This window comes from Exiguobacterium alkaliphilum (assembly GCF_018138125.1).
Classification (GTDB): domain Bacteria; phylum Bacillota; class Bacilli; order Exiguobacteriales; family Exiguobacteriaceae; genus Exiguobacterium; species Exiguobacterium alkaliphilum.
The window spans coordinates 700,354-757,205 of record NZ_CP073101.1; the positions used below are offsets into that span (position 1 = coordinate 700,354).

Here is a 56,852-nt window from a genome sequence, read left to right on the forward strand (position 1 = left end):
CTTTTGCTAAATACTCGACGATGACCGGAATGGCGTACAAAAAGTCGAGCGTCGTCTCCAATTCATCGATTAATGTCAGCAAGGCGCTCGTATAAGTGAGCGCGGTCTGCACGTTCGGGTTGTCGACCGGGATGAGACGGATGATGTGGTAGACGAGGCCACGATAATAGAAGCGGACACTCATATACTCATCATCTGACGGCAACGTCAACAAGTCGAGCGTCAACGTCTCGAGCAGTTGTTCGGCCCGAATCGGGTGCGCGTTTCGCAGTGCGCTCAAGATTTGTTGGTCGAGCGAGTAAAAATTATCCACATGAGAAAAATCATCGAACAAGTTTTTGTCTCGATGAAGGTGATGTAGAAATTGACGTTTGATTTTATTTTCCAACGGATGATTCACTTCTTTCGTCGTCCGATCGGGAACCGTTTTATTTCGTGCGAGGGACGTTCCGTTTCGTTGCTTGTTTCAACTCGGCGATTTCGCGCGTTAAAGCTTCTTCACGGGAACGGGCGGATGATTCAAGGTGGTGTTCAAGTTCTTTGCTCTTTTGTCGATACGTCTCAGCGACTTCTTTCGTGCGCTGTTGGTGCTGATTGAGCTGTTTGTTGTACGCATCGAGATCAATTGGCTTTTTCGTCATACTTATATGCCCCTTTCAAAAGACGGTCAAACAGACAGTTGAGGTGCAAGCGAGGCTTGACCCGAAGTCTCGTGGAGGAAAACGACTCCTGTCCTTAGCTTACGAAGGGGAGCATGTGTTGGGAAGTTTGGTCGCTACGAAACGAGTGGTGAAAACGAAGAAAAATGTGACGAAATTGTGTCCGGATTCATTTTTTTACACACAGGCTCACGCAAGAAGACGAATCAAAAAATCCGCAGACATGACGTCTGCGGATCAAGGATTACTTGACCGCCTGGTCTTTAATTGGGAACCAGCCGGCACGTGTCGTGATGGCGTTCCAAAGCGGGGCCGGGACGGCGAGTTCAGCTTGTTTGTTCAAGTCGAGCTCGGTCTCTATCTCATCTCCGCGACCGTCTTTCACTTTCTCGAGCCAATCCGGATCGATGATGAGCTCACGGCCGAGCGCGGCGAGGTCGATGACGTCGAGTGCGTCCTCGACTTGACCCGGACGTTGCAACTGTCCGACTCCGATGAGTGGGACGGCACCGTTGATGCGCTTCGCGATACGGTCAATCGCTCGCTCCGTCACGTTCTCGTCGCGCATCGAGGCGGTGTTGAAGTTCCAGAGCGAGGCATGGATGTAATCGAGTCCTTCCTCGAGCAACATGTCAATCAACACGTCCGTATCGTCGAGCGTGATGCCTGGCTCTTCGACTTCTTCTGGCGAGAAGCGGTAGCCGACGAGGAAATCGTCCGCCTCTTTCGCTGCGTCTTTGACGGCACGGATGACTTCACGCGGGAACGTGAGCCGGCCCTCGACATCGCCACCGAAGCGGTCGTCGCGTCGGTTCGAATGAGGTGAGAAGAACTGTTGAATCAAATATGTGTTCGCCCCGTGAATCTCGACGCCGTCAAAACCGGCCTCGATGGCACGACGTGTCGCTTCACCGAACGCCTCGATGATGGCTTCGACTTCTTCGGTTTCAAGGGCACGCGGCGTGACGGCACCTTCGCGCACCGGCGCGACGGCGCTGGCACTCACTGGTTGTTCGTTCGGAACGAGTTCCGGAGGAGACATGCGTCCTGCATGGAAGATTTGCAGAATCGCTTTCGCGCCTTCCGCTCTTAAACTTTCGGCGAGCTGACGCAGTCCAGGGATGAACTTGTCGTCATTCACACCGAAGGCGTTCGGGAACCCTTTGCCGTCTTCGGTCACGTAAGCACATGCCGTGATGGCGAGGCCGACGTTCTTCGCCCGTTTCCGGTAATAGGCGAGTTCGTGTTCCGACACTTCACCCGTCGGTTCAGACGAATAATGAGTCATCGGCGCAAGCACGAGCCGATTGTGGAGCTCGACGCCGTTTTTAAATTGGAAAGGTTGTAACATGCGTTTCATAAAAAAACTCCTCCTTGTTGGTGATACTTTGAAGTCTAGTCTTCTCATTTTAAAATTGCGAGCAGGACGCTTTCTGAGGAGCAGGTTACATACTCCGTGAGCGGGTCGGTGGTTGAACATGTGAGAATAGGGTATAATACAGGAGAAAAGTTGATAACCGGTTGGAGACTACAGAGAGACCACGACATGGGGGGCGAAGCCTTGTTTTGTTGTGGTCTCTTTTTGTATACCTTGAACCGGATTCATTATAGGAGGGAATAAGATGGAAATCAGAAACTTCTCAGCGAAAGAACGCGCGGCACGGTACGAACAATTGACGGGTGAACGGCACGACGTCCTCGTCGTCGGTGGAGGCATCACAGGCGCAGGGATCGCCCTTGACGCCGCTTCACGGGGGATGAAGACGGCCGTCCTCGAGATGCAAGACTTTGCGGCTGGTACGTCGAGCCGCTCGACGAAGCTCGTCCACGGGGGTTTGCGTTATTTGAAACAGTTCGAGGTCGCGCTCGTGGCCGAGGTCGGCAAAGAGCGCGCCATCGTATACGAGAACGGGCCACATGTGACGACGCCGGAACGCATGCTGTTGCCGATGCATAAAGGCGGGACGTTCGGTCCGCTCTCGACCGCGGTCGGTTTAATGGTGTATGACTTGTTAGCGGGCGTCAAGCGTGCCGAGCGCCGCTTGATGCTGAAACCGGACGAAGTCATTCAAAAAGCGCCGCTCGTGAAAAAAGACGGACTTGTCGGCGGTGGCTATTACGTCGAGTATCGGACGGACGACGCGCGCATGACGATCGAAGTCGCGAAAGAAGCGGCGAATCACGGGGCGCTTCTCATGAATTACTCAAAAGTGACGGGTCTCATCTATGAGAACGGCAAAGTCGTCGGCGTGAACGTCGAGGACCAAATCGATGGCAAGACGTATGAAGTGTACGCGAAGAAAGTCATCAACGCGACCGGTCCGTGGGTCGACGTACTTCGTGAACAGGACGGGTCGAACAAAGGCAAGATGCTTCGCCTGACGAAAGGGATTCACCTCGTCATCGACCAATCGAAGTTCCCGCTCAAACAAGCGATTTACTTCGATACGCCGGACGGCCGGATGGTGTTCGCGATTCCGCGTGACGGCAAGGCGTACGTCGGCACGACGGACACGTTCTTCGATAAAGACAAAGCGCACCCGCGCATGACGACCGAAGACCGTGACTATATTTTAGAGGCGATTCACTACATGTTCCCAGAAGTGAACGTGACGGCGGACGACGTCGAATCGAGCTGGGCCGGCATTCGCCCGCTCATCTACGAGGAAGGCAAAGACCCGTCTGAGATTTCGCGGAAAGATGAAGTGTGGCAATCCGAGAGCGGACTCATCACGATCGCCGGCGGGAAGTTGACCGGTTACCGCAAGATGTCGGAGACCGTCGTCGATTTGGTGGCGAAACTGATCAAACAAGAAGAAGGCATCGTCTTCCTCGCCTCGCGCACGAAGCACATGCCGATGTCGGGCGGCCACGTCGGGGGCTCGAAAGGGTTTGAAGACTTCTTGACGAAGAAGAAGGCGGAACTCAAAAATCTCGGTCTCGAAGACGACAAGGCCGAGCAACTCGTCCGGCTCTATGGGTCAAACATTGACCGCGTGACGGAACGGATGGACTCGAACGCGTACAATCTCCCGGAAATCGTTTACGCGCAGCTCCTGTACGGCATCGAAGAAGAGGCTGTCGTTCGGGCAATCGACTTCCTCGTCCGTCGTACAGGTGCGATGTTCTTCGATATCGATTTCGTTCAACAGCATAAAGACGGCGTCTTGCGCGCGATGGCCGACGTCTTTAAATGGTCGGATGCACGTCTCGAGGAAGAACGGGCCGAAGTCGAGAAAGAAATCGAGCTCGCGGTCGTCCCAGTGACCGTCGAATCATAATAAAACTTCGCCGCAGCGAAGTTCAAATAGGAGACGAATCAAATGGCGAACAGCGATTTGGTTCGTCTTTTTATATGCCGAGCTCGTCATAGTACGCCATAATCCGTTCATCGAGCGCGAGGACGACGTCTTCATCCCCTGTGAAGTAAAAGAGCACGTACGTGCCGTCTTCACGATACACCTCGGCCTCGACGTTGATTGTCGTCATCCGTCCTTCGAACGAGACGTCAAGCTCGGCGATTTGATAAACGATGCCTTCATCCAATGACGGGTCGGCTACGCGCGTATGAATCTGTTTCACGCTCTTTCTTGAAATCGGCTCATCGAACACATCCGACAACATGGCAAACGTCTCAGGAATGGCGACGAGATCTGCATCGATTGATGTAGCGAGCGGCACGTCCTCGTCTTCTGCGTAGGCTTCCTGCTCAAGGGCGATGACGCGTGCCTCATCACCGAAGACGGAGACGATCGCGGCGACCCCAGCGGCCATCACGAGTAAAAACAGTAAAAATCCAAGCAAATGTTTCATCCATCGAATCTCCCGTCCTATCAAGTAGCTTCAGTATAGCAAGGCACATCGTGTTTAGGAATGTCGGGATTATGGTATGGAAAGATAATGATTAGAGAAGAGAGGGATGATGATGAAACGGACGCGGTTCTTATTCGTCCTCCTCGCACTTACAGCAATCCTCGGTTGGGTAGTCGTCGATTCGAATCGGTTGTTTGCGGACGAGTATTATGTCCGCGTGCCGAATGCCGACACCGTCACGCGGGAAGGGACGGATTACGTGTATACGGCGATCGGGTACGGGGATGGGAATAAAAAGCGGTCGTTCACGTTCAATTCGGACGAGCGGCTTGCACCAGGTGATGTGCTGAAGCTGTATGTGAAAGACGAGACGGACGTCACAGCGCTCGAACAGATCGAGGAACGAGACGTACCGATCGAGATTGAGTTGGAGCCGGCTGAAGCAGCAGCACCTTAAGCTGTTTCCTTCTTTTGCAAATTGCCGCGTCGCCAAACGAAATCGGATTTGGTATGGTTATGGATGGAGTGTCAATCACACGTAACGGAAAGAAGGGTAACGGATGTCACGCATGTTAATCGCAGACGATCAGGACGGGATTCGCTTGATGCTCGCCCAAGTGTTTCAAAACCTCGGGATTGAGGTCGATACGGCGAACGACGGGCGATCGGCCTGGGAAAAGCTTGAACAGAACGGATACGACTTAGTATTGCTCGATATGAACATGCCGCGTATGTTCGGTCATGAAGTGCTCCGGAACATGCGCGACCAAGACATCGACACACCGGTAATGATCATGACGGCGTTCGGGGAGAAGACGACGCTTGAAAAAGTGCAACGCCTTGGCATCACAGCGCAATTTGAGAAGCCGTTCGACATTTATGGCATGATCGAGAAAGTGAAGGATGTCTTGAAAATCTAACGTTTCGTCACGAAGATGACATATGTAAACGCTTGCGCAGAGCCATTTCTATGCCCGAATAGCATAGGCACACGTTTATCGGTGTGTTATAATGGGAACGAATTGCACGGGGGCATTTTTCCCAAAGTGCACAATAGCGAACAGACAGGAGGATGTCATTATGCCATTAGTATCAATGACAGAAATGCTTAACAAAGCATTCGAAGGCAAGTATGCAGTAGGCCAATTCAACATCAACAACCTCGAGTGGACGCAAGCGATTCTTCGCGCTGCGGAAGACGAGAAATCACCAGTTATCCTCGGTGTATCTGAAGGTGCGGCGAAGTACATGGGTGGCTTCACAACAGTTGTCAAGATGGTTGAAGGTCTCATGCACGACTACAACATCACTGTTCCAGTTGCAATCCACCTCGACCACGGTTCTTCTTTCGATAAGTGTAAAGCAGCGATCGACGCTGGTTTCACATCAGTCATGATCGACGGTTCACACCATCCGATCGAAGAGAACATCGAAATGACGAAACAAGTCGTTGAATATGCACACGCTAAAGGCGCTTCAGTTGAAGCGGAAGTCGGCACAGTCGGCGGCGAAGAAGACGGCGTTGTCGGTGGCGTACAATACGCTGACCTCGACGAGTGTGTTCGTGTCGTAACAGAAGCGAAAGTTGATGCACTTGCAGCAGCACTCGGTTCAGTACACGGCGAATACCAAGGCGAGCCAAAACTCGGCTTCAAAGAGATGGAAGAAATCGCAGAAGCGACGAAAACTCCACTCGTTCTCCACGGCGGATCAGGGATTCCTGAGCACCAAATCAAAAAAGCAATCGAGCTCGGCCACAGCAAAATCAACGTCAACACAGAGTGCCAACAAGAGTGGACGCGTGCGGTACGTGAGAAAATCGCTGCTGACTCGAAAGTATATGACCCACGTAAAATCATCGGACCTGGTATCGAAGCGATCTACAACGTCGTTACTGGCAAGATGCGTGAGTTCGGTTCAAGCAACAAAGCGTAATCCTGTTTATACAAGTCGACCCTCCTCGGAGGGTCGACTTTTTTGTTGAAACTTCTCTCCTTTTTGTTCGTAAAACAACCAAGGAGGGATTTGATGAAATATACAGAACCGCAGACCGAACTGTTTTGGCGAATCTTTTATGTGTTGGCGGCCTTCATGCTCACCGGCCTCGCCTGCATGATCACGATTGCACCGCTCATCTTTATTTGGTTGAACCCGGCACCCTACATGATTCCGCTCTTGTCCATCGTCGCACTAGGGGGATTCGGAGTATATTGGTTCGTCAATTTGTTCCGGCAACTGTTTTGGAAGGAACGACATCGCTCGCGCTATGAAATGACGGCGACCCATTTGAACGGGGTGACGTGGCGCGTCGAGCCAGGGGAGTCAGTCGAACAGTCGGTGCGGCTCGAAGCGATTGAGCAGGTCGTCTTCTTTCCAGCCATCGTCCGAAAGACGCAACCGTCCCCGACCGTACCAATCGGGCGGCCGACGATTGACTTTTGTCCGATGCTCGCCATCATGACGGCGGACGAATCCGTCGAAATCTTGTTCGACCCACGTGACCTCGATCAATTCGAACGATGGATTGCTTATTTCCATGACCAGGGCACACCGCTCTATTACACGCCGAAGTGGCTCTATTGGATCGGGGCGAACATCGCGACACGGGAAGAGCGTTTTCTGTTGTTTCAACAACCGGATGAATTGATTCCGTTCTTCTACACGGGGGACATTCCAGCGGACGAGTCGACGGCCGCGACGGCCTGGATTGAGGCGTATGGGATAGAACGGCAACGTGAAGGCCCGCACGAGGCGCATTACGTGAAGCAGGCAAAAATTATGAAGTGGACAGCGATTGGGACCGTCCTCGGCATCGTGTTGCTCGCGGCGTCGATGATTGGAATCGCGGCATTCTCGTAAATGGTGTGGCAATTCGGAGTCGGTTTCCTCATAATAAGGAGTGTAAGCGATCACATTTCGAGGAGGAATACACATGCAGTTTTTCATTGACACGGCAAATGTGGAAGACATCAAGAAAGCCCATCGGATGGGCGTCATCGGGGGCGTGACGACCAATCCATCGCTCGTCGCGAAAGAAGGCGTCGACTTCCATACACGACTTCGTGAAATTTGTGAGATCGTCGGGGATCTCTCGGTCAGTGCGGAAGTTATTGCACTCGATGCAGCGGGTATGGTGGAAGAAGGAAAGGAACTTGCGGCCATCGCGCCGAATATTACAGTCAAGGTGCCTATGACACCAGACGGGATGGAAGCGGTCCATGAGTTTGCGAAACTGGGTATCAAGACGAACGTGACGCTCATCTTCAACGCCAACCAAGCGCTACTCGCGGCTCGGGCGGGCGCGTCCTATGTATCGCCGTTCATCGGACGCCTTGACGATATCGGACAAGATGGGCTCGACCTCGTCGAGACGATTGCCGACATCTTTGCCATCCATGGCATCGAGACGGAAATCATCGCCGCATCGGTTCGCCATCCGGTCCATGTGACGAAGGCGGCGCTACTCGGTGCCGACATCGCCACCGTACCGTACAAAGTCATCGAACAGATGATGAAACATCCGCTCACTGACAAAGGTATCGAGCAGTTCCTCGCGGATTGGAACAACGCTCAATCCAAATAAGCTCGTCGCAGAAAGGTTTTGATCATCGTGGAAATTCTCCATATCGTTGGACAGCAAAAACTAGAAGGCAGCGTCGACATCAGCGGTGCCAAACAAAGCGCCCTGCCGTGTCTCGTCGCCGCGCTCCTCACGGAGGAGCCGGTCACGATTGAGAACGTGCCGGTCATCGAGGACGTCGAAGTGATGCTGAACTTGTTACAAGAGCTCGGTGTCACCGTCGAGCGGGACGGGGAGCGGATGACGCTCCACGCGAAAGACGCGTTCCCGATGCCGCTCCTCGGCTCCGAAACGCGGAAAGTTCGGGCTGCTGTCTATTTGCTCGGGGTATTCGCGGCCCGTTTCAAAAAAGGGGCCGTCGGGTTGCCAGGAGGATATGCGATTGGTCCACGACCGATCGATTTACATTTAAAAGCGTTAGAACGGCTCGGCATTCACGTCGAGAACGAGTCTGGTCTCTATCACGTCACAGTCGACAAGTTGGTCGGCGACCGGATTTACCTCGACCTTCGTTCGTTCGGGGCGACGGTGAGCGCGATGCTCGCCGCGGTCCTCGCCGAAGGGACGACGGTCATCGAGAACGCCGCGATCGATCCGGAAGTCGTCGACGTCGCCACGATGCTCACCTCGATGGGGGCGCATGTCGTCGGCGCCGGGACGGACGAGATTCGCATCAAAGGGGTCGAGCGCTTGCACGGTTGCACGCATACGCTCATCCCGGACCGTCTTGAAGCCGGGACGTTCATGATTTATGGGGCGGTGTCCGGGGACGTGACCGTACAAAACGTTATCCCGCACCACCTTGAAGGCGTCATCCAGAAGTTGCGTGATTACGGGGCTGAGGTCGAAGTCGGGGAAGAGGCGATCACGGTGCGGGCCAAGGCGTTTCTGCCGACCGACATCCGCGTCTTCCATTACTCGGGTTATCCGACCGACCTCCAACCGGTCATGTCGGCCGCACTCTTGAAAGCGGACGGGACGAGCATCGTCACGGACAAGCTCTATGCCCAACGCTTCCGTCATATCGCGGAAATGCGGCGCATGAACGCCCAAATCACGCTCGAGGACGCTTCTGCCGTCATCCGTGGCGGTAACCCGCTCGCGAACGCCGAGATGGAATGTGCCGACGCACGGAGCGGTGCAGCCCTCGTCTTGTCGGGGCTTCAAGCGAGCGGTGAATCGACATTGATTCATGCGGAACGACTGCACGACTCATACGTCGACTTTGTCGGCAAACTAAAACGACTCGGCGCACTCGTCTGGGTAGATGAGGCCGAGTAACAAAGGGGAGAATTCGGGTGGAACGTAGTTTATCAATGGAATTGGTCCGGGTCACGGAAGCGGCAGCGCTCGCTTCGGCCCGTTGGATGGGGAAAGGCTTGAAAGTGGAGGCGGACGACGCCGCGACGACCGCGATGCGTGACGTCTTCGACACGATTCCGATGAAAGGGATTGTCGTCATCGGCGAAGGTGAGATGGACGAGGCACCGATGCTCTACATCGGGGAGAAAGTCGGGAACGGCTATGGCTCTCGCCTCGACGTCGCCGTCGACCCGCTCGAAGGGACGAGCATCGTCGCGACGGGGACATGGGGCGCCCTCGCCGTCCTCGCCGTCGCGGACGCGGGCGATCTGCTCCACGCGCCAGACATGTATATGGACAAGATTGCCGTCGGGCCGGAAGCGGCCGGACTCATCAGCCTCGACAACACGATTGAAGAGAATATCGAAATCGTCGCCAAGGCGAAAGGCAAGAACGTCGAGGACGTCGTCGTCACGATTCTACACCGGGAACGTCATGAGGAAATCATTCAACGCGTTCGCGCGACGGGTGCCCGAATCAAGCTCATCCCGGACGGTGACGTCGCGGCGGCCATCAACACGGCGTTCCCGAAAACGGGCGTCGACTTGTTGCTCGGATCTGGCGGGGCACCTGAAGGCGTCATCGCCGCCGTCGCCATGAAGTGTCTCGGGGGGGACTTCCAAGGCCGTCTGCTCCCAGAGGATGAGGCGCAAGAGAAGCGTTGCCAAGACATGGGCATCGCCGACACGGGACGCATCCTGCTCCTCGATGACCTCGTCAAAGGCGAGGATTGCATCTTTGCCGCGACCGGGGTCACGGACGGCGAGTTGCTCCGGGGTGTCCAATTCACGGGACAAGGCGGACAGACGCACTCGGTCGTCATGCGGGCCAAGTCCGGGACGGTCCGTTTTGTCGAAGGCATCCATTCGTTGAAGAAAAAACCGAAGATGGTCATGAAACCTTGATTCTCTCGAGCTGCAGACAATGTCTGCAGCTTTTTTTGATGTGTCGTCACATAGTTAAATATGAAAAGAACGGGAATAAACAAGCAGGAGGCGGGAGGCATGATTGAAGTGGAATCGCTCGTCAAGTCGTACGATGACGTCCCGGCCGTCGACGGCGTCTCGTTCTCGGTGGCGGAAGGGGAAGTGTTCGCCTTTCTCGGTCCGAACGGGGCCGGCAAATCGACGACGGTGCAAATGTTGACGACGCTCGTCCGGCCGACATCGGGTACGGCACGCGTGAACGGCTTTGACGTCGTCAAACAAGAGAAGGACGTGCGGCTGTCCATCGGGGTGGCGCTCCAAGAGACGGGCATCGACAAAGACTTGACCGGTCGCGAACTGCTCGTTCTGCAAGGTCGTCTCTTCAAGATGACGAAACAAGAAGCGGAGGCGCGGGCCGAGGAGTTGCTCCGTGTCGTCTCGTTGACGGATGCGGCCGACCGGCGCAGCGGGACGTATTCAGGCGGGATGCGGCGCCGCCTCGATTTGGCGCTCACGCTCGTTCATCGCCCGACAGTCTTATTTTTGGACGAACCGACGACCGGGCTCGACCCGGCGAGCCGAATCGAGATTTGGAACGAGGTGAGACGGTTGAACGAACAGTTCGGGACGACCATCTTTTTGACGACCCAGTACCTAGAAGAGGCCGATGAGCTCGCCGACCGCATCGCCATCATCAACCACGGGAAAATCGTCAGTGCCGGGACGGCGGAAGAGTTGAAACGGCTCGTCGGCGGAGAGACGATCGCGATGACGTTCCATACCGAGCACGAAGCATCAGAAGCGGCGTCTGCCTTCGAGAAGACGGCGTCTGGTCTACATGTCTCGTTCGAGCTCGAGGCGCTCACGTTGACGGATGTCGTGCGGCGGCTCGATGAACGTATGCTCCAGCCCGAACGGTTGACCGTCAAACAACCGTCGCTCGACGACGTGTTCTTGAAAGTGACAGGGGAATCGTATGAAGGAGGGGTGCCGAATGTGGACTGAGACGTGGCTGTTCACGAAGCGGAGTTTATTGACGACGATTCGCAATCCATTTTCATTTATCCCGAACTTGATTATCTCGGTCTTCTTCCTACTAGTGTACACGAGCGGATTGTCGAGTGTCGCCTCGTTGCCGCAGTTCGAAGGGAGCGCCTATTTGAACTTCATTCTACCTGTCTCCATCGTCTCAGGTGCGGTCGGCGGTGCTGGTGGGACCGGTCAGGCGCTCGTCCGCGATATCGAGAGCGGGTATTTCGCAAGGCTCCTCTTGACGCCGGCGACACGGACGGCCATCGTGCTTGGCCCGATGATCGCCGGAATGTTACAACTGCTCGTCCAGACGCTTCTTATCTTTGCGGTGGCATTCTTACTCGGCTTGAACATTCCGGTCGGTCTGCCTGGCTTCTTGTTCACGGTGTTGCTCGCCATCGCGTTCGGTCTCGGGTTCGCCGGCTATTCGGTCGGTGTCGCCTTGAAAACAAGGAACGCGCAAGCCGCGCAGGCGGGGACGCTCCTCTTTTTCCCGCTCATCTTCTTGTCGACGACGTTTGTACCGAAAGAACTGATTGAAGCGGAGTGGCTCAAAGTGGCCGCGACATTCAATCCGACGACATACATTTTCGAAGGGATGCGCGCCGTCTTGACCCAGCCGACGATCGACTGGGGGGCGTTGTCGGCCGGACTCGCCGTCGCGGGGACGATGAGCGTCATCATGATCGTCTTCGCGGCGACGAACGCTCGGGGTGCGCTGAAACAAAAATGACGAGCTGGCTTACGCCTGCTCGTCATCGATCATGAATGTCACGACTAAAAACAAGATGAAACTGATGAGTGAGAACGTTCCCCCGATGATGAAATAGACCATCGTGAACGTCTCGCTCCACCCGAACGGATTCATTGTATACAGCCACATCCCGCTCGTTAATCCGATTGGGCCGATGACGGCTGTCCAACCGTGGATACTGACGAGCAAAGGGCGCTTGATGCGATACAGGCGATAGAACACGCCCCAAGCAAACACGGATAACCAACCGGCGAGTAAGATGTGCGCATGGATGGGACGAAAAGCGTAACTGCCCGCCCCTGACATATGGGATCCGATGGCTGTCCCGATAACGCCAAAGAGGGCGGCTAGACGAATGAGGCGTAACCCCCATTTTTTCTCTAACATATCTATCACTTCCTTCTACAATCATTTTGTCCAGTATGAAATATGTTTATGAACAGAACATGAACAAATGTTTCCTGAATGATTGAAGTGGAACATGGATTAGAGAGGAGGGAATAAAATGGAGCAACTCAATGCAATGACGCGAATAATGTTGACTGGAGTTGGCGCATACGTGTCAATTATCTTTATCTTACGAATCTCGGGCAAACGCACACTAGCTAAAATGAACGCATTTGACTTCATTGTGACTGTCGCGCTTGGCTCTATTTTAGCGACAACCCTTACAAGTCAACAGACTCCATTATTAAATGGATTAACTGCCTTCGCGACACTTGTTCTTTTGCAGTATGTGGTAGCAAAGCTTGCGCAACGGTCGGAACGGGTTAATCAGATGATTAAATCGACACCGACACTTCTGATGTATCAAGGGAGTTACATGCGGACACAAATGCAGAAAGAACGTGTCCTTGAGGTCGAGGTACTGCAAGCCATTCGATCAAGTGGTACTGAATTCAACCAGGTGGAAGCGGTCGTCTTAGAGACGGACGGCACATTTTCCGTGCTGACGAGTAGAGAGACGCTGCTTCAAAATGTGGACACAAAAAAACGACTCGGTTCCGATGAACCGAGTCGTTGAAGTCGTTTGATTAGAGGTACGATCCAGCACCGACATAACGTGGTGCCCAGTAACCTGATGTGAAGCTCGCGTATTTAACGCCGCCTGTTTCAGAGTTGATCATTTGTGTTTTGCTGAGTGCCATTCCGACGTGTTGAATCGTGCTTCCGTTGTGTGAGAAGAACACGAGGTCCCCAGCTTGAATCGCTGACTTCGAAACTTTTTTCGAGTTAGCGTATTGTGAGCGTGAGTCACGTGGGATTGTCTTGTTGATTGCTTTCTTGTAGACATGGCCCGTGTAACCTGAGCAGTCAAATCCAGCTGTCGTCGTGCCACCGAAGCGGTACGGTACGCCGAGGTACTTTTTCGACTCAGCAACGAGTTTCGAACGTGCGCTTGAAGCTGTTGACGTTGACGCCGTCGTTACCGTCGAAGCGGTAGCGGCTTGCAAGTACGTGTACGTTGATGAAGCTGAGATGTAACGGTGCGTCCCTTTGTAGTTGATCTTGTAGAAAGATCCGACTTTACCAAGGTATGTATAACGTTGGCCTTTATCCATCTTAGCTACGACTGATGAGTTGAGTGACGCCGATGTACGGATGTTCAAACCGTTCACTTTCGAATAAGCGAATGTTCCAGTAGAAGCTTCGGCTTGTTCGCTCGTTGTGAAGGCGAGACCCGAGAACGCGAGAGTGGCAGCGACGATGATAGATGCGAAACGCTTTAACATAATGTAATTCCCTCCGTTTTCTAAAATAAAACCCTGTGATTGTATATGGTCGATGTGTAATGACGATAGTAGAGCACAAGTTGCGAGTATTACCCGGTTTCCTGTGCAAATAAACTATATCATGCGCGAGACCGATAGCATTTTTCAATCGCAAGACAAAAAACAGTTTTCTTGTAATATATTTGAAACAATATGCGGCAATAAAGACTTATTTGTTACATAGAAACAAAAATGTCCGTTTTCTTTTGAACATCAGGGGAATAGACTGTCATAACGCCACTTTTAACAAGTGACGTCAATGAAAAATTGTGATTAGATGAATGAGAACTTTACAAATATTTTTCAAATATAGAAATATGAAAGACAGGTGACTTGCATGAGTCAACAGACCGAACCAGCTAAAAATTATACGCTTCGTGAACTTGAGACGAAGACGTTAAAAGAATTATATGAAATCGCGAAAGAAGTGAACGTGCCCCAATATCGCGAGGCACGCAAGCGTGAGCTCATGTTCCGCATCTTGAAGTCGCAGGCCGAATCGAAGGACCTCTACTTCCTCGAAGGCATCCTTGAGATTATCCCGCCGAACCCGCAGTCACAAAATGACGGAGGCTTCGGGTTCCTCCGCCCGATCAACTACTCTCAATCTTCTGAAGATATCTACATCGCCGCTTCACAAATCCGTCGCTTCAACCTCCGCAACGGCGACCTCGTCACGGGGAAAGTCCGCAAGCCGAAAGAGAACGAGCGTTTCCAGGGGCTCCTCAGCGTCGAGGCTGTCAACGGGGAGACGACGGAGTCGACACGGAACCGCGACTACTTCCCGGCTCTGACCCCGATTTATCCTGAGAAGCAGATGGTGCTTGAGACGGAGCCGAACCATCTGTCGGTCCGCGTCATGGATATGATCGCGCCGGTCGGTTTCGGACAGCGTGGTTTAATCGTCGCCCCGCCAAAAGCCGGGAAGACGTCGTTATTGAAAGAGATCGCCAACTCGATTACGACGAACCATCCGGACGTCGAACTGATTATCCTGTTGATTGACGAACGGCCGGAAGAAGTGACGGATATCCAACGATCGGTGCCCGGGGCGGACGTCGCTTACTCGACGTTCGACGAGACACCGGAGAACCATGCCCGTATCTCGGAACTCGTTCTCGAACGTGCGATGCGCCTCGTCGAACATAAGAAAGACGTCGTCATCTTGCTCGACTCGATTACGCGTCTGACGCGTGCGTACAATTTGTCGGTACCGCCGAGCGGTCGCACGCTCTCTGGGGGGATTGACCCGGCGGCGTTCCATAAACCGAAGAAGTTCTTTGGCGCGGCGCGTAACATCGAGGACGGGGGCAGCTTGACGATTCTCGGAACGGCGCTCGTTGATACGGGATCGCGTATGGATGACGTCATCTATGAAGAATTCAAAGGAACCGGCAACATGGAGCTCCACCTCGACCGGAAACTCTCAGAACGCCGCATCTTCCCGGCGATTGATATCCGTCGCTCGGGAACGCGGAAAGAAGAGCTCTTACTCGGCAAGGACGAGCTCGACATGCTTTGGACGATTCGCCGCACGATGAACGAGTCGCCTGACTTCCTCGAACAGTTCTTACGCCGTGTCCGTGAGACGAAGACGAACGTCGACTTTTTCGCGGCGCTCGAAGCCGATAAGAAAAAGAGTCGTCGCCCGGTGAAAAAAACAAAAACTGACTTGTAAAACGGTGAACCGGATGCTATTATATTCTAGTGAACTTTCTCTAGGTTGAAAGAATACTTAGGGCCGAAGGAGTTGAAAAGCAATGAAACAAGGAATCCACCCAGAATACCGTAAAGTCGTATTCATGGACTCGACGACTGAGTTCAAATTCATCTCTGGTTCGACTCGTTACTCTAACGAGACAATCACGATGGAAGATGGTAACGAATACCCACTCATCCGTGTCGATGTATCTTCTGACTCGCACCCGTTCTACACAGGTCGCCAGAAATTCGCATCTGCGGACGGTCGTATCGAGCGCTTCAACAAGAAGTACCAACGTTAATCGTCAACTTGTATGCACACCGCCTAGGGATTGCCCTTGGCGGTTTTTATTTTTTCATATAGAGAAGTCAACCCTTTTTCTTGATGAAAAAGATGGGTATAATCGTGAAGCGATTATCGATGGAGAGGGCGAAGAAAAATGATGCATGTGACGAACCGATACGGTTGGATCGAAGTGATTTGTGGGAGTATGTTTTCTGGGAAATCGGAGGAGTTGATTCGTCGTGTCCGCCGGGCCCATTACGGCAAAATCCCGGTACAAGTGTTCAAACCGGGTATCGACGACCGGTATCATGAAGAGAACGTCGTCTCGCATAGCGGCAACTCGGTCGTGGCCGTCCCGGTCCACTCGAGCCAGGACTTATACGATGCGGTGCGCGAAGAGACACAAGTCATCGCCATCGATGAGGTCCAGTTCTTTGACGAGGGCATCGTCGACGTGATCGAGCAGTTGGCGTCAGAAGACAAACGTGTCATCTGCGCCGGTCTCGACATGGACTTCCGTGGTGAACCGTTCACGATGATGCCGGAACTGCTCGCGCGTGCCGAGTTCGTGACGAAGCTCCAGGCCATCTGTCTGTCTTGTGGCGCCCCGGCGTCGCGGACGCAACGCTTGATTGACGGAGAGCCGGCTCGCTATGAGGACCCGGTCATCTTGGTCGGTGCGGCCGAGTCTTATGAACCCCGGTGCCGTCATTGTCACGACGTCCCGAACAAACCACGCCCGGTCCGCCATACGGTGGCCGATTGATGACCAAAGCGGACCGCCTCGGCGGTTCGTTTTTTGCTATAATGAAAACAGTTCGATTTGACGGAGAAAGGACGGATCATCATGTTTGACCGTTTAAGTGTATTAGAAGAACGCTACATGCAATTGAATGAGATGCTCGCTGACCCAGAAGTGCTCAGCGACTCAAATAAGTTACGCCAATATTCGAAAGAGCAGTCCCAGCTCGAAGAGACGGTGCAGGCGTACCGTCACTATAAAGAGACGAGCGCGGCGTATAAAGAAGCGAAACAGATGCTCGAAGACCGTACGCTCGATAGCGACATGCGCGAGCTCGCCAAAGAAGAGATGTCGCTCCTCGAGCCGGAAGTGAAAGCGCTCGAGGCGAAGCTCCGTGTATTGCTCCTACCGAAAGACCCGAACGACGACAAGAACGTCATCGTTGAGATTCGCGGGGCTGCCGGAGGAGACGAGGCGGCGCTGTTCGCGGGTGATCTTTATAAGATGTATACGCGTTTCGCCGAACGGCAAAATTGGAAAGTCGAGTTAATCGACGCCAACTATACGGAGCTCGGCGGTTTCAAAGAAGTGACGTTCCTCATCAACGGGAACGGCGCCTACTCGAAGCTGAAATTCGAGAACGGGGCCCATCGTGTCCAGCGTGTGCCGTCGACCGAATCGGGCGGGCGGATTCATACGTCGACGGCGACCGTCGCCGTATTGCCGGAAGCCGAGGACGTCGAAGTCCAAATCGACATGAAAGATGTCCGTGTGGACACGTTCACATCATCCGGACCGGGCGGGCAGTCGGTCAACACGACCCAGTCGGCCGTACGCTTGACGCACATCCCGTCGGGGCTCGTCGTCTCGTGCCAAGATGAGAAGTCGCAACATAAAAATAAAGACAAAGCGCTCAAAGTGCTCCGGGCCCGCCTCTACGACAAGATGCAGAGCGAGCACATGGAAGAGTTATCGGCCCAGCGGAAGTCGGCCGTCGGGACGGGTGATCGTTCAGAGCGGATCCGGACATACAATTTTCCGCAGAGCCGCGTGACCGACCATCGTATCGGGCTCACGCTTCAAAAGCTCGATCGCGTGCTCGCCGGTGAACTCGACGACATCATCGACGCGCTCGTCATGGACGAACAGGCTCGCTTGATGGAGGATGCGGAATGATGCGCATCGCCGCCGCATTGAAAACAGCAGAGCGCACACTGGCTGAAGCCGGCCGCGACGCCTCGATGGCGGAATGGTGGCTGATGCACGTCCTTGACGTCGACCGGACGGGGTTGTTGATTCGGCTGTCGGATGAACTTTCAACTGTCGAGGCGAAAGCTTTTACGGACGGTATGGCACGCCTTCTCGCCGGTGAACCCGTCCAGCATCTGATTGGGCAGGCACCGTTTTTCGGACGGATGTTTGAAGTGAATCGTGACGTCTTGATTCCGCGCCCGGAGACTGAAGAGTTAATCGAGTGGGTCGTCGAACACATCGGGGCAGTCGAAGATGACGAGACGGTCGATGTCGGGACGGGCTCGGGTGCGATTGCCATCACGCTTAGCCTCGAGCTCGGAAAACGCGTCCAAACGGTCGATATTTCCCGGGAAGCCATCGATGTGGCGAAGCGAAACGCCGAAGCGCTCGGAGCTGACGTCGTCTTCCATGAAGGGGACTGTCTCACTCCGATCGCCGATGCGTCGATTCGGGTGCTCGTCTCGAATCCGCCCTATATCGAGGCGGACGAACTGCTCGACGAGACCGTCGCGGGCTTCGAGCCACACCTCGCTTTGTTCGGTGGGGTGGACGGGCTCGACTTTTATCGAACGATTATCGCGGACTCGAAACGGGTCATGCGTGCCGATTGGCAGTTAATCGCGTTTGAAATCGGGTATAACCAAGGACAAGTTGTGAAAACGTACCTGTCCGAACGTTATCCTGAAGCAGAAACGGGTATTTTAAAAGATATAAACGGTAAAGACCGAATCGTCTACGCCGTGAGGGAAGGGATTGCGCATGGAAACGAAATGGATCAAGCCGACTGAAGTGAAGATTGGGGTAGAGCTCTTGAAGGCGGGTGAGGTGATCGCCATGCCGACGGAGACGGTGTACGGTCTCGCCGGAGATGCGACAAACGATGTCGCGATTCGCAAGATTTTTGAGGCGAAAGGCAGACCGGCAGACAACCCGCTCATCGTTCACGTCGCGTCAGTCGAACAGGCCGGACATTTCGCGCAAACCATCCCGCCGGTCGCGAAGCGCTTGATGGAAGCGTTTTGGCCCGGTGCCTTAACGATTATCTTACCGTCAAACGGTCGGGCGTCTTCGCTCGTGACAGCGGGACTCGATTCAATCGGGCTTCGGATGCCGGACCATGACGCCGCGCTCGATTTGATTCGCTCGTCCGGCCTCGGCTTGGCGGCACCGAGCGCGAACCGGTCTGGCCGGCCGTCTCCGACGTCTGCGAAACACGTGGCCGATGATTTATCCGGTCGTATCGCGGGTATTATGGATGGGGGACCGACAGGCATCGGTGTCGAGTCGACTGTAATCGACTGCACGACAGAACCGGCGACGATTTTACGTCCCGGCGGCGTGACGAAAGAAGCGATTGAGGCCGTAATCGGTCCGGTCAACCTCGATGCCAACTTGAACGACGAGACCGCGGCACCGCGCTCACCGGGGATGAAGTACACCCATTACGCCCCGAGCGCACCACTTTATCTCGTCGACGGGGGACGCGACGACCTCGTCCAAATCGTCACGGCACGTAAGGAAGCCGGCAAACGCGTCGGCGCGCTCGTGTTCGATGAAGAGCCGACCCCAGCCGACGTCACACTCTCGCTTGGTCGTTCGATGGAGACGGCGGCACAACGGCTGTATGAGGCGTTACGAAAATTTGATGAGACCGATGTGGAAGAGATTTACGTGAACCGGATTGAGCCGACGGGAGTCGCGCTTGCCGTCTACAACCGCCTCTATAAAGCGGCGGGCGGGAAAGTCGTTCGGTCACACGAAGAGGCCTAAGGACATAGAGGAGGATCACGCGATGTCGATGAAACGCGTATTATTCATATGTAGCGGAAATACATGCCGCAGCCCGATGGCGATGGCATTGCTTCGCTCGAAAGTGACAGGTGACGAATTTGATATCCGCTCGGCCGGACTTCGGACGATGCAAGGGTTCGATGCCTCGGAGAACGCCCTGCAAGTGTTGCGGGAACGTGGGATTGAACTCGACCATGTGACACAGACGTTTGACGATGTGCTCGGCCGTTGGGCCGATGTCATCTTGACGATGACACGCGCGCACCGTGAACAAATTCGAGACATGCACCCGGAGCTCGCCGACCGTACGTACACGCTCTACGAATTCGTGACCGGACTCGAACGAGACATCAACGACCCATTCGGAGGGTCGATGAACGTCTATCGCCAAGTCCGAAACGAACTCGAACCACTCGTCAATCGACTTGTGCTAAAATTGACGAATGATGGGTCGAAGGTGACGAAACCACCGAGACGCTTACCAAAAAAAACGGGGGAATGAACGAATGAAAATCGCAATCGGCGCCGATCACGGCGGATTCAACTTAAAAAAGGACATCGTCGGATTGCTCGAAGAATTGGGACACGAGTATAAAGACTTCGGGACGCACTCGGCCGAGTCGATCGACTATCCAGACGTCGCCATCCCGGTCGCAGAAGCGGTCGCGGCAGGTGAGTTCGACCGTGGGATCTTGATTTGTGGCACAGGGATTGGAATTGGCATTGCGGCCAATAAAGTGAAAGGGATTCGTGCCGCGCTCGTCCATGACTCGTTCAGCGCGAAGGCGACACGTCAACATAACGACTCGAACATTATGACGCTCGGTGAGCGGGTCGTCGGACCAGGCCTTGCTTTAGATTTAGTTGAGACGTGGCTCGACACAAGTTTCGAGGGCGGACGCCATTCGAACCGTGTCGACAAGATGAGCGCATACGAATCGAAGTGACGACGATGAAGACGGAGCTTTTAAACTTATTGACGGAGTTACACGATCGGTTTCCGTTAGATGAGGAAAAGATTCTCGTCATCGGTTGTTCGACGAGTGAAGTGCTCGGTAAGACGATCGGGAAGGCCGGGTCGATGGATGTCGCCTCGGAATTCATCGAGGCGTTCCAAACGTTTCGGGACAAAACCGGCGTCCACCTCGCCTTCCAAGGGTGTGAGCACATTAACCGTGCCCTCACCGTCGAACGTCGGACGTTAAAACAGTTCGGGTTGACGGAAGTGACCGTCGTCCCGATTCGGGCGGCCGGGGGCGCGATGGCCGAGAAGGCGTATGAACGTTTGGACGCGCCGTGCGTCGTCGAAGCGATTCAAGCGGACGCCGGCATCGACATCGGCTCGACGTTGATCGGTATGCATTTGAAGCCGGTCGCGATTCCCGTCCGTTTGTCGGCAAAACAGATCGGTGAGGCGTACGTCACGTTCGCCATCACCCGTCCGAAACTGATTGGTGGCCCGCGGGCGCACTATCCAGCCAAATAAACGAAGCCGGTCCGTCATGGACCGGCTTCGTTTGCGTTATACGTCCTCGCTAAACAAGTACGACACGACCATCGGGAAACGCTCGCGCCAGGCGATTTCGTTGTGTACGCCTTCTTCGATGACCTCGAAGCGGATATGCTCCACCTTATCGCGGAGCAGGGCGTAGACACGTTCGCTCGACTCGAGATACATCTCGTTCGTCGGCCCGTCCGCCGTCGGCTGTTCGACTTCTTTACGGCCGACGTCCATGTAAAGCCGTTCAACGCCTTTCAAATCGCTCGCTTCAATCAACTGCTCGAGTTCCGTCTGATTGAACCAGAACGCCGAGGACAACGAAGCGACACGCTTGAAGACGTCAGGATAGACGCAAGCGGCATAAATCGAGATTAATCCCCCCATCGAGCTGCCCATCATCGCCGTCTCGTCCGGCTTCGTCCGATAGTTCGCATCGATCATCGGCTTCAACTCTTGGGCGATATATTCGATATACGCTGAGCCTTGACCGCCGAGCGTCACGTCTTGACCGAGCAAGCTCTCGCCGATGTACGGGTTCTCCCACGGTCCGTATTCGTCGAGCCGCATCTCGCCAGGGGCAGAGTCGATTCCGACGATAATCAAGTCACGCTTTGAGGCATCTAAGTATGCACCGGCACGCCAGCTCATCTTATAACTCGCATCCTCGTCACTGAACACGTTCTGTCCGTCGTGCATATAAAGCACCGGATAGCGCTTGTCCGACATCTCGTAGTCGGCCGGTGTGTAAATCCGAACGGTCCGTTCGCGATCGAACGGAGTAATCGTGATTTGTTTTGTCTCAATCATAAATACCCTCCTCTAGTCGTCTTCTCTCATATGATACCCGACTTGCCACTAGATTAGACGATACCCAAAAAAAGAAGCTTATGTTACGATGGGGGTGTTGATTTTTAGACATACAGAGGGGGTTTCAACATGGTAAACACGACGAAGTTGAAAGTGCAGGATGCGGAATTGTTTGAAGCGATGCAACACGAGCTCGGTCGCCAACGGGAGAACATCGAACTCATTGCCTCGGAGAACTTTGTCTCAGAGGCAGTCATGGAAGCGCAAGGTGGCGTATTGACGAACAAGTACGCGGAAGGATATCCGGGCCGCCGTTACTACGGTGGTTGTGAGTTCGTCGACGTGGCCGAAAACATGGCCCGCGACCGCGCGAAACAGCTGTTCGGTGCCGAACATGCGAACGTCCAGCCGCACTCGGGCGCGCAGGCGAACATGGCCGTCTACTTCACGATCCTTGAAGCAGGCGACACGGTGCTCGGGATGAACTTGTCGCACGGCGGTCATTTGACGCACGGAAGTCCGGTCAACTTCTCAGGCGTTCAATACAACTTCGTCGAGTACGGTGTGGACAAAGAGACAGAACACATCGACTATGACGTCGTCGCAGCCCTCGCGAAAGAACATCAACCGAAACTCATCGTCGCTGGTGCCTCGGCATACCCGCGGACGATTGATTTCGCCAAGTTCCGTGAGATCGCCGACAGCGTCGGTGCGTATCTCATGGTCGACATGGCCCACATCGCTGGACTCGTCGCGGCCGGCCTTCATCCGAACCCGGTCGAGCACGCGCACTTCGTCACGACGACGACGCACAAGACACTCCGTGGTCCGCGCGGGGGGATGATCCTCTGTAAAGAAGAGTTCGCCAAGGCGATCGATAAGTCGATTTTCCCAGGCATTCAAGGCGGTCCGCTCATGCACGTCATCGCAGCGAAAGCGGTAGCGTTCGGTGAAGCGCTCCAACCTGAATTCAAAGACTATCAAGCACAAGTCATCAAAAATGCACAAGCGCTCGCGAAAGGGCTAGAAGAAGAGGGGCTCCGCATCGTATCGGGCGGCACGGACAACCACCTTCTCCTCGTCAACCTCCGCGGCATCGACATCACCGGGAAAGCGGCCGAGCATGCGCTCGACGCGGCCGGCATCACGGTGAACAAAAACACGATCCCATTCGATCCGGCATCACCGTTCGTCACGAGCGGGATTCGTCTCGGCACAGCGGCGATGACGACGCGTGGCTTCAAAGAAGACGATATGCGTGAAGTCGCCCGGTTGATTGGGCAAGTATTGACGAATCATGAAGATGAAGCGGTGCTCGCGACAGCACATGAAGAAGTACGTCGTTTGACGGCGAAGTTCCCGCTCTACCCGGAACGAGGCTGACGCATGGACGCACGGACACTCGCAGACCGAGAACTCGCGACACTGCCGCTCCTCGACATGACGGAATGGCTCGCCAGGAAAGGCGAGCACGACCCGACGTTTCGGCTTGTGGCGAATGAATTCGGTGTCATCACGACGCTGCTCGACCACGGTTATTTCAGTGAGGCGAGCGAACGGATTGTACCGCTTCTCGGGATGAAAGTGCCGGCTGCGTTCCATCGACTCGGACTCGCGCTCGAAGTGAAAGCGAACGGAAAGAAGGCGGCCAAGCGCCGCTTTCGTTCGTTCACGCCGGCCGTCATGAACCATACCGACTTGTCGGACTGGCGGCATGCTTTTAAATGGGAGAAAAGATGGCTCGGGTTGCCGGCTGCGATTGTGCTCGCTCTTGTCGCCTTGGCGCTCTGGCCCGACGAACCGGCACCCGTCCCGACCGTGAACGAGCCGACGGTTGATACGATCACGGAAGACGAAGCGCTCGCGGAGCGGCTCGAAGAACTTGAACAGGAAGTGGCCCGTCTCGAACAAGAGAACGAGGCGCTTCAGGCGGAAGAGGCAACACCGGAACCTGTTACGGAACCACCGGCCGTCATCCCGCTCACAGAGGTCGAGTCGCTCGTCTCGGAAAAGCGCTACGAGGAAGCGGACGCGCTGCTCGTCGGGGAGCCGAAAGCCGGACAAGAGCAGGCGGTCGGATTTTATCGCCTACTCGTCGACAATAAGCTGAATCAAGCGGAGATTGCCGACTATGCCGCCTATGTCGAAACGTATCCCGATTCCGGGTACAAGGCGGACGTCTTATGGATGAAAGGGATCGCCGAGCGTAAGGCCGGGGATGCGGTTTACCGGGAGACGCTCGCCGAAGTCGCGGCGATGGAAGGGACGTATTGGGCACCGATCGCCGAGTCGGTCCTTGCCGGAGACTGAGGTTGTAGCTTAGGCTACAGCCTCTTTTCTCATCAAATTCTAATCGGATTCACCAAGCGTTCTCAAGTGACTCTCGTATCATGAAGAAAAAGATGAAGGAGCGATAGGATGAGACGTAGCAGAACAAGTTGGTTTGGCCGGATGGTGCGAGGCGTGGTCGTGAGTGTGTTGGCCCTCTCGCTCATGGCGGTCGGTGTATTTGGATTTTTATTTTTTACGGTGACGGGCAACGACTGGCTCGGTCAATGGATGTCTTACGGAAGTGAGATTTCGCTTCAAGCCGATGGATTCGAGTCTCGTGTGGAACGATGGACCGACTCACTTGAGGCGCGGGTAGGTCAACTGATTCCGGAGACGATCCGGCCGTTTTTCGACTGAACAATCCGGGAACAGAATAACGATGCGTCGGGCGGACTGCTCGGCGTTTTTTGCAGAGAGGATGAAGACGATGGCAACGATTCTTGTCGTCGAAGACGACGTTAAAATTGCACGGCTGTTACAACTCGAACTGATGCACGCAGGGTATGCGGTCGAAGTCGAGCACGATGGACGGACCGGGCTCGAGCGGGCGCTTCAAGGTGGGATTGACTTGATGCTCCTTGACGTCATGTTGCCCCACATGAGTGGCCTCGAAGTCGTGCGCCGCATCAAAGCCGAGCAACCGACGCTACCGGTGCTCATGGTGACGGCGCGAGGCGACCGGTATGACAAGGTGAGCGGGCTCGACCTCGGGGCAGACGACTATATCACGAAGCCGTTCGAGATGGAGGAGTTACTCGCCCGGATTCGTGCCTTCTTACGGATGCGCCAACACATTCAAACCGATACGAGCGAACGAACTTTTTCTTATGAAGGCCTCACCGTCGACGTCAACCGTCATGAAGTGACGTGTAACGGGGCGCATGTGGAATTGACGCGGCGTGAGTTCGACTTGCTCGCCTATTTGATTGAACATCCGGAGCGGGTGTTGACGCGTGACCAATTGCTCGAACACGTCTGGGGTTTCGATTATTACGGGGACACGAACGTCGTTGACGTGTACGTGCGCTATGTCCGGAAGAAGCTCGGGGGCAGTTGGATTCAGACCGTTCGCGGTGTCGGATACATGTTGAAGCGTGGTGAATAAGATGAAGCTGCGCACGAAAATCGCCCTCGCGATGACGGGATTCATGTTATTTCTGCTCATCACGTCGTTCGGGGTCGCGTGGCTCGTCTCCCGTCACCAAATCATCGATTCCCGCTATGACGTGTTGCGACAAGCGCTCAGCCTGTTAGAAGAAGATACGCGCAACCGTGACGCCGTCGTCTCGCTCCATGAAGACAGTGTCGTCCTCGAGCGGCAAGCGAACGGGGAATGGGCCATCGTCGGTGGTTCGACCGCGGACGGGCTGAGCTTCCCGGTCAATTACGGGGAGCCGGCACTGATTGGTGACTGGTTCGTCATCGCGACATCGAACGGGCTCGCTTACGGGTTCGAGGATGCGGCGGTCAGTGAGACGCTTCGCACGCTCGCGACGATTTTTGTCATCATCTTCTTGATCGCCGTCGCTGTGACGTTCATCGGCAGTTTATGGATCGTCCGCCAAGGGCTCGCGCCGCTTCGAAAGCTAGAGGCGACGATGCAACGCATCACCACGTCCGGGACGCTCGAAACGATTGAGGTCGGCTCTGACGAGGACGAAGTGGCGACGCTCGCGGACGGCTTCAATCAGATGATCGGTCGGGTCGAAGGGTCGATGGACCAACAACGACGCTTCGTCGCCGATGTTTCACATGAACTGAAGACGCCGCTCACGGTCATCGAAGGCTATGCCAAACTGCTCCGGCGTTGGGGGCAGAGCGACCCGGCCGTCCGTGACGAGGCGATCGACCATATTTTGACGGAGTCGCGCCAAATGCGTGAAGACTTGATTGAACCGATGCTCGAGTTGAGCCGTTTCCCTACAATCGAAGAAGTCGAGTCCGAGGCGATCGAGTTGACGCAGCTAGCAAGTCAGCTCGAGGAACGGTTCGAACGCTCGCACGGCAAACGGGTGCCAATCGAGGCGACGGGGCAGTGGCAAGGTCATCGCGATTCGCTTCAGCGCTTGCTCGTCATTTTCATCGACAACAGTTTGAAGTATGCCGAGGACACGCGCGTCACGATGACGCCGACACGGATCGAGGTCCGTGACCACGGGCCGACGCTCGATGAAGAGGAACGGGGGCGGCTGTTCGACCGGTTTTATCGGCTCGATGAGGCGCGAGACCGGAGTGGTAGCGGGCTTGGGCTCGCCATCGCGAAAGAGGTGGCGGATTTGAACGGCTGGACCGTCGGGAGTTACGCCAACGCACCGAGCGGGAGCGTCTTTTACGTCACGAAATGAAAGAAGTTTCGCAACTTCTCATCGTTCTCTAATGGAATCCTCGTGGTGCTCTAAGGTCGACCTTCTATGATAAAGGTGTAGATCAGGAACACCACACAAAACGAGGAGGAATTGAACATGAAATTAATTGGATGGATTTTAGGCGTCGGCTTGGCGGTACTCGCCGTTGCCGGGATTGGGTTGTATGTCGCCAACGATAAGACGGACACGGTCATCGTCCCACGGGCGATTGACAGTGCGAGCAGCGGATCGAACGGGTCTGACGATGCAAGAGATGACGCACGAGACGACGGACAAGTCCAGACGAATGATGATGCGGCTGAGCCGGCACAGTCAGGCGATATCCCAATCCGTTCTGTCGATGACGACGATGACTATGAATTGTACGGCACGCTCGTCGCCTTGACGGACCGTGACGTCACAATCAGCTTTAGCGGCAAAGAGTCGACGTATCCGCTCGCGGCCCGTCATGAAATCGATGATGACACACCGAAATCGGGCGATCGCGTCAAACTCGAGTTCAACCGCAACAACGAAGTGAAGGAAGTCGACCGTGAGAACGACGACTTCGACATTTACGGCACGTTCGTCAAGATGTCCGACCGTGATGTGACGATTGAACGAGAAGGGCAACAGTTGACGTTCCCATTGGCAGCGCGCTATGAACTCGATGACGGGATGCCGAAAGCCGGCGACCGCGTCAAGCTTGAATTGAATCTGCAAGAGCAAGTGAAAGAGATTGAGCTGGACGATGACGATGATGATCGTGATGATGACGACGACGATCGTGACGACGACTAATACACGCATATAAGGGAAGGTGCCACGCGCGGTGGCACCTTTTTTCAAATCGTAACACTTCTGAAAACATAATCGAAACAACATATATGATATGATGAATAAGGAAATTTTAGGGGGACGTATCCAAAGACGACCGAACGAGGAAGGGGTGTCGAATAATGCGGAAATTTTGGATTATTCCCTTTTTATGTTTGGTTTTGAGCGGTTGTGGTGCGAACTCGATGAGTGCGATCGAGATGCGTCCGCTCGCCGCGACGGCGCTCAAGCAGACGAGTGGGATGGAATTACCATTGGAAATAAAGAAACATATTCTTACATATTGCGAGAAGCAACCGACGGATATCTTGCCGGCGCAGCGGGCGAAAGTGTCGGAGGCGACCTACGTTCACCCAGTCTATGAAGAGCTAGGGAGCAAGACCGTCAGCTACTGGGCGAGCGGCGAGACGCGTTACGTCTCGTGTGCAAACAGTTATGAGCAGTTCGAACGGACGTTTGCAGTCGAACCGATCGAGGCGCTCGAACCGCTAGCAGCTGACGTAAAAGAGACAGAAGCCAAGCGGATGATGACGTTTGAGCCGGCGTTTGACACGTCATTCATCAACGAGCGATTTCATATCGATGCGGAACACGAGCGCGTGCTGGCGGGGTCGATGTTTCGTTATGAAACCCCAGACAGCGGGTCGCTTTACGTCACGTACGACGTGAAACGGAACGGTCGGACGCTCGACCGGACGATCGAGTCGGGGTTGTTCGTCTTTAAAGCCGAGCGGACGAGCGGGTATACGTTCTTGACCCAGCTGACCGACGGGCGCGTCACACTTCAAATCGGGACGGAGGACGCGTTCGAGCGGAAAGTGTTACCGGACATCTTTGTCGGGGAACATGTGTATCTCGATACGACTGAAGCGACGGTCGTGCTCGACGGGTCGCGTCGCCAACTGTTGAAGCGCGTCATCGTCTCGGACGAACCGATCGGCCAAGTCGGGGACGAGTCGTCCCTTACCTTGTCCGAACGTTACGGGACGGTCATCGAGGTGTGGGGCAGCGTCCGATTGCCGCTCACGACGACGTTGATGAGTTTGTCGCCGGCAAGCGAGAAGGTGCGGTTGGCCACTTATGAACAAGACGGGACGATCGTCCATCTCGATGGGCCGAATACCCGTGCGCTATTCGAGTTGCTGACAGAAGTCGTCCCGTCGCGCGTACCGACGACCGCTACTTATCGCGGGACGATTTCGCTTCACGAGCGATTGTCCGAACAAAACCTCGACGTCTATGTCGCCGGCGGGGACGTGTTCGTGGTCGACCTTCATACCGGGGACGAATACGGTCTAGATGCTGTACAGCTGAAAGAGTTGCTGGCGTCATCGAATCAAACTCAAAAAATAAAAATGTAAGTATACCCGCTTTATGACGAAATTATGTCGGAAAAGCGGTTTTTTGTTGTGAAATTGAAACTATGTTTTGCTAAAAAACTATCCTATAATTTTTTTTGCGAAGGTTTAATAAGTCCTACATATAACCGATATACTCATAAAACACACAGCACTATACCTTTCGTCACTATATGGATAAAGGAGGAGTTAGAGAAACCCTCAATTTACCCCATCGTCCGTCACCACGTTTTGTTCGTCATCAGGAGAGGAATAGGTAGTGAAATTGAAAAAGTTAATGTTGTCTCTAACAGTTGTGTTGTTAATGCTTAGTGTAAACATGTCAAAATCGGGGGCGCAAACGATGAACCCACTCGACGGTGTGAAAAACTATCAAGTGTTTTATGGTCATCCGACAGATGCGATTCTGAAGGATATGCAAAACTACGATCTCGTCATCATCGAGCCGTTGCACTACACGAAAGCGCAAATCGATTTAATTCAATCACGCGGCACGAAAGTGCTCGGATATATTAGTGTCATGGAAGTCGCGACATGGAACACGGGTCTCATGTCGAAGCTCCAAGCAGGGGACTTCTTCACACGTAACGGTCAGCGTGTTCATTATCCGGAATGGGATTCGTATTTGACAAATATCGCTTCGACGCATTTCCAAGGCTTGTTGCTCACGGAAATTCAAAACCAAGTCATCGCCAAAGGAATCGACGGCGTGTTCATGGACACGGTCGGCGATATCGACAATGAGCATTTGAACAATCCGACCGTGCTCAAACAGCAACGTGATGGGCTCGTCAACTTCTTGAAGCAAGCGCGGGCGAAATACGGCGACATCGCCATGGTCCAAAACTGGGGCTTCGACACGCTCGAGACGTCGACGGCACCTTATGTCGATGGCATCATGTGGGAGAGTTTCAACGCCGACACGATCAAGAGCGACGCATGGTCACAAAACATGATTAAGAAATTACAAGCGGTCGATACGAAACACTCGGTGAAGACGCTCACGATTTCGACGCGGCAAAGTGCCGAGAGCCATAAGCTCGCGAAAGACGCAGGGTTCATCCATTTCCATGAGGCGGATGAGTATGTGAACTGGAACGCGGGCCTCGTCACACGCACGACGACGATTGCTCCGGCGCTGTCGACACCGACGTCGACAGCGACTTCGACTGAATCGACAGTAAAACCAGCCGAGACGGCACCGAAGACGGAGACAGCGAAACCGGCTGAAACAGTCGCGAAGACGGAGACAGCGAAACCGGCTGAAACGGTCACGACGACGGAGACAGCGAAACCGGCTGAAACGGTCGCGAAGACGGAGACAGCGAAACCGGCTGAAACAGTCGCGAAGACGGAGACAGCGAAACCGGCTGAAACAGTTACGAAGACCGAGGCGGTCGCAAAACCGACGACGACCCCGGTGAAAGCGACAACTCCGGCCCAGACGACATCTTCATCTGCGCCAAAAGTCGCGGACGAGAAGAAAGTCACATCGAAAAAAGATGAAAAGAAGAAAAAGCACGTCAAGAAAAAAGCTGTGAAAGCGAAAAAATATGCCCACGTTACGAAACAAGATGCCCCGAAAGGCAAGATGTGCGGCAAAGCGAAACAACAGACGGCCGCTTTCTTTAAATTCTTCAAATTGTAAAATAGAGGGAGACCCCGAGGTAGAGATGCTGTCCTCGGGGTTTCGTCTGACCTCTTGGAAAACAGAAGTTGCCCCTACCTTTTTGCAGGGGGTTAGGGTACAATGCTCAAGAGAGATTGAGAGAGGAGTGAAGCATGATGGGAAAAGTACACGTTTATGACCACCCATTGATTCAGCACAAGATGACGATTATGCGCAAAGCAGAGACGGGGACGAAGCAGTTCCGCGAGCTCATCGACGAAGTTTCGTCGCTCATGGCATATGAAATTACACGCGACCTTCCATTGACAGACGTAGAGATTGAGACACCGGTCTCGGTATCGACGCAGAAGATGATTGCCGGCAAGAAATTGGGTATCGTCCCAATTTTACGGGCAGGCCTCGGAATGGTGGATGGCTTCCTCAAAATGATGCCGAACGTCAAAGTCGGTCACATCGGTCTATACCGTGACCCGGAGACGCTCGAGCCACACGAATACTATCTCAAATTGCCGACGGACATCACGGAGCGTGACTTCATCGTCGTCGATCCGATGCTTGCGACAGGCGGCTCGGCTGCTGACGCGATCGCGGCACTTAAAAAGCATGGCGCGAAGTCGATCAAGCTCGCTTGCCTCTGTGCAGCACCAGAAGGCGTCGAGCGTGTTCAAAACGAACACCCGGACGTTGAGATTTATCTCGCCGCCCTCGACGAGAAATTGAACGACCACGGCTACATCGTCCCAGGGATGGGCGATGCGGGTGACCGATTGTTCGGAACGAAGTAATCAAAAAGACGAACCCAATCGTAAAAGATTGAGTTCGTCTTTTTTATTCGTTGATGAGTCCTTCACGGACCAAGAAGTCACGGGCGACTTTCTCGGGACGTTGTTTCTCCACGTCCGCAAGGTAGTTCAGCTCTTGCATCACTTCGTCCGTGATTCTGCCGGACAGCAAGTTAAGCACGCCTTCGAGCTCGGGATGCTCGCGTAGCGTCTCACCGTTAATGAGCGGCACGGCGTAATACGGCGGGAAGAACTGTTGGTCGTCCTCGAGGACGACGAGTTCGAACCGTTTCAACAACCCGTCCGTCGAGAAGCCGTCAATCGCTTGGCTCTCACCGTTCATGAGCGCCGTATAGCGCAGGCCGCCATCGACCGGCTTCACATCTTTAAAGCGGAGCGGATATGTCTCTTTCAAGCCGAGATACCCGTCCTCGCGGTTCGAGAACTCGATTGTCGGGCCGAAGACGAGCTCGTCGCTGACGGCGGCGAGGTCCGAGATGCTCTCTAGCGCATAACGGTCCGCGTCTTCTTGTTTGACGGCAATCGCGTATGTGTTGTTGAATCCAATCGGGTCGAGCGTCTGGACGTCGAAACGGTCCTCAATCTGCGGTTTGACGCTCGCGTAGACGGCGTCAGGATCGTTGTCGACCGCTTGGTTCAACACGTCGACCGACAGGGTGCCGGTGTATTCGACGTATGTGTCAATCTCCCCGGTGCGGATGGCGCTGAACGCGACTTGCGTCCCGCCGAGGTTCAGCTGTCGGCGAACGTTCAAGTCGGTCTCTTCTTCAATCAAGTCGGCGACGATGTTTCCGAGAATGAGTTGTTCGGTAAAGTTCTTCGAGCCGACGACGATCGTATCGTCTTCACGCGTGAACGCGTAAATCGAACCGCCGAGGAGAAGCGCGAACGCTGTCGCGATGACGAAGGCCGGTTTTACGACTTTCTTCGATCGGCGCGTCTTCTTCTTCATGCGGCCGTCGGCGAGGACGATGCCGTTCGGTGCGACTTTATACTCGATACGGCTGACGACGAAGTCGATCAACAAGGCGAGAAGACCAGCTGGGATGGCCCCGGCGAGAATCTGGTTGTTGTCGACCGTCTGAATCCCGGCGAAGACGAGATAGCCGAGTCCGCCAGCCCCGACGAACGCCGAAATCGTCATCAGTCCGACGGCCGTGACCGCAGAAATACGGATACCAGCCATGATGATCGGTAAGGCGAGGGGTAACTGAATCTTACTTAAAATCTGGCGATCGGTCAGGCCAATCCCTTTGGCCGATTCGAGCGTGTCACCAGGAATGCTCGACAGTCCCGTATACGTGTTCTTCACGATCGGGAGGAGCGAGTAGAGGACGACCATGATAATCGCCGGCGTCGACCCGATGCCGATGAACGGAATGAGAAATCCGAGCAGGGCGAGACTCGGTACCGCTTGGACGACGCTCGTCAAACCGAGTACGGGCTTCGCGAGCCGCGGCGTCCGTAAAATCAAAATGCCGAGCGGGACACCGAGCAAGACCGCGAGCGAGACCGCAAAGACGGTCAACTGTAAGTGTTCGAGTAAGAGCGTCCCGATTTGGTCGGTGTTGCTCGCAAAGTAATTGAAAAATGATTGAATCGTATTCATTTCGTTTCCTCCTCTTGCATGAACTGCTCACTGAGGACGGAAAGCAAGCTGCTGCGTGTGATGAGTCCGTTTAACATCGGACCGGTGACGACGGGAAGATAGCCTTGGTCGGTCTCGTTCATGACGGCCAAAATGTCGAGGAGCGAGTCCTCGCTTGAGACGTAGGCGTAGTCTTTGTTCATGACTTCCTCGAGCCGCTTCGTCTTGTCTTGGATGCCGTGGACGTCTTTTAGTTTGATGAGCCCTTCAAGTGTCCGGTCACGGTCGGTGATGAGTAGGCTGTCGACCTTGCGCGAGCGCATAATCTCAATCGCTTGGAGCACCGTCCGTTTGCCGCTAATCGACACCGGGTCGGTGATCATGATGTCTTTCGCCTTGATGTATTCCGGGCTGTTCCAAATCCGATTTTTCCCGATGAACGATTCGACGTACGCGTCTTTCGGGTTACGCAGAATCTGTTCCGGCGTATCGAATTGGACGATTTCTCCGTCGCGCATGATACAAATGCGATCAGCCAGCTTGATCGCCTCATCCATATCATGGGTGACGAAAACGATAGTTTTCTTCACTTCTTCTTGGAGGTTGAACAGTTCTTCTTGTAGGTCGTTTCGTGTGACAGGATCGAGGGCGCTGAATGGTTCATCCATCAAGATGACCTCGGGGTCGTTCATGAGGGCGCGGGCAAAGCCGATACGCTGTTGTTGACCACCGCTCAGCTCGCTCGGATAGCGGTCGATGAATTGGTCGGGGTCGAGTCCGACCATACGGAGGAGGTGCTCGGTACGAGCGTCCATGTCCTGCTCGGCATGGCCTTCAAGACCCGCAATCAATTGGATATTCTCGCGAATCGTCATGTGCGGGAAGAGGCCGGTCTGTTGAATGACGTAGCCCATCTGGCGCCGCAGTTCAATCGGGTCCATCTTGCGGGTGTCTTGACCGTCCACGATGATCGTGCCTTCAGTCGGCTCGATCAACCGGTTGATCATTTTCAGCGAGGTTGTCTTCCCGCAACCGGAAGGTCCGATAAAGACGACGAGCTCACCTTTGTTGATCGTCAGGTTCATCTCTTTCAAAACGGTCGTCTCTTTGAACGTTTTTTTCACGTTTTTAAATTCAATCATCAACTCAACTCTTTCCTAAAATTATTTTCACATAACCTTTATGTTCCCTTGTTATGAAGATGTAAACATCTTTTTCTGAAAATAAGGTTTGAAACGACTGGAAAACGGGATAAGGTAAAGTTGACCTGCACGAAAAAGGAGCGGCGCCCGTAGGCGTCGCTCCTTTTCTCGTTAAGATTACTTCCGTTTCATCACGTTGCGTGAAATCAGTTTCTCGAGTTCGATGATGAAGAACACGGCGATACCGAAGACGAACGGGATGATCCAGTCGCTCGCGGCGATTGGCGTCGTGCCGAACGCGGTGTTCATGAACGGCACGTACGTGATGAACAGCTGGAGCACGATGAGCGCCCCTGACACGTAAAACGCGATCGGGTTCTCGAAGAACGAGCGGTTGAGGGCCGGTTCGGTCTCGACCCGGACGTTGAACAAGTGGAACATCTGAGCGATGACGATCGTGTTCAGCGTCATCGTGTGGATATATTCGACACTATAGTCACCGGCGTTCATATACAGGTTGTAGACGAGCGTCCCGCCACCGATGATGAGGGAGACGAGCAAGATCCGGAAGATATAGTACCGGCTCAGAAGCGGCGTCTTCTTCGGACGCGGCGCCCGTTTCATCGTCGACGGCTCGAGCGGCTCGAACGCGATGGCGAACGAGAGGGTGATGGCGACGACCATGTTCACCCACAAGATTTGTAGCGCCGTGAGCGGGAGCTGTGTGCCAAGGAAGATACTCATGAGGAGCACGAATCCTTGCGCCCCGTTCGTCGGCAAGATGAAGAGAATCGTCTTCTTCAAGTTGTCGTATACACGGCGACCTTCTTTGACGGCTTTGAAGATCGTGTTGAAGTTATCGTCGACAAGCACCATTTCGGCCGCTTCTTTCGATACTTCTGTCCCTTTGATTCCCATGGCAACACCGATGTCGGCGCGGCGGAGGGCAGGGGCGTCGTTGACCCCGTCACCGGTCATGGCGACGATATGGTCTTGCGTCTGGAGCGCCTTGACGAGACGCGTCTTGTTCTCGGGGCTCGTCCGGGCGAAAATGTTGTACTGCCCGACGACGTCCGCGAGTTCCTCGTCCGTCAAATCGTCAATCTCGGTCCCTTGAAGTGCGCCGGCTTCTGTCGAGATGCCGAGCTCGTTTCCGATGGCGATGGCCGTCTCTTTGTGGTCACCGGTAATCATCTTCACTTGGATACCGGCCGATTGACACTCATTGACCGCCTCGATCGCCTCGGGACGCGGTGGGTCCATGATGCCGATGAGCCCGAGGAATTCGATTCCTTCATATAAGTCGTCATGGTCAATCTTCTCTTTTGATGTGTTGAACGTGCGTTTGGCGACACCGATGACACGTTGCCCTTTTTTAGCGAGGTCGGTCATCTTCTCTTCCCACATCTCTGTCGGGAAGTTCGAGTCACTCGCCTCGGCCATCGAGAACAAGCGGTCCGGTGCACCTTTCAAGTACATGACGTGCGCTTCGTCACGTGGCGAGAGTGTCGCCATATATTTATGCGCCGAGTCGAACGGGATCTTCGAGATGACGCGGAGCGGTCGAATCGACTCTTCTGCTTTCTCTCCGAGCGTGAGCAAGCAGCCTTCCGTCGGGTCGCCCGTGATCATCCATTGCTTCGACTCTTCGTCGAAGAACAAGTCTGAATCGTTACACGTCACACCGGCAAGGAGAATCTCGTTGAGGATCTCGTCTTGCTTGTTCGAGTAGACGTCGTTTTCAAATTCAATGCGACCTTCCGGCGCGTACCCCGAACCGGTCACACGGAGCGTGCGGTCAGCGAGTTGGATGTTCTGAGCCGTCATCTCGTTTTTCGTCAACGTCCCGGTCTTATCGGAACAGATGACCGATACGGCACCGAGCGTCTCGACGGACGGCAAGTTTTTGACGATCGCCTTATTGTCTGCCATCTGGCGGACGCCGAGGGCGAGAATGATGGAAATGATCGCCGGTAGTCCTTCCGGAATGACGGCGACGGCGAGACCGATGACCGCGAGCAACAGCTCGGCTGTCTCATAGTCACGCAAGAAGTAGCCGAAGATGAAGGCGAACACGGCGACGCCGGCGATGACACTCGCGACGGTCTTCCCGAAGCGTTGCGTCTGCTGGATGAGCGGTGTTTGCACTTTCTCGACTTCGGCGATGGACGCGTTGATTTTACCGAGTTCGGTCTTCGAACCGGTCGCGATGACGATTCCGCTACCTGTACCGGCAGCGACCGACGTCCCGGAGAACGCCAAGTTCGTCCGGTCACCGAGACCAATTTTCTCTTCGAGCGGGTCGAGCGTCTTGTCGACGGTGATCGCTTCACCTGTCAAGGCCGACTCCTCGACTTTCATGTTCTCCGCCGTGATGAGGCGAAGGTCGACCGGGATTTTGTCACCCGGTTTCAAATAAACGATGTCACCTGGGACGAGGTACTCGGCCTCGATCTCCTTGCGCTTGCCGTCACGACGGACAAGGGCGGACGGGGACAACATGTTCTTAATCCCTTCGAGTGCCTGCTCAGCCTTGTTCTCTTGCAGGTAACCGATAATCCCGATGATGAGGACGACGAGCGCGATGACAATCGTGTCGTACCAATAGCCGAGTACGGCCGTAATCACGGCGGCGGCCAACAGGACGTAAATGAGGACGTCATTGAACTGTCGTACGAATTTCAGCCACTTCGGGTCTTTCTTTGGCTCGGGAAGGACGTTCTTCCCGTGTTGTTCGATTCGTTCTTTCGCTGTCTCCTCACGTAACCCTTGATCGATATCGGTATCGAGATGGTCCTCGGTCTCGTGAATCGATAGCGTATGCCACTGCCTCTCTTCCATTTGAAAACCCCTTTCTCTGTTTACACATTTCGACAGACTGGTAGAACCGTCTATATTTAATTCTTACCCCATGTGAAAAAGTGTGTAAACTTTAATTCCATGTGAAATCATCGGAATTGTGAAGTATGTGTGAATCCAAGAAGGGAAATGTATGGGACGACAAAAAAAGAGGAGAGCGTGTGCTCTTCTCCTTTACGTATTCGGTAACGCCTCCGCCAATAAATCGGCTAAATGGACGGCCCGCATCGAGTCGGTCCCGTGTTCTTGGATGCCGAGTTGCATCTGCAGATGACAGCCCGGGTTCGAGGTCACAATCGTCTGGGCGGCCGTGTCCCGGACGTGGCCCATCTTCATCTCGAGGATGTCGTTCGCGATGATAGGTTGGAGTAAGTTGTACACACCAGCCGAGCCGCAACAGTGATCGGCGTGGCGCTGTTCGACGTACGTCGTCCCTCGAATCGCTTGGAGTAAAAGTCGCGGGGCGAGCGCGCCTTGTTGCACGTTCCGGAGATGGCACGAGTCTTGATACGTGATGACTTGCTTCGGCAATGTGAGTGTGACCCGGTCGAGGAAGCCGACCTCAATCAAAATCGAGGCGAAGTCTTTCACTTTCGCCTTGAAACGCTCGGCGCGCGCGAGCCAGGCGGGATCTTGTTTCAACAGATGGTCGTAACCGAGCAGGAACGCCCCACACCCGCCCGCGTTCGTGATGACGTAATCGACGTCGAGTGCTTCGAACGCCTCGATGTTTTGTTTCGCGAGTCGGACGGCCCCGGCTTGTTCGCCGGCGTGTCCGTGCAGGGCACCGCAACATTGTTGGGTGTCCGGGATGACGATGTCACAGCCCGCTGCCTGGAGCAACTTCATCGTGTTCGCATCGAACGAATAGGCGAGCCGGGTCGTCGCGTCCGTGAAGACAATCTCGTCGCCGAGCTCGGTCTGTAAGTGGTTAATCCATTCCATTATGTATACCTCCTGACATGCCTCTAAGAGCGAGGATGCGGGCGCCGGTTCCGAAAGTCACAAAATCGACACAATTTTAGAGAGCGCTTACACGGTAATCGTAGCGATTTGAATTGGGATTGTCCACCTATTCTACGTTGATGGGAGGGGATTTCCAGCCTTTTTGTCGTCGGAAATTCGACTGTGACATTCCTCACGACAAATTCGGGCGAACCCCTCGACAGCGGAAAAAGGGTATCGGTATACTATAACAGGACGTTGTAAACGATTTCAAAATCGGGTCAACTTCCGTTTCAAAACCTTTTGTGAACGTGGGTCGTTTGCCGTTGTGTTTTCCAAAACGTGGAGGTATAACTGAACTATTCTTCATCTTGTTCGTTTTGTGAAATGTTATCAATTCAACATTTTTATTTCACCATTTCTTCATACTTTTTTAAAATTTATCGATTTTAATTTAGTTTGTGAAGTGCGTAAAAGCCTTGATACGACTTGATTTAAAGCGCTTTTATAATTGTGAAATTCATTGACTTCTTATGCTATTTCCATTACTCTGAACTTGTGTGACTTTTGATGGTCACGCGAGTGTGAATCGACAAGATGAAGGACGAGCTTCCTAGAGAGAAAGGGGAGAATAGGATGGCGAAAAAAGACAATCGTTACCTATCCTACGCCTCGCTCGCCTCGCAAATCTCGACCGCGCTTGCAGGACCGATCGTCATCGGTTATCTCGTCGGCCAATACGGAGCGAGACGTGAATTCTGGGGTACGTTTGGTTGGAATGTGTCGGTGCTTCTCGGCATGGCGTTCGGGATCACGGCGCTTGTTCTCACCCTTCGAAGTTTATTGACAGGAGAGGACGAATGAATCTACAACAAGTGCAAGCAGACAGAAAAGCACAGAAAGAGCTGATGAAGCGTTACACGAAGTGGTTTATCGGATGGTTCGCCATTCTCCTCCTCGGTGCATTCATCATCCCTATGTACAAACCGGTCTTTCTCGGGTTGTTTCTAGGCGGGGTCGCCAGTCTCATCATTCTACATATGCAGAATCGAAGCGTCATACGGATGTTTGACGTCATCGAACATGGACGACGCCCGAAATCGCACGGGACTGTTTCAAGGATGGCAGTCGGTGCGTTAGCCGTGATAGTCGGCCTCTTCTACGAGGATCGAGTATCGCTGATTGCGGTGGTAACTGGTCTAATCGCCGGCCACATCATACAATTTGGCGAGTTCACACTTGCCCAGCTCAGCAGGAAAAGAGGTGAATACTAATGGGTCATGAGTTTCCCACCTATTCTCTACAACTTGGAGATTACACGCTTTATGGGAGCTGGACGAACGTCATTACGGTGCTGATCGCTTCACTGCTCGTCTTCACGTTCGCCGTCTGGGGAACACGACGCTTGGCAATGAAGCCGACTGGCAAACAGAACTTCATGGAGTTCTTTGCAGAATTCGTACGCGGGGTCATCTCGAGTGCGATGGACTGGAAGACAGGGGGACGCTTTATCTCGTTCGGGATGACATTGATTTTGTTCATTCTATTCTCAAACTTGATGGGTCTACCGTTTAACGTCATCTCCGGCCACTACTTATGGTTTAACTCGCCGACAGCCGACCCGTATGTCACATTGGCGTTGTCGACACTCGTCGTTGCAATGTCGCACTACTACGGCGTGAAGCTGCACGGGTTGAAGCACTATTCGGCAGAGTTCGTCAAACCGGTCTGGTTCTTATTGCCGATCAAGCTTATCGAGGAGTTCGCGAACACCTTGACGCTCGGTCTGCGTCTTTACGGTAACATCTTTGCCGGTGAAATCATGATTACCATCATCTTGGGACTCGCAATTACGGCGCAAGGGGCACTAAATCCGCTCGGTGCTGTGTTCGCAATCTTCCCAATGATTTTATGGCAAGGTTTCTCAATCTTTATCGGGGTTATCCAATCCTACATTTTCCTGACGCTTGCAATGGTGTACATCGGGCACAAGGCTTCAGCCGAGCATTGATTCGCCTTCGTCAAAGCGTTGAACACAAAAAACTATTTACTTAACTTTTAGGAGGAATATACACAATGGAACAAATGAATCTTCTTGCAACAGCACTCGTTATCGGTCTTGGAGCACTCGCAGCAGGTATCGGTAACGGTCTCATCGTATACGGTACAGTACAAGGACAAGCACGTCAGCCAGAACTCAAAAACGAACTTCGTCAAACAATGTTCATCGGTATCGGTTTGGTTGAAGCCCTCCCGATCATCGGTGTGGCTGTCGGTTTCCTTCTCCTCAACTCTTGATTCCGAGTTAACGAGAAAATTGGAAGAGGGAGCACGTCTCCCTCACTTATTTAGTCAAGAGGAGGGTATGCATGGATACGATGATGATTGCAGCTGGTGCTGGCGGTGAAGGCCTCCGCATCCTGGATATGATCTTTACACTTTTCACATTCCTCGTACTCTTGGCCCTGTTGAAGAAATTTGCTTGGGGACCACTCCTTGGAATGATGAGACAGCGTGAAGAGTATGTAGCGAACGAAATTGAGCTCGCTGAAAAGAGCCGCAAAGATGCGGAAACTTATGTCGTCGAACAACGTGAAGCGCTCAGCGCGGCACGTACGGAATCGAAAGAAATGCTCGATTCAAGTCGTCGTCAGGCTGAAGCAGAACAAGCACGCTTGGTGGAGCAGGCGCGTTTGGAAGCCGAACAAATTAAAGTCGAGGCTGAGAAAGCGATCGAGCGCGAGCGTGAGCTTGCGAAACAATCGCTTCAGACGGAAGTCGTCACACAGGCGCTTTCGGCAGCACGCCACGTCCTTCGTACGGACCTTAAAGGGGACGAAGCGAAACAACGTGCCCTCGTCACAGACTTCCTGTCAAAAGCGAAAGGTGCTAACTAATGAACGCATCTCTAGCAAAACGCTATGCTAAAGCGCTCTTCGACTTAGCGCGGGAACAAGGCACGCTCGACCAAGTCGAAGCGGAAGTGCGTCTGCTCGATGAAGTGCTCCACGCGACACCTGAATTGATGGATCTCTTAACGAATCCGGCAATCAGCGACAGCGAGCTTGCACAGCTTTTAAAAGATAGCTTTGGTGATATGACGACAATCGTCGTGAACACACTTCTCGTCATGGTCGAGAACGACCGTGCGAGCGAAGTTCGCGCGTTGCCGCGTTACGTCCGCGAATATGCGAACGAGTTCCGCGGTATTGCAGAGGGGTTCGTCACGAGCGCCTATCCATTGTCGGCAACGGACTTAAAAGAAGTCGAACTCGTCTTCGGTCAGAAGGTGGGCAAGACGCTTCAATTACAGAATGTCGTCGACGAAGAGGTCATCGGTGGACTCCGCGTCCAAATCGGTTACACGACGTACGATGACACAATCGAAACCAAACTGACACGCCTCGAGCGTGAACTGTTGAATGCGTAAGAAATAGGGGTGAATTCAATGACGATCAAAGCTGAAGAAATTAGCGCCCTGCTAAAAGAGCGAATCGCTTCGTACGGCTCTGAAATCGAAGTCAGTGAGACAGGTACAGTCATTCAAGTAGGTGACGGGATCGCACGTGCACACGGACTCGATAACGTTATGGCCGGGGAACTCGTTGAGTTCTCAAACGGCGTAATGGGCTTGGCGCAAAACTTAGAAGAAGGTAACGTCGGGATTATCATCCTTGGCGACTATAAAGGCATCAAAGAAGGCGACTCGGTTAAACGTACGGGCCGCATCATGGAAGTACCGGTCGGTGAGGCGCTCCTCGGACGCGTCGTCAACCCGCTCGGACAACCGATCGACGGTCTCGGACCGATCGTGACGGACAACTACAACCCGATCGAGCGCAAAGCTTACGGCGTTATGGCCCGTAAGTCGGTTCACGAACCGCTCCAAACTGGGATTAAGGCGATTGACGCCCTCGTACCAATCGGTCGCGGACAGCGTGAGCTCATCATCGGTGACCGTCAGACTGGTAAGACTTCGGTCGCGATCGATGCGATCATCAACCAAAAAGAAGAGAACATGATTTGTATTTACGTCGCGATCGGTCAGAAAGAATCGACTGTCCGTGGCGTAGTTGAGACGCTCCGTCAAAACGGCGCCCTCGATTACACGATCGTCGTTTCGGCATCGGCTTCACAGCCGGCCCCGCTTCTTTACCTCGCACCGTTTGCTGGGGTATCGATGGGTGAGTACTTCATGGACCGCGGACGACACGTCCTCGTCGTGTATGATGACCTCTCGAAACAAGCGGCAGCTTACCGTGAGCTCTCGCTTCTTCTCCGTCGTCCTCCAGGCCGCGAAGCCTACCCAGGTGACGTCTTCTACCTCCACTCACGCCTTCTTGAGCGTGCGGCGAAGTTGAACGACGAACTCGGTGGCGGTTCGCTTACAGCCCTTCCGTTCATCGAGACGCAAGCGTCGGATATCTCGGCGTACATCCCGACGAACGTTATCTCGATCACAGACGGTCAAATCTTCCTTCAGTCGGACCTCTTCTTCTCTGGGGTACGTCCTGCGATTAACGCCGGTCTCTCGGTATCGCGTGTTGGTGGTTCGGCTCAAGTGAAAGCGATGAAGAAGGTTGCGGGTACGCTCCGTCTTGACCTCGCGTCATACCGTGAGCTCGAGGCGTTCGCCCAGTTCGGTTCTGACCTTGATAAAGCGACACAAGCGAAGCTCAACCGTGGTCAACGTACCGTTGAAGTGTTGAAGCAAGACTTGAACGCACCGCTCTCGGTCGACAAACAAGTCATCATCATCTACGCGCTCACGAAAGGTCATCTCGATGACATCCCAGTCGAAGACATCCGTCGTTTCGAAAAAGAAATGAACGCATGGCTCGACCAAAACCGTGCAGACCTCTGCCGCGAAATCCGTCAAACAGGAAACCTTCCTGCTGACGAGGCGATGGTCGATGCAATTGCGGAATTCAAAAAGACGTTCTCGCCATCGGTTTAATCCGGTGACGAGCGTCTATTAAGGTGGTGAATCGAAATGGCATCATTACGTGAGATCCAGATGCGGATCACCTCGACCCAAAGCACAAAGCAAATCACGAAAGCGATGAACATGGTGTCGGCCTCGAAATTGAACCGTGCTCAAGGGAGCAACGCCAACTTCAAGCCGTACATGACCAAGTTGCAGGAAGTCATCTCGTCGATTGCCGGCGGTACTTCAGGTGCAACACACCCGATGCTTCAAGTCCGTCCCGTCAAACGGACCGGCTATATCGTCATCACGTCTGACCGCGGACTAGCTGGTGGATACAACGCCAGCGTCCTTCGTGACGTGTATCGCGAATTGAAGGCAAAACACGATTCAACGGACGAGTATCGTCTGTATGTGATTGGGAAGGTCGGCGTTCAGTTCTTCAAGGCACGGAACATTCCGGTGTACAGTGCGATGACAGGACTAAACGACCAGCCATCATTCATTGAAGTCGCAGAGATCGTCAAGCAGACGGTCGGCGCGTTCAGTGACGGCGAGATTGATGAATTGAAGCTTTGCTACAACTCATTCATCTCTGTTATCAGCCAAGAAGTGAAAATCGATCGACTGCTCCCGCTTGGGAATATCGAACAGACCGCATCGAATGTGATGTATGAATATGAACCAGAAGAAGAAACGATCTTAGCAGCGCTCCTCCCGCGTTATGCGGAAGGACTCATCTACGGCGCGCTCCTCGATGCGAAAGTATCGGAGCACGCGGCGCGGATGACGGCGATGTCGAACGCGACGGACAACGCGGATGAACTCATCCGTGGACTCAAGCTCAAGTTCAACCGCGCGCGTCAAGCGGCGATCACACAAGAAATCACAGAGATTGTCGGAGGTGCGGCAGCGCTTGAATAAGCGCTCGCCCTCTAGATTGTAGGAGGCTAACACGATGAACGAATACGGCATGAAAGGCCGCGTAGTCGCAGTCATGGGCCCAGTTATCGACGTTAAGTTCGACAACCACTTACCAAACATCTACAACGCCCTTAAAGTCACGCACGTGGCGACATCGGCGGAAGATGTAAGTGTCGACTTGACGCTCGAGGTGGCGATTCACCTCGGTGATGACACGGTCCGTACGATTGCGATGGACTCGACGGACGGCGTTCGCCGCGGCATGGAAGTACTTGACTTAGGTTCACCGATTTCGGTACCGGTAGGGGAAGAGACGCTCGGTCGTGTCTTCAACGTTCTCGGTAACCCGATTGACGATAAAGAAGTATCCCCGACAGTGCGTCGTTCACCGATTCACCGTCAAGCACCGACGTTCGACGAGTTGTCGACGAAGGTTGAAATTCTCGAGACAGGTATCAAAGTCGTCGATTTGCTCGCCCCTTACATCAAAGGTGGTAAGATCGGTCTCTTCGGTGGTGCCGGTGTAGGGAAAACCGTCCTCATCCAGGAACTCATCAACAACATCGCGCAAGAGCACAGCGGGATTTCTGTATTCGCAGGAGTCGGTGAGCGTACGCGTGAAGGAAATGACTTGTTCCACGAGATGACGGACTCAGGCGTTATCAAACAAACAGCGATGGTATTCGGTCAGATGAACGAACCACCTGGCGCACGTCTCCGTGTTGCCTTGACGGGTCTTACGATGGCAGAATACTTCCGTGACGAGCAAGGACAAGACGTTCTTCTCTTCGTCGATAACATCTTCCGCTTCACACAGGCAGGTTCGGAAGTATCGGCCCTTCTCGGCCGGATGCCATCTGCCGTAGGTTACCAGCCGACACTCGCGACGGAAATGGGTATGCTTCAAGAGCGAATCACGTCGACAGCGAAAGGATCGGTCACGTCGATTCAAGCGGTCTACGTACCAGCCGATGACTATACAGACCCGGCTCCAGCGACAACGTTCGCTCACCTTGATGCGACGACAAACCTTGAGCGCCGTCTCTCGGAGATGGGGATTTACCCGGCCGTTGACCCGCTCGCTTCGACTTCACGTGCCCTTTCACCTGACATCGTCGGGCAAGAGCACTACGAAATCGCGCGTGACGTGCAGCAGACGCTCCAACGTTACAAAGAACTCCAAGACATCATCGCCATCCTCGGGATGGACGAGTTGTCAGAAGACGATAAGCTCACGGTTCACCGTGCCCGTCGGATTCAGTTCTTCTTGTCACAAAACTTCCACGTGGCTGAGCAGTTCACAGGCCAAAAAGGTTCGTACGTACCGGTCAAAGAGACTGTGCGCGGCTTCAAAGAGATCCTCGATGGAAAACACGATGATCTCCCGGAAGATGCATTCCGTCTCGTCGGTCCAATCGAAGACGTCATCGAAAAAGCGAAGACGCTGGTCTAAGACCTACGCGGAAGGGGGAAACTAGACGATGAATACTCTTCACGTCAACGTCGTCACCCCGGATGGCGCAGCTTACGAGGGCGAGGCGCGGATGGTGATCGCCAAATCGGTGACCGGTGAAATCGGTATCTTACCGAAACACATCCCGATGGTGACTCCGCTCGACATCTCGATCCTTAAACTGCGCCACGAAGATGGTGGACGCACGCTGATCGCACTCAGCGGCGGTTTCATGGAAGTTCGTCCCGATACGGTGACGATCTTAGCTGAAACAGCCGAAATGGCGGACAAAATCGACTATGACCGTGCTTCTGCGGCAAAAGTTCGGGCCGAGCGTCGTCTTCAAGACACGAAAATCTCGGAAATCGAATTCCGCCGTGCGGAGCTCGCGCTCAAAAAGGCGATCAACCGCTTGAGCATTCGCGATATGAAAGACTGATTGCTTAACCTTCTCACTTCGGTGGGGAGGTTTTTTTGTCGTGTTCCTTCATTATAATAGGTCTAAAGTCTCGACGGGATTTGGGGAAAGCAGTAAACAAGCGGACGGCTCATGCCGATAATAAAGACGGGACTAAACAAAAGGAGAGCAAAGGGATGAAAGTTTACGTTGCGCGACAACCGATCTTTGATCAGAAATTACGCGTCTGCGGTTATGAACTGTTGTACCGCCGCAGCGAGAAGAATATATTCGAACACGTCGACGACGCGTTAGCGACCGCCGACGTGATTCATAACGCCTACCTCGTCTTCAACTTTCGGGAGTTGACCGAGGGGACGCGGGCGTTCATCAACTTCCCGCAAAACTTGATTGAAGGCGAAGTGCCGGCCTTATTGCCACGCCAGTCGCTCGTCGTCGAAGTGCTCGAACACGTCGAACCGACCGAGAAAGTGCTCGCCGCACTGCGCTCCCTCCGCCGAAAGGGCTACACGATCGCGCTCGACGACTTCGTGTTCGAGGAGAAGTACCGGCCCTTGATCGGTCTCGCTGACATCATCAAAATCGATTATCAGGCGACGCCCGTCGAGCAACAGAAGCGGCTCATCGACGCCCTCGGCCATCGCGTCGAATTTTTAGCCGAGAAAATCGAGACGCCGCTCGAGTACGAGACGGCGAAGCAGCTCGGCTATAAGATGTTTCAAGGCTACTTCTTCAGCAAGCCGACCGTCGTCCATGGCGCCGAGGTGCACCCGCTCCGGCACACGCTCGTCGAAGTGTTGAAGGAACTTGACTGTCCCGAGCCGAATTTCCGACGCATCGCCGGCTTGATTGAGCGAAGCGTCGACTTATCATACAAGATGCTGCGTTCGGTCAACACGGTATACCAGAAAGGACGGCACACGATTCAGTCGATTGAACAGGCCGTCGCCCGCATCGGTCTCGATGAGTTGCGGCGCTGGTCGTACTTGATGCTCTTACGAGAGATGCAGACGTCTGAGTCGAAAGAATTGATTAAACAAAGCGTCATCCGCGGAAAGATGATGGAGTTGATCGCGGCCGATTCGACGCCTGAGGTGAAACCTTTCGATGCGTTCATCACGGGCATCTTCTCATCGCTCGACGTCATCTTGGACGAGACGATGACGTCTCTCGTATCGGAACTCCCGGTCGAACCGGTCGTCAAAGAGGCGCTCCTCGGGAAACGGAACGCGCTCCGTGGGTTGCTCGAGGCGGTGACGGCGTATGAACATTTGACGGTGCCGGTCGATGAGTCGGCGCCGGACTGGTCGCCTTACTATATCCAGGCGATTCGCTGGGCCCAAACGTTCGACGAAAAAAGTGAATAATGTTTGAAATATCGAAGGGACGTCAATTACTGTAGTAAGGCTACACGCCCATGACGTCCCTTTTTGTATGCGGTTTAAATGAGAAAGCGAGCTGATTCAATGAAACGAACCGAATCGTCCCGTTGAGGCTAAGTCTTTTTTTCTCTGTCGCGACATGCTATGATTAAAAATGGTACGAATTTTTGAAAAGAGGGGAATCGTCGATGCTAAACACCGTATTATCGCTCGTCATTTATATCGTAGCGATTTACGTCGCGTGGTGGGCACTCATGCCAGTCAAATGGGACAAAGTGCTCAATCAAGTGAGGAGCCCGCAGGCAGCCGTCTTGCGCGTTCTCGTGGCCGTCGTCTTCGGTTCACTCATCGCCCAGTTCTTTTTGGAGTATATCCGATTGGCCCAGGCACTCGCACCATTACAGTGATGTTTAAAACCATTAACAAACTGTAATCCTGCTGTAACGATTCCTATATGTTTATCGTGTAGGATAAACTCGTCTGACATGCCGTTTTTCATCAGATTATTTTATTGCTATTATTCTTGATTCGAACCTGATGAAGGACGTCACGTTTCACAAACCATCATAGCAATCGACATAACCACATCCGGAAGTTGCGGATATCGACGTATAGAACACAAAATTAACGAAGTTGGAGGACAAAGAGAGATATGAAGGATTTGATTGTAGTCCGTGGAGGACGTAAATTGTCAGGTACTGTGCGTGTAGAAGGAGCAAAAAACGCCGTACTCAAAACATTGGTTGCCACTCTATTGGCGAGCGAAGGAAAATCGGTACTTCAAAACGTACCACGTCTCGCCGACGTATACACGATTAACAAAGTACTACGCCACCTCGGTGCAGAGGTCGCATTCGATGAAGCGAACAACGAAGTCACAGTCGACGCCTCGGGCACAATCAAAGACGAGGCACCACTCGAGTACGTTCGCAAGATGCGTGCCTCGATCCTCGTCATGGGTCCTCTTCTCGCTCGTCTCGGTCACGCGCGCGTCGCGATGCCGGGCGGTTGCTCGATCGGGTCACGTCCGATCGACCTCCACTTAAAAGGGTTCGAAGCGATGGGTGCGAAGACGGTCATCGGCAACGGTTTCGTCGAAGCGTCAGTCGACGGTCGCTTGAAAGGCGCGAAGATTTACCTCGACTTCCCATCTGTCGGCGCGACAGAGAACATCATGATGGCGGCGGTCCTCGCTGAAGGCACGACGGTCATCGAGAACGTCGCGAAAGAGCCGGAAATCGTCGACCTCGCGAACTTCTTGAACGGTATGGGCGCACACGTCCGCGGTGCCGGTACAGAGACGATTCGCATCGAAGGCGTGGAGAAGCTCCACGGTGCCGAGCACTCGATCATCCCGGACCGCATCGAAGCGGGCACGTTCCTCGTCGCAGGCGCCATCACAGGCGGCGACATCGAAGTCATCGGGGCAGAGCGTGAGCACCTTCGCCCGCTCATCTCGAAGATGGAAGAGATGGGTGTTCAGTTCGAAGACACAGCGGAAGGCATGCGCGTCATCGCGCCGGACGAGTTGAAGCCGGTCGATGTGAAGACGATGCCACACCCTGGTTTCCCGACTGATATCCAAGCACAAATGATGGCGCTCGTCTTAAAAGCTGGCGGCACATCAGTCATTACGGAAACGGTGTTTGAAAACCGCTTCATGCACGTGGAAGAGTTCCGCCGCATGAACGCAGACATCAAAATCGAAGGACGTTCCGCAATCATCAAAGGTGGCGTTCGCCTCCAAGGTGCCGAAGTCGTCTCAACAGACCTTCGCGCCGGTGCAGCACTCGTGCTTGCAGGCCTCATTGCCGACGAGGAGACTCGTGTCGGCGACTTATATCATATCGACCGTGGCTACGTCGACTTCCACAAGAAACTTCAAGCACTCGGTGCCGACATCGAGCGCATCGAAGGAACAGTCGAAGTCGCTGAAGAAATGGTCAACAACTAATTAATAGACTCATAGGAGCGAGGAGATTCTTCTCGCTCTTTTCAATGAAGTAATGAACGGAGGAACCTATACATCATGTTTTCAAAAGATATCGGGATTGATTTAGGAACAGCAAACGTCGTCATCCACGTCAAAGGCCGCGGCATCGTCCTTGACGAGCCATCAGTCGTCGCCATCAAACGCTCGACGGGGAAAGTTCTCGCCGTCGGCACAGAAGCGTACGAGATGGTCGGTCGTACACCAGGTGACATCGTCGCCATCCGTCCACTCCGTGACGGCGTCATCGCCGATTTCGCGACAACGGAAGAAATGCTCCGTCACTTCGTCGAAAAGATTCAAGTACGCGGTTTCTTCGGTGGGATTCGCATGCTCATCTGTACGCCGGCGAACGTGACGCCGGTCGAAGCGAAAGCGATTCGGGAAGCCGCTGAAAAAGCGGGCGCCAAAGAAGTGTTCCTCGCCGTAGAACCGAAAGCGGCAGCCGTCGGTTCGGGCATGGACATTTGGAAGCCCGTCGGCCACATGATCGTCGACATCGGTGGCGGGACGACGGACGTCGCGATTCTGTCGATGGGTGACATCGTTTGCGGTGAGACAATCAAAATCGCCGGTGATCGTTTTGATACGGATATCCTCCGTGCCATCAAAGACAAGCACAAACTCATCATCGGGGAACGGACGGCCGAGCAGATCAAGAAAGAGATCGCGACCGTCTTCCCAGGTGGACGCAACGAGACGATGGACATCCGTGGACGCGACATGGTACGTGGATTGCCGCGTACGGTGACGATCACGTCAGAAGAACTCCGTGAGGCGATGGCCGAATCGGCAAACGAGATCGTCGAGGCGACGAAGCGCGTCCTCGAACAGACGCCGCCGGAACTCGCGGCCGACATCATCGATCGCGGCATCATCATGACAGGGGGCGGCTCGCTCCTGCACGGCATCGACCAGCTCGTCGCCGAGCGTGTCGGATTGCCGGTCATGATTGCCGAAGAGCCGACGCTCAGCGTCGCACACGGCACAGGCATCATGCTCGAACATTTGGATCGTTTGAAGTAAACCGTAACCTGATTCACGCCTCTGCGCGCGAATCAGGTTTTTCATTTCCTGGGAAAATGTCTGATACACTAGATTTATCAAAAGGAGAGAGGGAAATCGTCATGGCACCGATTTGTGAATGAATGAGGGATCTAAAATCAGAACGAATCGGAGGAACATCATGCGACCACTCACATTAATCACCGGTGTCAGCCGCGACAAAGGCATCGGCGCGGCAATCGCCAGAAAGCTTGCGAAAGAAGGACACGACCTCTATCTCACGCACTGGACCCCGTTTGACGGGACGGACGGGGTCGGGGCAGAGCCAGATTTCATTCATCAGTTTGTAGATGAGTTACAGACCTTAGGCGCACGTGTCGCCCATGAGCCGTACGATTTGGCGTCAGGTGACGCAGAAGGGCTGCTCGACCGGATCGAGGCTACACTCGGTGTGCCGAGTCGTCTCATCAACAATGCGACGTTCGAGCGCCACGTAAACGTCGACTCATTTACGACCGAGACGCTGCGCGCGCACTACCTCGTCAACAATGAGGGGGCGCTCGGGCTCACGTTCGCCTTCATCGAGCGATATAAACGAGCCGGGCTAAACGACGGACGAATCTTGTTCATGGTGTCGGGTGGACCGGACGCGAACAATCTCGCCTACATCGCGACGAAGGGGGCGCTCATCGCCATCACACCGGCACTCGCGAACGGGACCGGGCGCTACGGGATCTCGGTGAACGCCCTCGACCCGGGACCGACCGACTCGGGCTGGATTGATGACACGTTACACGATCATCTCGTCCCGTTCTTCCCGCACGGACGCGTCGGTACGCCGGAAGATACGGCCCGCTTCGTCGCGTTCTTGATGGGACCGGACGGGGAGTGGGTCAACGGTCAACATTTGCACGTCGACGGGGGCTTTACCGGACGATGAAAAAGCGCTTCTCCAGATGCATTGGAGAAGCGCTTTTTCAGTGCCACGTATAGTCTTTGTCGACGAAGAGGCGACCGGCCACCTCTTCTTTTGGCATCGGTTTCGGGTCGGCATCGAGCCATGCGTAGTAATCGCATGTGCACGCCTCATCGAGACGGAGCGAGTACCCGTTGTTAATCGTTTGGACCGAGATGCTCAAGTTGTAATCGGCGAGCGTCTTCTTCAAGCGATAGACGAGATTGTAGACGTTATGGAGCGCGCGCTGCGGCTCGTCAATCTCTGGGTAGAGTGTCTCAGCGATGAGCCATTTGTTGACGACCTTATCACGATGATAAATCAAGTAAGCGAACAACTCTTCGGTCTTTTGCGTCGGCCACTTGACGAGGTCGCCGTCCTGCGTGTTGACGGAGAAATGGTCGAGGCACTGAATCGTGCACGTCCGGTGCCGCTCTGACTGTAAAATCGACTCATACCGCTTCATGACGCGCGGCATCAACGCATGAATCTGATCTTCCGTGATCGGCTTCAACAAATAGTGGGTCGCCTGTAATTCGAACGCCTCGACCGCATACTGGCTATGCGCCGTCGTGAAGACGACTTGTGTCGTCTTCGGCAACTGTTTCGCAAGTTCGACACCAGACATATGCGGCATCTCGATATCGAGAAACACAAGATCGACGTCTTGGTTGTTTAAAAAAGTGAGGGCTTCTTTCGGGTCGTGGAACGAGCCCATCCATTTCAAGTTCGGCTCCGTTTGGACGATGCGTTCCATCATCCGCAATAAGTGCTGTTCATCTTCAATCAAGATCGTGCGCATTCGGGACGTTCATCCTTTCTCGTTTCGGAAGGCGGATAAGGACGTTCGTGCCGACTCCTACTTCCGATTGTAGTGTGAATGTGGCATTCGGTACATAGGCGATGCGATTGCGGACGTTCGGGATGCCAATCCCGCTCGTCGGCATGGCCGTTCGTTTCGGGTCGAAGCCGACACCGTTGTCGGCGATGCGGACCTCAATCGCCGATCCGAGGTCTTGTACCGCTAACATGAGCCGTTTGTTGCCACCTTTTCTCATCAGACCGTGTCGTAGCGCATTCTCGACGAGCGGCTGGATGAGGAGCGGTGGTACTTCCACGTTGAATAGACTGTCATCGATGTCTTTGATGATGGTGAAGGCATCGTTGAATCGGGTCTGCTCGATGGACAGATACGAGTCGATCATCTCGAGTTCTTGCCCGAGTGTGATGTTCGAATCGGTCCGACCGTTCTCGAAGATGAAGCGGACGTATGTGCTCAAGTGGCTGAGCAGTCGTGCCGCCTCGTTCGGGGCCGTATAACAGAGCGCGATGACGTTCCCGAACGTGTTATAGAGAAAATGCGGTTTGATTTGCGCGTTAAAGAACGAGATTTCGCTCTGAGCGGCGAACGTCTGGACTTCTTGCTTTTGCCGCTTGTCGGTCGACAGGTGTAACGGCAACAACGTGAACATGAGCACGAAATAAATGAGCGATAAGATGCTCGTGTACGTGTCTTGGTTCGGATGTGGGATCAGAATATTGATCGTCTGTCCGATGTACCCGATAATCATCGCCAACGTGAAGATGAGGAACTCGAGCGGGTAGCCCGTCGATTTGCGCTCGAACAGCCAATTGATGTTGAGGCCGGTCCAAAAGAAGGCGATGAACAAGACGTAAATCCAGGCGGCGTAGTCGAACCAGCCATGCACCGCGTATGGGATGATGATGGCGACAGCACTTAAGACGTAGAGCGGGTATGTGGCGAGCCGCAAGAACCGTTCGTACGGGACACGTTCGAGCCGGATGGCGAACTCGATGAGCATACAGACGCTGAGCAAGACGGCGATGAGGCTGACTTTATGGGCGACGACATAAGCCATCACCGGGATGAATTCAAACACGATTTGGTCGCGGGTCAACAGTGACAAAGCGATCAAGAAAAAGAACCCCGCCCCGTATAAATAAATCGATTCTTTCCGGTGGAAGACAGAGACGATGGCGTAAAACAGGAAGATCAAGCAGGCGATCAACACGTTCACGAAGTCGTAGCTGAACAGTTCATTTTGCAGTGTCAGCATGTTGTTGATTGGACCGATTAACAGGCTGTCCTCGAGCCCGGTCGGCCGGTCGGTTGATCCGCTTACTTGGATCGTCAGGCGGAAGTCGGATGAATTTGGGTCGAGCAGGACTAAATACGCCTGTCTGTCTCCTTGTTTGACGGAAGAATAGACAGGATCTGCCGGTTCGCCATTGATGAGGATACGGACATGTGGATGGTTCTGTGGGACACGGAGTGCATATTGTCCGGGAGGTAACGCAACATCGACCTCATACGTCGCGGTGGCGTGGGGCGTGACATGGGGGACGTTACGATAAGATTGTCGGTCGACGGCGTCAAGCAGACTCGATTGGAAACGCCACGTTCCGTCGAGCCGGGTGATGTGTTCTGTCACTTGCGATTCGGTCAAATCGGCCGAACCCCGGGTGACGGTGGCCGTGCTGTCAATCGTCTGGCCGCGCGTGAGCACTAATCCGCTCGTGATGGCGACGAGAATGATGACGAGCATCAGCCCGATATGTTTACGGGTCATGGGCACATTCCCTTCAGACTTGTGAGTTTCTTGTGAGAAGACAATGGTATACTTATCACATTCCGTCAAAAGGCCGAGGCCTGTCTTGAACGGATGTGACGAATGTCACCTAATCGTACACGAAAACGTCCCGTTTGAATAGCGGGAGGCTTGAATAGAGGAGCAAACACTTAAAGGGAAGAAGGCGAACCATGAAACGTTGGATTGAAGCAAGAATCAGCCGTCAAGTGCTGACAATCTTTTATGTGCTCGTGGCCTTGATTACGTTCACGTCGCTAGGCACATACTTTTATACACAACAAGCGATTAAAGAGACGACCGTCGAACTCGAGCGCATCAGTGAACAGCGTTCGCGCGCGACGGACTTGTTCGAGACGTGGCAATCGATGCAATACGAGATGCGCGGTCACGTCCTGCTCGGAGAAGACGCACTCTTGAACGAGGTGCGGAGCGCCCAGACGCGAATCGATGAACAGACGACGTGGTTCGAGGAGCGGGCCGTCAATGAAGAAGAGAAGACGTTCGCAAAAGACGCTCGGCTGTTATTCACGATTTATACGACCCGTGTCATGCCAGGGCTGGAACGGTACGTCATCGCCAAAGCGAATGGCGAGATTGATGAACCGTTCCTTCAGATGGCGACCGTCGGCCAACTCATGCCGAAAAATGCGACGTCGAATCAGACGCGCTTCAAATTGAACTCGAAGAGTGCGGCCGACATGAGCGCGAGCATCGTCGACATGGAGTCGGTCTTCACCGATTATCGGGCCGACCTCGATTTCCAAGAGACGTCGCTTCGTGAATCGCTGTCCGAACAGCTCGCGCGCGCACAGTGGATGTGGCTCATGGTCTTACTCGGTGCGGTATTCATTCTGTTCGTGAGTTTGCAGCCGTATGTCGTCCGTTTGACGAAACAACTGCAGGCGCTCATCTCGAACAGTGAACGGCTCGCGCTCGACCCACATGCGACACTCATTCCAATCGAACCGCTCAAAAACGAAGTCGGTCAGCTGTCGAAGGCGTTCAACGAGATGTCGAGCTCGCTTATCGGGCAACACGATACGCTTGAACGAGAGCGGGAGAAGACGGCCCGCATCTTACACACGATGCGCGATTCCATCGTGTTTGAAGAGTTAAGCAACGGCAAGATGTACGGTAACCAGGCGCTGTTCGATTTGTATGACCAGCCGGTCCCGTATGAACATCGTCAAAGTCTTTACCCAATCGAGACGTTCTATGAGCCGTTCATGAGCCATATCGACGATCGGGAGGCGTTGCTCCGCTTTACAAATCGAGCTCGACGCGAGGGAATATTCGATGAGACGTTTACGTACTCGATGCAACAGGGTAGACGTATCGTACGGATGTACGCCGAACCGATTGAACTGAAGGACGAACGGTTCGGTTTGATGTTTGTCTCACGTGACGTCACAAAAGAGATTGAAATCGATCGCTTGAAGACGGAGCTTGTCGCCACCGTCTCGCACGAACTACGGACACCGCTCACCTCCATCCTCGGATTCACCGAACTGTTGGCCACGCGCCACGTCGACGAGGAGAAACGGAAACGCTACTTGAGTATGATCAATAGTGAGACGAAGCGCCTCGAGCGGCTCGTCACGGATTTACTTGACGTGCAGAAGATGGAAGCAGGCGCCGACCAACAAGATTTCAAAATCGAAAGTCTATATGAGATGTTGTCAGATGTGCTCGAGATACATGCCGGCTCGACGGAGCTGCACATGTTCCACTTTGACTGTGACGAGTCGCTTCAAATTTCCGGGAATCCGGCTCGCCTTCGTCAAGTGTTCTCGAATATCCTGAACAATGCGATTAAATATTCACCCGACGGCGGGAATATCACCGTCAACGTTGAATGCGATGACGACGTCATCCGGGTCGCCATCGAAGATGAAGGAATCGGCGTATCAGAAGAGGATGCCAAACGCTTGTTTGAGAAGTTTTACCGCGTACAAAGTGAAGCAAGCCGCAATATTGGAGGCACCGGCCTTGGGCTCGCCATTTGTAAAGAGATCGTCGAATCTCACGGTGGAACGATTTATGCAAAATCTGAATCGGGCAAAGGGACGACGATGGTCGTCGAATTGCCGATCGTCGAATCGTAAAACGAGTTCGTCTCTCAAGCGGAGACGAACTCGTTTTTGTATATCTCAGGCAAACCTAAGTTCGAATGATCGAACATTCACCTAGAATGGCTACGGCTACAATTTCTTGAACTTGTTCTAACGCTTCGACTGGACACGTCGTCGTTCGTTTCCACCGTCGGGCCCTCCAGTCGATTGACTTGGCTTGAATGACGTTAATGTAACCTTCTACTGGTAATCCATCGGGTATACGAACAAACAAAGGTCTTTCAGTATGGGTGATTGGGCAAACGATGCAAAATCCAGTTCGATTGAAATCATTTTGGCTAATCACAATCGCGGGGCGCCGTTTTTGAATTTCAGATCCCGCGCTTGGGTCAAAATCGATATAGCCAATCTCTCCGACGAGGGGTCGCTGTAATTTATTCAATGAAGATGACATATTTTTGGCTTCCTTCCAAAAGAAACGTGATGTGTTTACTCTGCTTCCTTGCCTACTTCTTCAAGGATGACCTCGTATAAATCTGCATACGTCTCTTCATTCACATCAGCAAATACGTTTTTCAGGATTTTTGGTTTTTCTAAAGGCGTAAGGATGATCGTTCCGTCATGATGTTGTTGAATGTAAAACTGATCTCCAATGTCCGCAGAAAGCGCCTTTGGTAACGTTACGCCTTTTGAACCGCCTACTTTTCTCACGACGACTTTAGAGCGGTCATTTGTAACTCGACGAGCCATGGCACGTTCCTCCTTCATGAAATACGATTATAAAATAATTATATCATATTATTTATTATCTACTACCGAACATAAATAAATCATAATTATTCTTCATCTTTTTTTCAAAAAACGGTGAATGATTCCTTCGTTTGGTACGATAAAGAAAGTAGAACACGTTTGAGGACGAAAGGAAGACGATCATGTTACGCGGACTATATACGGCGGCCGGTGCGATGAACGCGCTGCAACGCCAGCAAGAGATTTTAAGCAACAACCTCGGCAACGTGCGGACGCCTGGATTCAAGGCATCGAACGGGGTCGTTCGGTCATTTCCTGAGATGTTGCTCGCCCAAGTGAGCAACCCCGGCAACGGACGCTCACGGGTACAAGGTCAGGTTGGGACGCTCTCGACCGGTGTGTATCTTCAAGAGACGATGCCGCGTTTCTCAGCCGGTAGCATCTCGGAAACAGGCAGCCCGACGGACGTCTATTTAAAGGCGCCGGCCGGATTCACCGGTGCCCCGATGTTCGCGGTCGAACAAAACGGCGAGACGCTTTACACGA

The 56,852-nt window shown here is 53.7% G+C and carries 61 protein-coding genes (2 of these 61 only partly in view); 46 read left to right on the forward strand and 15 right to left on the reverse strand.

Annotated elements, in window-relative coordinates:
- The 3 genes from KB235_RS03760 to KB235_RS03770 all read right to left on the reverse strand — a co-directional run.
- Window positions 1–313, reverse strand: partial view of a helix-turn-helix domain-containing protein gene (locus tag KB235_RS03760; protein ID WP_211780434.1) — the 5' end (the start) only. The gene continues 356 nt to the left of window position 1, outside the view; the window shows 313 of its 669 coding nt (coding positions 1–313); it begins with the start codon at window positions 311–313; the stop codon falls past the left edge of the window.
- A 115-nt stretch (window positions 314–428) separates the two neighbouring features.
- On the reverse strand, window positions 429–641 hold the full coding sequence (locus tag KB235_RS03765) for a hypothetical protein (protein WP_211780435.1): 213 nt from the start codon (window positions 639–641) through the stop codon (window positions 429–431).
- A gap of 262 nt (window positions 642–903) precedes the next feature.
- Window positions 904–2,019 (reverse strand): NADH-dependent flavin oxidoreductase, encoded by a 1,116-nt coding sequence (locus tag KB235_RS03770; protein ID WP_211780436.1) that lies wholly within the window; start codon window positions 2,017–2,019, stop codon window positions 904–906.
- A gap of 262 nt (window positions 2,020–2,281) precedes the next feature.
- Here KB235_RS03770 and KB235_RS03775 point away from each other — a divergent pair, with 262 nt between their 5' ends.
- A complete protein-coding gene (locus KB235_RS03775; RefSeq protein ID WP_034814476.1) occupies window positions 2,282–3,940 on the forward strand; it encodes a glycerol-3-phosphate dehydrogenase/oxidase in 1,659 nt (552 codons plus the stop codon).
- Between the two features lie 70 nt (window positions 3,941–4,010).
- Here KB235_RS03775 and KB235_RS03780 read toward each other — a convergent pair whose 3' ends face one another.
- Window positions 4,011–4,472 carry a hypothetical protein gene (locus tag KB235_RS03780; protein WP_211780437.1) on the reverse strand — a complete coding sequence of 154 codons (462 nt, stop codon included), beginning with the start codon at window positions 4,470–4,472 and terminating at the stop codon, window positions 4,011–4,013.
- 109 nt (window positions 4,473–4,581) lie between these two features.
- Between KB235_RS03780 and KB235_RS03785 the strand changes: the two genes are divergently transcribed.
- The 9 genes from KB235_RS03785 (at window position 4,582) to KB235_RS03825 (ending at window position 12,105) form a co-directional block, all read left to right on the forward strand.
- A complete protein-coding gene (locus KB235_RS03785) occupies window positions 4,582–4,929 on the forward strand; it encodes a DUF1093 domain-containing protein (protein WP_211780438.1) in 348 nt (115 codons plus the stop codon).
- A 103-nt stretch (window positions 4,930–5,032) separates the two neighbouring features.
- A complete protein-coding gene (locus KB235_RS03790; RefSeq protein ID WP_246514324.1) occupies window positions 5,033–5,392 on the forward strand; it encodes a response regulator in 360 nt (119 codons plus the stop codon).
- Between the two features lie 160 nt (window positions 5,393–5,552).
- Entirely contained in the window at window positions 5,553–6,407 is an 855-nt protein-coding gene (fba, locus tag KB235_RS03795) for a class II fructose-1,6-bisphosphate aldolase (protein WP_211780439.1), read from the forward strand.
- Between the two features lie 93 nt (window positions 6,408–6,500).
- Entirely contained in the window at window positions 6,501–7,331 is an 831-nt protein-coding gene (locus KB235_RS03800) for a hypothetical protein (RefSeq protein ID WP_211780440.1), read from the forward strand.
- A gap of 73 nt (window positions 7,332–7,404) precedes the next feature.
- The gene (gene fsa / locus KB235_RS03805) at window positions 7,405–8,055 is read left to right on the forward strand and encodes a fructose-6-phosphate aldolase (protein ID WP_034807572.1); all 651 of its coding nucleotides are present in this window, start codon (window positions 7,405–7,407) and stop codon (window positions 8,053–8,055) included.
- A gap of 27 nt (window positions 8,056–8,082) precedes the next feature.
- Entirely contained in the window at window positions 8,083–9,333 is a 1,251-nt protein-coding gene (gene murA / locus KB235_RS03810; protein ID WP_034814610.1) for a UDP-N-acetylglucosamine 1-carboxyvinyltransferase, read from the forward strand.
- A 17-nt stretch (window positions 9,334–9,350) separates the two neighbouring features.
- On the forward strand, window positions 9,351–10,319 hold the full coding sequence (glpX, locus tag KB235_RS03815) for a class II fructose-bisphosphatase (RefSeq protein WP_034807569.1): 969 nt from the start codon (window positions 9,351–9,353) through the stop codon (window positions 10,317–10,319).
- 99 nt (window positions 10,320–10,418) lie between these two features.
- The gene (locus KB235_RS03820; protein WP_211780441.1) at window positions 10,419–11,345 is read left to right on the forward strand and encodes an ATP-binding cassette domain-containing protein; all 927 of its coding nucleotides are present in this window, start codon (window positions 10,419–10,421) and stop codon (window positions 11,343–11,345) included.
- Entirely contained in the window at window positions 11,335–12,105 is a 771-nt protein-coding gene (locus KB235_RS03825) for an ABC transporter permease (protein WP_211780442.1), read from the forward strand. Before KB235_RS03820 ends, KB235_RS03825 begins: the two co-directional genes overlap by 11 nt.
- A 9-nt stretch (window positions 12,106–12,114) precedes the next feature.
- On the opposite strand, the gene KB235_RS03830 is transcribed toward KB235_RS03825, so the two are convergent.
- Complete coding sequence (locus KB235_RS03830) at window positions 12,115–12,513, reverse strand: hypothetical protein (protein ID WP_211780443.1); 399 nt, start codon at window positions 12,511–12,513, stop codon at window positions 12,115–12,117.
- Between the two features lie 118 nt (window positions 12,514–12,631).
- Here KB235_RS03830 and KB235_RS03835 point away from each other — a divergent pair, with 118 nt between their 5' ends.
- Window positions 12,632–13,150 carry a DUF421 domain-containing protein gene (locus KB235_RS03835; protein WP_211780444.1) on the forward strand — a complete coding sequence of 173 codons (519 nt, stop codon included), beginning with the start codon at window positions 12,632–12,634 and terminating at the stop codon, window positions 13,148–13,150.
- 10 nt (window positions 13,151–13,160) lie between these two features.
- On the opposite strand, the gene KB235_RS03840 is transcribed toward KB235_RS03835, so the two are convergent.
- Complete coding sequence (locus tag KB235_RS03840) at window positions 13,161–13,859, reverse strand: C40 family peptidase (protein WP_034814486.1); 699 nt, start codon at window positions 13,857–13,859, stop codon at window positions 13,161–13,163.
- A 376-nt stretch (window positions 13,860–14,235) separates the two neighbouring features.
- On the opposite strand from KB235_RS03840, the gene rho reads away from it, so the two are divergent.
- The 9 genes from rho to KB235_RS03885 all read left to right on the forward strand — a co-directional run bounded on the left by rho (window position 14,236) and on the right by KB235_RS03885 (window position 21,158).
- A complete protein-coding gene (gene rho / locus KB235_RS03845; RefSeq protein WP_211780445.1) occupies window positions 14,236–15,576 on the forward strand; it encodes a transcription termination factor Rho in 1,341 nt (446 codons plus the stop codon).
- Window positions 15,577–15,658: 82 nt separating this feature from the next.
- Window positions 15,659–15,901, forward strand: a complete 243-nt coding sequence (locus tag KB235_RS03850) for a type B 50S ribosomal protein L31 (protein ID WP_021066109.1) — start codon at window positions 15,659–15,661, stop codon at window positions 15,899–15,901.
- 138 nt (window positions 15,902–16,039) lie between these two features.
- Window positions 16,040–16,651: a thymidine kinase gene (locus KB235_RS03855; protein ID WP_034807391.1), complete on the forward strand. Its 612-nt coding sequence runs from the start codon at window positions 16,040–16,042 to the stop codon at window positions 16,649–16,651.
- Window positions 16,652–16,732: 81 nt separating this feature from the next.
- The gene (gene prfA / locus KB235_RS03860) at window positions 16,733–17,803 is read left to right on the forward strand and encodes a peptide chain release factor 1 (RefSeq protein ID WP_211780446.1); all 1,071 of its coding nucleotides are present in this window, start codon (window positions 16,733–16,735) and stop codon (window positions 17,801–17,803) included.
- A complete protein-coding gene (gene prmC / locus KB235_RS03865) occupies window positions 17,803–18,669 on the forward strand; it encodes a peptide chain release factor N(5)-glutamine methyltransferase (protein WP_211780900.1) in 867 nt (288 codons plus the stop codon). The genes prfA and prmC overlap by 1 nt, the downstream gene beginning before the upstream one ends.
- Complete coding sequence (locus tag KB235_RS03870; protein WP_211780447.1) at window positions 18,641–19,651, forward strand: L-threonylcarbamoyladenylate synthase; 1,011 nt, start codon at window positions 18,641–18,643, stop codon at window positions 19,649–19,651. The genes prmC and KB235_RS03870 overlap by 29 nt, the downstream gene beginning before the upstream one ends.
- A gap of 28 nt (window positions 19,652–19,679) precedes the next feature.
- Window positions 19,680–20,174 carry a low molecular weight protein arginine phosphatase gene (locus tag KB235_RS03875; RefSeq protein ID WP_245175440.1) on the forward strand — a complete coding sequence of 165 codons (495 nt, stop codon included), beginning with the start codon at window positions 19,680–19,682 and terminating at the stop codon, window positions 20,172–20,174.
- Between the two features lie 4 nt (window positions 20,175–20,178).
- Complete coding sequence (rpiB, locus tag KB235_RS03880; RefSeq protein ID WP_034807422.1) at window positions 20,179–20,619, forward strand: ribose 5-phosphate isomerase B; 441 nt, start codon at window positions 20,179–20,181, stop codon at window positions 20,617–20,619.
- 5 nt (window positions 20,620–20,624) lie between these two features.
- Window positions 20,625–21,158: a TIGR01440 family protein gene (locus KB235_RS03885; RefSeq protein WP_211780448.1), complete on the forward strand. Its 534-nt coding sequence runs from the start codon at window positions 20,625–20,627 to the stop codon at window positions 21,156–21,158.
- Window positions 21,159–21,194: 36 nt separating this feature from the next.
- Here the strand turns inward: KB235_RS03885 and KB235_RS03890 are convergent, their stop codons facing one another.
- A complete protein-coding gene (locus tag KB235_RS03890) occupies window positions 21,195–21,980 on the reverse strand; it encodes an alpha/beta hydrolase (protein ID WP_211780449.1) in 786 nt (261 codons plus the stop codon).
- A gap of 129 nt (window positions 21,981–22,109) precedes the next feature.
- On the opposite strand from KB235_RS03890, the gene glyA reads away from it, so the two are divergent.
- The 9 genes from glyA to upp all read left to right on the forward strand — a co-directional run bounded on the left by glyA (window position 22,110) and on the right by upp (window position 31,266).
- Complete coding sequence (gene glyA / locus KB235_RS03895; RefSeq protein ID WP_211780450.1) at window positions 22,110–23,363, forward strand: serine hydroxymethyltransferase; 1,254 nt, start codon at window positions 22,110–22,112, stop codon at window positions 23,361–23,363.
- A 3-nt stretch (window positions 23,364–23,366) separates the two neighbouring features.
- On the forward strand, window positions 23,367–24,290 hold the full coding sequence (locus KB235_RS03900) for a bZIP transcription factor (RefSeq protein ID WP_211780451.1): 924 nt from the start codon (window positions 23,367–23,369) through the stop codon (window positions 24,288–24,290).
- 108 nt (window positions 24,291–24,398) lie between these two features.
- The gene (locus KB235_RS03905) at window positions 24,399–24,668 is read left to right on the forward strand and encodes a hypothetical protein (RefSeq protein ID WP_211780452.1); all 270 of its coding nucleotides are present in this window, start codon (window positions 24,399–24,401) and stop codon (window positions 24,666–24,668) included.
- A 70-nt stretch (window positions 24,669–24,738) separates the two neighbouring features.
- Window positions 24,739–25,416 carry a response regulator transcription factor gene (locus tag KB235_RS03910; protein ID WP_034814501.1) on the forward strand — a complete coding sequence of 226 codons (678 nt, stop codon included), beginning with the start codon at window positions 24,739–24,741 and terminating at the stop codon, window positions 25,414–25,416.
- A 1-nt stretch (window position 25,417) separates the two neighbouring features.
- Complete coding sequence (locus KB235_RS03915) at window positions 25,418–26,656, forward strand: sensor histidine kinase (RefSeq protein WP_034814503.1); 1,239 nt, start codon at window positions 25,418–25,420, stop codon at window positions 26,654–26,656.
- A gap of 117 nt (window positions 26,657–26,773) precedes the next feature.
- Window positions 26,774–27,457, forward strand: coding sequence for a hypothetical protein (locus tag KB235_RS03920; RefSeq protein WP_211780453.1), 684 nt, complete (start codon window positions 26,774–26,776; stop codon window positions 27,455–27,457).
- Between the two features lie 221 nt (window positions 27,458–27,678).
- A complete protein-coding gene (locus KB235_RS03925) occupies window positions 27,679–28,854 on the forward strand; it encodes a hypothetical protein (RefSeq protein ID WP_211780454.1) in 1,176 nt (391 codons plus the stop codon).
- A gap of 340 nt (window positions 28,855–29,194) precedes the next feature.
- Window positions 29,195–30,499 carry a glycoside hydrolase family 191 protein gene (locus KB235_RS15745; protein WP_211780455.1) on the forward strand — a complete coding sequence of 435 codons (1,305 nt, stop codon included), beginning with the start codon at window positions 29,195–29,197 and terminating at the stop codon, window positions 30,497–30,499.
- Window positions 30,500–30,636: 137 nt separating this feature from the next.
- The gene (upp, locus tag KB235_RS03935; RefSeq protein ID WP_211780456.1) at window positions 30,637–31,266 is read left to right on the forward strand and encodes a uracil phosphoribosyltransferase; all 630 of its coding nucleotides are present in this window, start codon (window positions 30,637–30,639) and stop codon (window positions 31,264–31,266) included.
- 43 nt (window positions 31,267–31,309) lie between these two features.
- Here the strand turns inward: upp and KB235_RS03940 are convergent, their stop codons facing one another.
- The 4 genes from KB235_RS03940 to KB235_RS03955 form a co-directional block, all read right to left on the reverse strand.
- On the reverse strand, window positions 31,310–32,893 hold the full coding sequence (locus tag KB235_RS03940) for an ABC transporter permease/substrate-binding protein (protein ID WP_211780457.1): 1,584 nt from the start codon (window positions 32,891–32,893) through the stop codon (window positions 31,310–31,312).
- Window positions 32,890–34,014, reverse strand: a complete 1,125-nt coding sequence (locus KB235_RS03945) for an ABC transporter ATP-binding protein (protein WP_211780458.1) — start codon at window positions 34,012–34,014, stop codon at window positions 32,890–32,892. Before KB235_RS03945 ends, KB235_RS03940 begins: the two co-directional genes overlap by 4 nt.
- A 177-nt stretch (window positions 34,015–34,191) precedes the next feature.
- The gene (locus tag KB235_RS03950) at window positions 34,192–36,855 is read right to left on the reverse strand and encodes a cation-transporting P-type ATPase (RefSeq protein WP_034814516.1); all 2,664 of its coding nucleotides are present in this window, start codon (window positions 36,853–36,855) and stop codon (window positions 34,192–34,194) included.
- A 192-nt stretch (window positions 36,856–37,047) separates the two neighbouring features.
- Window positions 37,048–37,818 carry a (Fe-S)-binding protein gene (locus tag KB235_RS03955; protein WP_211780459.1) on the reverse strand — a complete coding sequence of 257 codons (771 nt, stop codon included), beginning with the start codon at window positions 37,816–37,818 and terminating at the stop codon, window positions 37,048–37,050.
- Between the two features lie 636 nt (window positions 37,819–38,454).
- On the opposite strand from KB235_RS03955, the gene KB235_RS03960 reads away from it, so the two are divergent.
- The 15 genes from KB235_RS03960 (at window position 38,455) to KB235_RS04030 (ending at window position 50,857) form a co-directional block, all read left to right on the forward strand.
- On the forward strand, window positions 38,455–38,682 hold the full coding sequence (locus KB235_RS03960) for a membrane protein (RefSeq protein ID WP_034807360.1): 228 nt from the start codon (window positions 38,455–38,457) through the stop codon (window positions 38,680–38,682).
- Window positions 38,679–39,092 (forward strand): ATP synthase subunit I, encoded by a 414-nt coding sequence (locus KB235_RS03965; RefSeq protein WP_211780460.1) that lies wholly within the window; start codon window positions 38,679–38,681, stop codon window positions 39,090–39,092. Before KB235_RS03960 ends, KB235_RS03965 begins: the two co-directional genes overlap by 4 nt.
- On the forward strand, window positions 39,092–39,829 hold the full coding sequence (gene atpB / locus KB235_RS03970; RefSeq protein WP_034814520.1) for a F0F1 ATP synthase subunit A: 738 nt from the start codon (window positions 39,092–39,094) through the stop codon (window positions 39,827–39,829). Before KB235_RS03965 ends, atpB begins: the two co-directional genes overlap by 1 nt.
- A 74-nt stretch (window positions 39,830–39,903) precedes the next feature.
- Window positions 39,904–40,116 (forward strand): F0F1 ATP synthase subunit C, encoded by a 213-nt coding sequence (atpE, locus tag KB235_RS03975; protein ID WP_024370837.1) that lies wholly within the window; start codon window positions 39,904–39,906, stop codon window positions 40,114–40,116.
- A gap of 71 nt (window positions 40,117–40,187) precedes the next feature.
- A complete protein-coding gene (gene atpF, locus KB235_RS03980) occupies window positions 40,188–40,715 on the forward strand; it encodes a F0F1 ATP synthase subunit B (RefSeq protein ID WP_034807356.1) in 528 nt (175 codons plus the stop codon).
- Window positions 40,715–41,248 carry a F0F1 ATP synthase subunit delta gene (locus KB235_RS03985; RefSeq protein WP_034807354.1) on the forward strand — a complete coding sequence of 178 codons (534 nt, stop codon included), beginning with the start codon at window positions 40,715–40,717 and terminating at the stop codon, window positions 41,246–41,248. The genes atpF and KB235_RS03985 overlap by 1 nt, the downstream gene beginning before the upstream one ends.
- A gap of 18 nt (window positions 41,249–41,266) precedes the next feature.
- Window positions 41,267–42,775, forward strand: coding sequence for a F0F1 ATP synthase subunit alpha (gene atpA, locus KB235_RS03990; RefSeq protein WP_211780461.1), 1,509 nt, complete (start codon window positions 41,267–41,269; stop codon window positions 42,773–42,775).
- Between the two features lie 36 nt (window positions 42,776–42,811).
- A complete protein-coding gene (gene atpG / locus KB235_RS03995) occupies window positions 42,812–43,669 on the forward strand; it encodes an ATP synthase F1 subunit gamma (RefSeq protein ID WP_034807350.1) in 858 nt (285 codons plus the stop codon).
- A gap of 34 nt (window positions 43,670–43,703) precedes the next feature.
- Window positions 43,704–45,122, forward strand: a complete 1,419-nt coding sequence (gene atpD / locus KB235_RS04000) for a F0F1 ATP synthase subunit beta (RefSeq protein ID WP_034814524.1) — start codon at window positions 43,704–43,706, stop codon at window positions 45,120–45,122.
- A 28-nt stretch (window positions 45,123–45,150) separates the two neighbouring features.
- Window positions 45,151–45,561: a F0F1 ATP synthase subunit epsilon gene (locus KB235_RS04005; protein WP_034807345.1), complete on the forward strand. Its 411-nt coding sequence runs from the start codon at window positions 45,151–45,153 to the stop codon at window positions 45,559–45,561.
- Between the two features lie 155 nt (window positions 45,562–45,716).
- Window positions 45,717–46,907, forward strand: a complete 1,191-nt coding sequence (locus tag KB235_RS04010; RefSeq protein ID WP_034814526.1) for an EAL and HDOD domain-containing protein — start codon at window positions 45,717–45,719, stop codon at window positions 46,905–46,907.
- 203 nt (window positions 46,908–47,110) lie between these two features.
- Entirely contained in the window at window positions 47,111–47,329 is a 219-nt protein-coding gene (locus KB235_RS04015; RefSeq protein ID WP_034807340.1) for a DUF1146 family protein, read from the forward strand.
- A gap of 245 nt (window positions 47,330–47,574) precedes the next feature.
- Window positions 47,575–48,876, forward strand: coding sequence for a UDP-N-acetylglucosamine 1-carboxyvinyltransferase (gene murA, locus KB235_RS04020; protein WP_211780462.1), 1,302 nt, complete (start codon window positions 47,575–47,577; stop codon window positions 48,874–48,876).
- A gap of 75 nt (window positions 48,877–48,951) precedes the next feature.
- Window positions 48,952–49,938, forward strand: a complete 987-nt coding sequence (mreB, locus tag KB235_RS04025; protein ID WP_034807334.1) for a rod shape-determining protein — start codon at window positions 48,952–48,954, stop codon at window positions 49,936–49,938.
- 160 nt (window positions 49,939–50,098) lie between these two features.
- The gene (locus KB235_RS04030) at window positions 50,099–50,857 is read left to right on the forward strand and encodes an SDR family oxidoreductase (protein ID WP_211780463.1); all 759 of its coding nucleotides are present in this window, start codon (window positions 50,099–50,101) and stop codon (window positions 50,855–50,857) included.
- 37 nt (window positions 50,858–50,894) lie between these two features.
- Here KB235_RS04030 and KB235_RS04035 read toward each other — a convergent pair whose 3' ends face one another.
- Window positions 50,895–51,674, reverse strand: a complete 780-nt coding sequence (locus KB235_RS04035) for a response regulator (protein WP_211780464.1) — start codon at window positions 51,672–51,674, stop codon at window positions 50,895–50,897.
- On the reverse strand, window positions 51,655–53,463 hold the full coding sequence (locus tag KB235_RS04040; RefSeq protein WP_211780465.1) for a sensor histidine kinase: 1,809 nt from the start codon (window positions 53,461–53,463) through the stop codon (window positions 51,655–51,657). The genes KB235_RS04035 and KB235_RS04040 overlap by 20 nt, the downstream gene beginning before the upstream one ends.
- Window positions 53,464–53,654: 191 nt before the next feature.
- On the opposite strand from KB235_RS04040, the gene KB235_RS04045 reads away from it, so the two are divergent.
- Window positions 53,655–55,589 (forward strand): sensor histidine kinase, encoded by a 1,935-nt coding sequence (locus KB235_RS04045; protein ID WP_211780466.1) that lies wholly within the window; start codon window positions 53,655–53,657, stop codon window positions 55,587–55,589.
- Between the two features lie 55 nt (window positions 55,590–55,644).
- On the opposite strand, the gene KB235_RS04050 is transcribed toward KB235_RS04045, so the two are convergent.
- Complete coding sequence (locus KB235_RS04050) at window positions 55,645–56,010, reverse strand: type II toxin-antitoxin system PemK/MazF family toxin (RefSeq protein WP_081825854.1); 366 nt, start codon at window positions 56,008–56,010, stop codon at window positions 55,645–55,647.
- A gap of 35 nt (window positions 56,011–56,045) precedes the next feature.
- Entirely contained in the window at window positions 56,046–56,306 is a 261-nt protein-coding gene (locus KB235_RS04055) for an AbrB/MazE/SpoVT family DNA-binding domain-containing protein (RefSeq protein WP_029334276.1), read from the reverse strand.
- A 182-nt stretch (window positions 56,307–56,488) separates the two neighbouring features.
- On the opposite strand from KB235_RS04055, the gene KB235_RS04060 reads away from it, so the two are divergent.
- Window positions 56,489–56,852: the 5' end (the start) of a flagellar hook-basal body protein gene (locus KB235_RS04060; RefSeq protein WP_211780467.1), read on the forward strand. It continues 410 nt past the right edge of the window; the window shows 364 of its 774 coding nt (coding positions 1–364); its start codon is at window positions 56,489–56,491; its stop codon lies off the right edge, out of view.

Coding starts and splice junctions, on each gene's coding strand:
- KB235_RS03960 (WP_034807360.1), top strand. CDS start 38,455: ATGGCGAAAAAAGACAATCGTTACCTATCCTACGCCTCGCTCGCCTCG.
- KB235_RS03940 (WP_211780457.1), bottom strand. CDS start 32,893: ATGAATACGATTCAATCATTTTTCAATTACTTTGCGAGCAACACCGAC.
- atpG (WP_034807350.1), top strand. CDS start 42,812: ATGGCATCATTACGTGAGATCCAGATGCGGATCACCTCGACCCAAAGC.
- KB235_RS03785 (WP_211780438.1), top strand. CDS start 4,582: ATGATGAAACGGACGCGGTTCTTATTCGTCCTCCTCGCACTTACAGCA.
- murA (WP_211780462.1), top strand. CDS start 47,575: ATGAAGGATTTGATTGTAGTCCGTGGAGGACGTAAATTGTCAGGTACT.
- KB235_RS03910 (WP_034814501.1), top strand. CDS start 24,739: ATGGCAACGATTCTTGTCGTCGAAGACGACGTTAAAATTGCACGGCTG.
- KB235_RS03965 (WP_211780460.1), top strand. CDS start 38,679: ATGAATCTACAACAAGTGCAAGCAGACAGAAAAGCACAGAAAGAGCTG.
- KB235_RS03885 (WP_211780448.1), top strand. CDS start 20,625: ATGAAGACGGAGCTTTTAAACTTATTGACGGAGTTACACGATCGGTTT.
- atpD (WP_034814524.1), top strand. CDS start 43,704: ATGAACGAATACGGCATGAAAGGCCGCGTAGTCGCAGTCATGGGCCCA.
- KB235_RS03800 (WP_211780440.1), top strand. CDS start 6,501: ATGAAATATACAGAACCGCAGACCGAACTGTTTTGGCGAATCTTTTAT.
- atpE (WP_024370837.1), top strand. CDS start 39,904: ATGAATCTTCTTGCAACAGCACTCGTTATCGGTCTTGGAGCACTCGCA.
- KB235_RS03905 (WP_211780452.1), top strand. CDS start 24,399: ATGAGACGTAGCAGAACAAGTTGGTTTGGCCGGATGGTGCGAGGCGTG.
- atpB (WP_034814520.1), top strand. CDS start 39,092: ATGGGTCATGAGTTTCCCACCTATTCTCTACAACTTGGAGATTACACG.
- KB235_RS03765 (WP_211780435.1), bottom strand. CDS start 641: ATGACGAAAAAGCCAATTGATCTCGATGCGTACAACAAACAGCTCAAT.
- KB235_RS03925 (WP_211780454.1), top strand. CDS start 27,679: ATGAGTGCGATCGAGATGCGTCCGCTCGCCGCGACGGCGCTCAAGCAG.
- KB235_RS03835 (WP_211780444.1), top strand. CDS start 12,632: ATGGAGCAACTCAATGCAATGACGCGAATAATGTTGACTGGAGTTGGC.
- KB235_RS04040 (WP_211780465.1), bottom strand. CDS start 53,463: ATGACCCGTAAACATATCGGGCTGATGCTCGTCATCATTCTCGTCGCC.
- KB235_RS03875 (WP_245175440.1), top strand. CDS start 19,680: ATGAAACGCGTATTATTCATATGTAGCGGAAATACATGCCGCAGCCCG.
- KB235_RS04050 (WP_081825854.1), bottom strand. CDS start 56,010: ATGTCATCTTCATTGAATAAATTACAGCGACCCCTCGTCGGAGAGATT.
- KB235_RS15745 (WP_211780455.1), top strand. CDS start 29,195: ATGAACCCACTCGACGGTGTGAAAAACTATCAAGTGTTTTATGGTCAT.
- rpiB (WP_034807422.1), top strand. CDS start 20,179: ATGAAAATCGCAATCGGCGCCGATCACGGCGGATTCAACTTAAAAAAG.
- prfA (WP_211780446.1), top strand. CDS start 16,733: ATGTTTGACCGTTTAAGTGTATTAGAAGAACGCTACATGCAATTGAAT.
- glyA (WP_211780450.1), top strand. CDS start 22,110: ATGGTAAACACGACGAAGTTGAAAGTGCAGGATGCGGAATTGTTTGAA.
- KB235_RS04015 (WP_034807340.1), top strand. CDS start 47,111: ATGCTAAACACCGTATTATCGCTCGTCATTTATATCGTAGCGATTTAC.
- atpF (WP_034807356.1), top strand. CDS start 40,188: ATGGATACGATGATGATTGCAGCTGGTGCTGGCGGTGAAGGCCTCCGC.
- KB235_RS04010 (WP_034814526.1), top strand. CDS start 45,717: ATGAAAGTTTACGTTGCGCGACAACCGATCTTTGATCAGAAATTACGC.
- KB235_RS03850 (WP_021066109.1), top strand. CDS start 15,659: ATGAAACAAGGAATCCACCCAGAATACCGTAAAGTCGTATTCATGGAC.
- KB235_RS03915 (WP_034814503.1), top strand. CDS start 25,418: ATGAAGCTGCGCACGAAAATCGCCCTCGCGATGACGGGATTCATGTTA.
- KB235_RS03840 (WP_034814486.1), bottom strand. CDS start 13,859: ATGTTAAAGCGTTTCGCATCTATCATCGTCGCTGCCACTCTCGCGTTC.
- KB235_RS03790 (WP_246514324.1), top strand. CDS start 5,033: ATGTCACGCATGTTAATCGCAGACGATCAGGACGGGATTCGCTTGATG.
- KB235_RS04055 (WP_029334276.1), bottom strand. CDS start 56,306: ATGGCTCGTCGAGTTACAAATGACCGCTCTAAAGTCGTCGTGAGAAAA.
- KB235_RS03780 (WP_211780437.1), bottom strand. CDS start 4,472: ATGAAACATTTGCTTGGATTTTTACTGTTTTTACTCGTGATGGCCGCT.
- mreB (WP_034807334.1), top strand. CDS start 48,952: ATGTTTTCAAAAGATATCGGGATTGATTTAGGAACAGCAAACGTCGTC.
- KB235_RS03890 (WP_211780449.1), bottom strand. CDS start 21,980: ATGATTGAGACAAAACAAATCACGATTACTCCGTTCGATCGCGAACGG.
- fsa (WP_034807572.1), top strand. CDS start 7,405: ATGCAGTTTTTCATTGACACGGCAAATGTGGAAGACATCAAGAAAGCC.
- KB235_RS03825 (WP_211780442.1), top strand. CDS start 11,335: ATGTGGACTGAGACGTGGCTGTTCACGAAGCGGAGTTTATTGACGACG.
- KB235_RS03985 (WP_034807354.1), top strand. CDS start 40,715: ATGAACGCATCTCTAGCAAAACGCTATGCTAAAGCGCTCTTCGACTTA.
- KB235_RS03950 (WP_034814516.1), bottom strand. CDS start 36,855: ATGGAAGAGAGGCAGTGGCATACGCTATCGATTCACGAGACCGAGGAC.
- rho (WP_211780445.1), top strand. CDS start 14,236: ATGAGTCAACAGACCGAACCAGCTAAAAATTATACGCTTCGTGAACTT.
- KB235_RS03870 (WP_211780447.1), top strand. CDS start 18,641: ATGGAAACGAAATGGATCAAGCCGACTGAAGTGAAGATTGGGGTAGAG.
- KB235_RS04005 (WP_034807345.1), top strand. CDS start 45,151: ATGAATACTCTTCACGTCAACGTCGTCACCCCGGATGGCGCAGCTTAC.
- KB235_RS03775 (WP_034814476.1), top strand. CDS start 2,282: ATGGAAATCAGAAACTTCTCAGCGAAAGAACGCGCGGCACGGTACGAA.
- upp (WP_211780456.1), top strand. CDS start 30,637: ATGGGAAAAGTACACGTTTATGACCACCCATTGATTCAGCACAAGATG.
- KB235_RS03900 (WP_211780451.1), top strand. CDS start 23,367: ATGGACGCACGGACACTCGCAGACCGAGAACTCGCGACACTGCCGCTC.
- KB235_RS04035 (WP_211780464.1), bottom strand. CDS start 51,674: ATGCGCACGATCTTGATTGAAGATGAACAGCACTTATTGCGGATGATG.
- KB235_RS04030 (WP_211780463.1), top strand. CDS start 50,099: ATGCGACCACTCACATTAATCACCGGTGTCAGCCGCGACAAAGGCATC.
- atpA (WP_211780461.1), top strand. CDS start 41,267: ATGACGATCAAAGCTGAAGAAATTAGCGCCCTGCTAAAAGAGCGAATC.
- prmC (WP_211780900.1), top strand. CDS start 17,803: ATGCGCATCGCCGCCGCATTGAAAACAGCAGAGCGCACACTGGCTGAA.
- KB235_RS03770 (WP_211780436.1), bottom strand. CDS start 2,019: ATGAAACGCATGTTACAACCTTTCCAATTTAAAAACGGCGTCGAGCTC.
- KB235_RS03945 (WP_211780458.1), bottom strand. CDS start 34,014: ATGATTGAATTTAAAAACGTGAAAAAAACGTTCAAAGAGACGACCGTT.
- fba (WP_211780439.1), top strand. CDS start 5,553: ATGCCATTAGTATCAATGACAGAAATGCTTAACAAAGCATTCGAAGGC.
- KB235_RS03820 (WP_211780441.1), top strand. CDS start 10,419: ATGATTGAAGTGGAATCGCTCGTCAAGTCGTACGATGACGTCCCGGCC.
- KB235_RS03920 (WP_211780453.1), top strand. CDS start 26,774: ATGAAATTAATTGGATGGATTTTAGGCGTCGGCTTGGCGGTACTCGCC.
- KB235_RS03955 (WP_211780459.1), bottom strand. CDS start 37,818: ATGGAATGGATTAACCACTTACAGACCGAGCTCGGCGACGAGATTGTC.
- KB235_RS03830 (WP_211780443.1), bottom strand. CDS start 12,513: ATGTTAGAGAAAAAATGGGGGTTACGCCTCATTCGTCTAGCCGCCCTC.
- KB235_RS03855 (WP_034807391.1), top strand. CDS start 16,040: ATGATGCATGTGACGAACCGATACGGTTGGATCGAAGTGATTTGTGGG.
- KB235_RS04045 (WP_211780466.1), top strand. CDS start 53,655: ATGAAACGTTGGATTGAAGCAAGAATCAGCCGTCAAGTGCTGACAATC.